Origin of the sequence: Actinoplanes sp. NBRC 101535 (assembly GCF_030269225.1) — a bacterium.
Lineage (GTDB): Bacteria > Actinomycetota > Actinomycetes > Mycobacteriales > Micromonosporaceae > Actinoplanes > Actinoplanes rectilineatus.
Map to the genome: position 1 here is coordinate 115,344 of NZ_BSSY01000021.1, position 52,657 is coordinate 168,000.

General features: G+C 70.8%; 44 protein-coding genes. 22 read left to right on the forward strand and 22 right to left on the reverse strand.

The window, feature by feature from the left end; genetic code table 11:
- Positions 1-216: 216 nt before the first annotated feature.
- The 8 genes from QSK32_RS38555 to fxsT all read left to right on the forward strand — a co-directional run bounded on the left by QSK32_RS38555 (position 217) and on the right by fxsT (position 10,928).
- Positions 217-1,203, forward strand: a complete 987-nt coding sequence (locus tag QSK32_RS38555) for a type IV toxin-antitoxin system AbiEi family antitoxin domain-containing protein (protein ID WP_245674264.1) — start codon at positions 217-219, stop codon at positions 1,201-1,203.
- 128 nt (positions 1,204-1,331) lie between these two features.
- Entirely contained in the window at positions 1,332-1,910 is a 579-nt protein-coding gene (locus QSK32_RS38560) for a DsbA family protein (RefSeq protein ID WP_045746968.1), read from the forward strand.
- Positions 1,911-1,979: 69 nt separating this feature from the next.
- Positions 1,980-2,252 carry a hypothetical protein gene (locus tag QSK32_RS38565; protein WP_045746969.1) on the forward strand — a complete coding sequence of 91 codons (273 nt, stop codon included), beginning with the start codon at positions 1,980-1,982 and terminating at the stop codon, positions 2,250-2,252.
- A gap of 49 nt (positions 2,253-2,301) precedes the next feature.
- Positions 2,302-3,138, forward strand: coding sequence for an SEFIR domain-containing protein (locus tag QSK32_RS38570; protein ID WP_285474713.1), 837 nt, complete (start codon positions 2,302-2,304; stop codon positions 3,136-3,138).
- A 292-nt stretch (positions 3,139-3,430) separates the two neighbouring features.
- Complete coding sequence (locus QSK32_RS38575) at positions 3,431-3,586, forward strand: FxSxx-COOH-like cyclophane-containing RiPP peptide (protein ID WP_285474714.1); 156 nt, start codon at positions 3,431-3,433, stop codon at positions 3,584-3,586.
- Between the two features lie 124 nt (positions 3,587-3,710).
- The gene (locus tag QSK32_RS38580; RefSeq protein ID WP_285474715.1) at positions 3,711-5,528 is read left to right on the forward strand and encodes an HEXXH motif domain-containing protein; all 1,818 of its coding nucleotides are present in this window, start codon (positions 3,711-3,713) and stop codon (positions 5,526-5,528) included.
- Between the two features lie 98 nt (positions 5,529-5,626).
- Positions 5,627-7,066 carry a VMAP-C domain-containing protein gene (locus QSK32_RS38585; protein ID WP_285474716.1) on the forward strand — a complete coding sequence of 480 codons (1,440 nt, stop codon included), beginning with the start codon at positions 5,627-5,629 and terminating at the stop codon, positions 7,064-7,066.
- Positions 7,067-7,103: 37 nt separating this feature from the next.
- Positions 7,104-10,928 (forward strand): FxSxx-COOH system tetratricopeptide repeat protein, encoded by a 3,825-nt coding sequence (gene fxsT, locus QSK32_RS38590; protein WP_285474717.1) that lies wholly within the window; start codon positions 7,104-7,106, stop codon positions 10,926-10,928.
- A gap of 4 nt (positions 10,929-10,932) precedes the next feature.
- On the opposite strand, the gene QSK32_RS38595 is transcribed toward fxsT, so the two are convergent.
- Positions 10,933-11,340 (reverse strand): VOC family protein, encoded by a 408-nt coding sequence (locus tag QSK32_RS38595; protein ID WP_502872583.1) that lies wholly within the window; start codon positions 11,338-11,340, stop codon positions 10,933-10,935.
- A 100-nt stretch (positions 11,341-11,440) separates the two neighbouring features.
- Between QSK32_RS38595 and QSK32_RS38600 the strand changes: the two genes are divergently transcribed.
- Positions 11,441-12,487, forward strand: coding sequence for a hypothetical protein (locus QSK32_RS38600; protein WP_285474718.1), 1,047 nt, complete (start codon positions 11,441-11,443; stop codon positions 12,485-12,487).
- Here the strand turns inward: QSK32_RS38600 and QSK32_RS38605 are convergent.
- Positions 12,484-15,099, reverse strand: coding sequence for an MGH1-like glycoside hydrolase domain-containing protein (locus QSK32_RS38605; RefSeq protein ID WP_285474719.1), 2,616 nt, complete (start codon positions 15,097-15,099; stop codon positions 12,484-12,486). The two genes, QSK32_RS38600 and QSK32_RS38605, sit on opposite strands and share 4 nt — an antisense overlap.
- A gap of 138 nt (positions 15,100-15,237) precedes the next feature.
- Here QSK32_RS38605 and QSK32_RS38610 point away from each other — a divergent pair, with 138 nt between their 5' ends.
- Entirely contained in the window at positions 15,238-15,732 is a 495-nt protein-coding gene (locus QSK32_RS38610) for an NUDIX hydrolase (protein WP_285474720.1), read from the forward strand.
- A gap of 11 nt (positions 15,733-15,743) precedes the next feature.
- Here the strand turns inward: QSK32_RS38610 and QSK32_RS38615 are convergent, their stop codons facing one another.
- Both QSK32_RS38615 and QSK32_RS38620 read right to left on the reverse strand, forming a co-directional pair.
- A complete protein-coding gene (locus QSK32_RS38615) occupies positions 15,744-16,463 on the reverse strand; it encodes a response regulator (RefSeq protein WP_045746973.1) in 720 nt (239 codons plus the stop codon).
- The gene (locus QSK32_RS38620; RefSeq protein ID WP_285474721.1) at positions 16,460-17,788 is read right to left on the reverse strand and encodes a sensor histidine kinase; all 1,329 of its coding nucleotides are present in this window, start codon (positions 17,786-17,788) and stop codon (positions 16,460-16,462) included. The genes QSK32_RS38615 and QSK32_RS38620 overlap by 4 nt, the downstream gene beginning before the upstream one ends.
- Positions 17,789-18,007: 219 nt before the next feature.
- On the opposite strand from QSK32_RS38620, the gene QSK32_RS38625 reads away from it, so the two are divergent.
- The 3 genes from QSK32_RS38625 to QSK32_RS38635 all read left to right on the forward strand — a co-directional run bounded on the left by QSK32_RS38625 (position 18,008) and on the right by QSK32_RS38635 (position 19,821).
- Positions 18,008-18,457, forward strand: a complete 450-nt coding sequence (locus tag QSK32_RS38625) for a DUF1707 SHOCT-like domain-containing protein (RefSeq protein ID WP_045746993.1) — start codon at positions 18,008-18,010, stop codon at positions 18,455-18,457.
- Positions 18,458-18,569: 112 nt separating this feature from the next.
- Positions 18,570-19,391, forward strand: a complete 822-nt coding sequence (locus QSK32_RS38630; protein WP_045746975.1) for a metal-dependent hydrolase — start codon at positions 18,570-18,572, stop codon at positions 19,389-19,391.
- 139 nt (positions 19,392-19,530) lie between these two features.
- Positions 19,531-19,821, forward strand: a complete 291-nt coding sequence (locus tag QSK32_RS38635; RefSeq protein ID WP_285474722.1) for a hypothetical protein — start codon at positions 19,531-19,533, stop codon at positions 19,819-19,821.
- 52 nt (positions 19,822-19,873) lie between these two features.
- On the opposite strand, the gene metH is transcribed toward QSK32_RS38635, so the two are convergent.
- From metH to QSK32_RS38655, 4 genes are all read right to left on the reverse strand, one after another.
- The gene (metH, locus tag QSK32_RS38640) at positions 19,874-23,473 is read right to left on the reverse strand and encodes a methionine synthase (RefSeq protein ID WP_285474723.1); all 3,600 of its coding nucleotides are present in this window, start codon (positions 23,471-23,473) and stop codon (positions 19,874-19,876) included.
- A 119-nt stretch (positions 23,474-23,592) separates the two neighbouring features.
- Positions 23,593-25,290 carry a bifunctional 3'-5' exonuclease/DNA polymerase gene (locus tag QSK32_RS38645; RefSeq protein WP_285474724.1) on the reverse strand — a complete coding sequence of 566 codons (1,698 nt, stop codon included), beginning with the start codon at positions 25,288-25,290 and terminating at the stop codon, positions 23,593-23,595.
- A gap of 76 nt (positions 25,291-25,366) precedes the next feature.
- Positions 25,367-26,389 carry an L-glyceraldehyde 3-phosphate reductase gene (gene mgrA, locus QSK32_RS38650; RefSeq protein ID WP_285474725.1) on the reverse strand — a complete coding sequence of 341 codons (1,023 nt, stop codon included), beginning with the start codon at positions 26,387-26,389 and terminating at the stop codon, positions 25,367-25,369.
- A 91-nt stretch (positions 26,390-26,480) separates the two neighbouring features.
- Positions 26,481-27,326 carry an aldo/keto reductase gene (locus QSK32_RS38655; protein WP_285474726.1) on the reverse strand — a complete coding sequence of 282 codons (846 nt, stop codon included), beginning with the start codon at positions 27,324-27,326 and terminating at the stop codon, positions 26,481-26,483.
- Positions 27,327-27,431: 105 nt separating this feature from the next.
- Between QSK32_RS38655 and QSK32_RS38660 the strand changes: the two genes are divergently transcribed.
- Complete coding sequence (locus QSK32_RS38660; protein WP_045746981.1) at positions 27,432-28,358, forward strand: LysR family transcriptional regulator; 927 nt, start codon at positions 27,432-27,434, stop codon at positions 28,356-28,358.
- Between the two features lie 63 nt (positions 28,359-28,421).
- Here the strand turns inward: QSK32_RS38660 and QSK32_RS38665 are convergent, their stop codons facing one another.
- The 8 genes from QSK32_RS38665 to murD all read right to left on the reverse strand — a co-directional run bounded on the left by QSK32_RS38665 (position 28,422) and on the right by murD (position 38,410).
- Positions 28,422-29,315 (reverse strand): carbohydrate ABC transporter permease, encoded by an 894-nt coding sequence (locus QSK32_RS38665; protein WP_045746996.1) that lies wholly within the window; start codon positions 29,313-29,315, stop codon positions 28,422-28,424.
- A gap of 13 nt (positions 29,316-29,328) precedes the next feature.
- Positions 29,329-30,216 carry a carbohydrate ABC transporter permease gene (locus QSK32_RS38670; protein ID WP_045746982.1) on the reverse strand — a complete coding sequence of 296 codons (888 nt, stop codon included), beginning with the start codon at positions 30,214-30,216 and terminating at the stop codon, positions 29,329-29,331.
- Between the two features lie 33 nt (positions 30,217-30,249).
- Positions 30,250-31,683 carry an N-acetylglucosamine/diacetylchitobiose ABC transporter substrate-binding protein gene (gene ngcE / locus QSK32_RS38675; protein ID WP_045746983.1) on the reverse strand — a complete coding sequence of 478 codons (1,434 nt, stop codon included), beginning with the start codon at positions 31,681-31,683 and terminating at the stop codon, positions 30,250-30,252.
- A 15-nt stretch (positions 31,684-31,698) separates the two neighbouring features.
- Positions 31,699-32,556, reverse strand: coding sequence for a carbohydrate ABC transporter permease (locus QSK32_RS38680; RefSeq protein WP_045746984.1), 858 nt, complete (start codon positions 32,554-32,556; stop codon positions 31,699-31,701).
- Positions 32,556-33,482 (reverse strand): carbohydrate ABC transporter permease, encoded by a 927-nt coding sequence (locus tag QSK32_RS38685; protein WP_045746985.1) that lies wholly within the window; start codon positions 33,480-33,482, stop codon positions 32,556-32,558. The genes QSK32_RS38680 and QSK32_RS38685 overlap by 1 nt, the downstream gene beginning before the upstream one ends.
- A gap of 5 nt (positions 33,483-33,487) precedes the next feature.
- On the reverse strand, positions 33,488-34,801 hold the full coding sequence (locus QSK32_RS38690; RefSeq protein WP_045746986.1) for an extracellular solute-binding protein: 1,314 nt from the start codon (positions 34,799-34,801) through the stop codon (positions 33,488-33,490).
- Positions 34,802-34,832: 31 nt separating this feature from the next.
- Complete coding sequence (locus tag QSK32_RS38695) at positions 34,833-35,789, reverse strand: MurR/RpiR family transcriptional regulator (RefSeq protein WP_045746997.1); 957 nt, start codon at positions 35,787-35,789, stop codon at positions 34,833-34,835.
- 1,268 nt (positions 35,790-37,057) lie between these two features.
- Entirely contained in the window at positions 37,058-38,410 is a 1,353-nt protein-coding gene (gene murD, locus QSK32_RS38700; protein ID WP_285474727.1) for a UDP-N-acetylmuramoyl-L-alanine--D-glutamate ligase, read from the reverse strand.
- A 102-nt stretch (positions 38,411-38,512) separates the two neighbouring features.
- On the opposite strand from murD, the gene QSK32_RS38705 reads away from it, so the two are divergent.
- Positions 38,513-39,817: a MurL-like N-terminal domain-containing gene (locus QSK32_RS38705; protein WP_502872584.1), complete on the forward strand. Its 1,305-nt coding sequence runs from the start codon at positions 38,513-38,515 to the stop codon at positions 39,815-39,817.
- 544 nt (positions 39,818-40,361) lie between these two features.
- Entirely contained in the window at positions 40,362-40,733 is a 372-nt protein-coding gene (locus tag QSK32_RS38710; RefSeq protein ID WP_083449731.1) for a cupin domain-containing protein, read from the forward strand.
- A 12-nt stretch (positions 40,734-40,745) separates the two neighbouring features.
- On the opposite strand, the gene QSK32_RS38715 is transcribed toward QSK32_RS38710, so the two are convergent.
- Positions 40,746-42,626, reverse strand: a complete 1,881-nt coding sequence (locus QSK32_RS38715) for a flavohemoprotein (RefSeq protein WP_285474728.1) — start codon at positions 42,624-42,626, stop codon at positions 40,746-40,748.
- Between the two features lie 158 nt (positions 42,627-42,784).
- On the opposite strand from QSK32_RS38715, the gene QSK32_RS38720 reads away from it, so the two are divergent.
- Positions 42,785-43,579 carry a TrmH family RNA methyltransferase gene (locus tag QSK32_RS38720; RefSeq protein ID WP_045748168.1) on the forward strand — a complete coding sequence of 265 codons (795 nt, stop codon included), beginning with the start codon at positions 42,785-42,787 and terminating at the stop codon, positions 43,577-43,579.
- Here QSK32_RS38720 and QSK32_RS38725 read toward each other — a convergent pair.
- From QSK32_RS38725 to QSK32_RS38735, 3 genes are all read right to left on the reverse strand, one after another.
- A complete protein-coding gene (locus QSK32_RS38725; RefSeq protein WP_285474729.1) occupies positions 43,576-44,253 on the reverse strand; it encodes a hypothetical protein in 678 nt (225 codons plus the stop codon). The genes QSK32_RS38720 and QSK32_RS38725 overlap by 4 nt on opposite strands.
- A gap of 144 nt (positions 44,254-44,397) precedes the next feature.
- A complete protein-coding gene (locus QSK32_RS38730) occupies positions 44,398-45,513 on the reverse strand; it encodes an SPFH domain-containing protein (protein WP_045748170.1) in 1,116 nt (371 codons plus the stop codon).
- A 25-nt stretch (positions 45,514-45,538) separates the two neighbouring features.
- Positions 45,539-45,988, reverse strand: coding sequence for an NfeD family protein (locus QSK32_RS38735; RefSeq protein WP_045748171.1), 450 nt, complete (start codon positions 45,986-45,988; stop codon positions 45,539-45,541).
- A gap of 83 nt (positions 45,989-46,071) precedes the next feature.
- Between QSK32_RS38735 and QSK32_RS38740 the strand changes: the two genes are divergently transcribed.
- Positions 46,072-47,376 carry a serine hydrolase domain-containing protein gene (locus QSK32_RS38740; protein WP_285474730.1) on the forward strand — a complete coding sequence of 435 codons (1,305 nt, stop codon included), beginning with the start codon at positions 46,072-46,074 and terminating at the stop codon, positions 47,374-47,376.
- On the opposite strand, the gene QSK32_RS38745 is transcribed toward QSK32_RS38740, so the two are convergent.
- The gene (locus QSK32_RS38745) at positions 47,364-48,284 is read right to left on the reverse strand and encodes a DMT family transporter (RefSeq protein WP_245674356.1); all 921 of its coding nucleotides are present in this window, start codon (positions 48,282-48,284) and stop codon (positions 47,364-47,366) included. The two genes, QSK32_RS38740 and QSK32_RS38745, sit on opposite strands and share 13 nt — an antisense overlap.
- A 67-nt stretch (positions 48,285-48,351) precedes the next feature.
- On the opposite strand from QSK32_RS38745, the gene pdxR reads away from it, so the two are divergent.
- On the forward strand, positions 48,352-49,923 hold the full coding sequence (pdxR, locus tag QSK32_RS38750; protein ID WP_285474731.1) for a MocR-like pyridoxine biosynthesis transcription factor PdxR: 1,572 nt from the start codon (positions 48,352-48,354) through the stop codon (positions 49,921-49,923).
- Here pdxR and QSK32_RS38755 read toward each other — a convergent pair.
- Entirely contained in the window at positions 49,904-50,710 is an 807-nt protein-coding gene (locus QSK32_RS38755) for a DUF3097 domain-containing protein (RefSeq protein ID WP_285474732.1), read from the reverse strand. The two genes, pdxR and QSK32_RS38755, sit on opposite strands and share 20 nt — an antisense overlap.
- Before the next feature lie 90 nt (positions 50,711-50,800).
- Between QSK32_RS38755 and QSK32_RS38760 the strand changes: the two genes are divergently transcribed.
- The 3 genes from QSK32_RS38760 to QSK32_RS38770 all read left to right on the forward strand — a co-directional run.
- The gene (locus tag QSK32_RS38760; protein WP_045748174.1) at positions 50,801-51,583 is read left to right on the forward strand and encodes an Rv1486c family protein; all 783 of its coding nucleotides are present in this window, start codon (positions 50,801-50,803) and stop codon (positions 51,581-51,583) included.
- Between the two features lies 1 nt (position 51,584).
- Complete coding sequence (locus QSK32_RS38765) at positions 51,585-52,088, forward strand: NUDIX domain-containing protein (protein ID WP_045748175.1); 504 nt, start codon at positions 51,585-51,587, stop codon at positions 52,086-52,088.
- Between the two features lie 217 nt (positions 52,089-52,305).
- Positions 52,306-52,657 (forward strand): RNA-guided endonuclease InsQ/TnpB family protein (locus tag QSK32_RS38770; protein WP_285474733.1); only part of this gene is annotated, 352 nt, incomplete at its 3' end.

The following is a 52,657-nucleotide window of genomic DNA, read 5'->3' on the forward strand; positions in this document are numbered from 1 at the left end:
CGTACCCGTTAGCGGTTCTGGGGGCGGTCACCGCTTCCACCACGTACCGACTGCCGGTCTCGAATTGCCCGACCTGCGCGGCATTCGGTCCAACTAGAGGCTTCTCGGTCACTCGGGGCGGAAGTCGGCTGTCCACAGGGGTTGCGCGGGAGACGGGCTGTCCACAGGGGCGGGGCGGCAGGATTGGGGACGCGGCACGCTCTGCCGATGTCATTTTTGTTGGAGCAGGGGCGTCCTCGGTTCGCTGAGTACCCCGATCTTCGGGAGTGGCCGGAGCTGCTCAAGCTTGTCGTTCACCAGCATGGGGTCATCAGCTGGCAGCAGGCGCGACGGCACCTCAGCGAGAAGGCTGTTCTCAGCCGCGTCCGGACCGGCCGGTGGCGGAAGGTTCACCGGGCCGTCTATCTGGCGCACACCGGGCCCGTCTCCGACCGCGAGCGGTACTGGATCGCCAGTTTGGGAGCCGGCAACGGGCGGCCCGCGCCGGTGGCTGGGCTCTCGGCGCTGATTCTGCACGGCTTCCGGCCGCCGAGAGCCGGCGCTGACGAGGGTGGGCCGATCCACACGGTGATCCCGCATCGGCTGGTGGACCGGAATCCGCCGCCCGGGGTGGTCGTGCACCGTTCCCGGCTGTTGCGGCAGGCTGATGTCTGCCTCACCGTCCGGCCGCCCTGCACCATGCCGGACCGTTCGTTGCTCGACGCGGCGCAGTGGGCGTTGTCCGACGTCGCGGCCACGGCTCTGATCGCTGCCGCCTTTCAGCAACGGCTCGTCAGCGCGGAGCAGATGGTGTCGTTGCTTCGGTGCCGGGGGCGCCTCATCCGGCGGGCGGTGATCGCGGCGGCCGTGGCCGATGCGGGCGGCGGCTCGGAGTCGATCTACGAGGTGGAGTTTCACCGGCTCTGCAAGGCGGCCGGTCTGCCTGCGCCGACGCGTCAGGCCGTTCGCCGGGATCGTGACGGTCGCCGCCGCTACCGCGATGTGTTCTTCGATCCGTGGCTGCTGCAGGTCGAGATCGACGGATCGCAGCATATGACGACGGGAAGCTGGTATGCGGACATGCGGTCGGGCAATGCCGTCGCGATCAGTGGTGTTCGCCTGCTGCGGTTCCCCGGCTGGAAGGTGCGGCACCGTCCTGAGGAGGTGGTCGCCGAGGTCCGCGCCGCCCTTCTGGCCGCGGGCTGGAAGAGCGCAGCGATCTGAGCCGGCGGTACGGAACAGGGTCGGAACAGGTGACGGGCCGGATGGCGGGCCGAAAGCGGGCCGGAAAGCAGGCCGGACGGCGGGCCGGAAAGCAGGCCGGACGGCGGGGACGTCCCTAGGATCGGGGCATGGACGTCACTTACTACTTCGATCCGGCATGTCCGTTCACCTGGCGTACGTCGCGGTGGCTGGTAGCCGTCGCGCCGGAACGGGACCTGACCGTGCGCTGGCGGGCGTTCAGCCTGTCGATTCTCAACGGCGACGACGTGCCCGAGCAGTACCGGGCGCCGATGGCCGCGTCGAGCCGGGCGCTGCGCCTGGTGGAGGCGTTGCGGGCGGACGGGCGGGACGACCAGATCGCCGCGTTCTACGCGACGCTCGGCGAGCGTACCCATGATGGGGGTGAGGTTCTCAGCGATCGGATCGTGGCGGAGGCCGCTGTCGCTGCCGGTGTGGAGAAGGCCGAGTCGATCCTGGACGACGCCTCGTGGGACGACCGGGTTCGCGAGTCGCACGAGACCGCGTTGACGCTGGCCGGGCCGGGTATCGGGTCGCCGGTGCTGCAGGTGGCCGGTGCCGCCCGCGGCCTGCACGGTCCGATCATCTCGGAGGTGCCGGGACAGGATGAGGCTCTGCGGATCTGGGACGCGACCGCATCCCTGATCACGATCGAGTCGTTCTTCGAGGTGAAGCGCGGGCGGGGCTGACCTGCACGGGTTTACCGTCGCGGTGGCGCAGGGTATCCGGCTCGCGTCGTTGACCTCACGGAGGACATCTTGGCCGAGCCGCACGTCACCCTGGACCCTCGTACCCTCAATCCGGTGGAGGAGAAACTGCGCGGTCCGTTGGAGGATCAGCTCAGTTCGGCCCTGCAGGCCGCCACCACCAAGATCAGTCAGCAGTACGCCGGGGAGAGTGTCGAGCAGGTCACCGCGATGCTGCTCGACCAGGCCAAGGCCGCTCTGCACCCGGATATCGCCGCTGGTTTCCAGCCGGACCACGCGCAGTTGCGTCACGTGGCCGAGGAGATCGTGAACCGCTCGCACTGACGGACACGAGGGACATCAACGGGTTTCCCTCGGAAGTTATCGTGAGGGCATGCCTCGAGATGAAGGTCCGGCCAGCCGGGCCTTCATCTCGTACGCTCACGACTCCGGCGCGCACCGTGACCGGGTCCGGGCGTTCTGGCATTTCCTGAGAACGGTCTGCAACGTGGACGCGTGGTGTGATTTCTCCGCCGAGGCGTCCCGCACCGAGTGGACTCGGACGATGGAGTCCGCGATGGACGCCGCCGAGTTCATCCTGGTGATCGCCTCCCCGCAGTACCGTCTCCGGGCCGGCCCCGACCTGCCGCCGACGTTGGAGAGCGGGCGTGGTGTGGCGTACGAGGCGAGCCTGTTGCGGGATCGTTCCTACCGGGACCCGGTGGGGGCGTTGCGCCAGATCCTGCCGGTGGTTCTGCCGGGCTGTTCGGCGGATGACATCCCGGGTTTCCTGCTCCGGCATTCCACCACCCATTATCCGGTGTCGTCGTTCACCGTGGCCGGGGCGGAGCAACTGGTCCGGGTGCTGACCCATCAGCCCGCGGAGATCGTCCCCGATCTGGGCGGCCGGACGCCGGAGTTGTCTCCCCGGCCGGTCCCGGACGGCGAGCGTGACCGGCTTGTCGCGGCGCTCCGGACGTTGCCGGTGATGAGCAGTCCGGAGGCGCGGGAGTACTTCGCCACGATGGTCGCGGAGCGTCTGCGTCCGCCGTTCCCGGCGGGGCCGGGCGGCCGGGAGCCGGACGTCTATCTCCACGATCTGGTCATGACACTCGCCACCAGGAACGGTGACCTGTGGGCGGTCGCGGACACGGTGCATGCCCTCCATGAGGGTCAGCCGATCGACGACGAGGTCCGAGAGTTGGTCGAGCGCCTCACGATGATCGGCTGAGAGGCCTGCCCGTGGTTCGGTTGGCCACATCACGATGATCGGCAAATACGTCATCCCGAATAGGGCCGAACGTCTCACGATGATCGTATTTTTCCGTGTCCGACTTTTCCTATTTTACCCCGGCGAGCCGCAATTGTTCGTAGCATCCGAGGGTGGAGAATCATCCGGCCGGATCCGGGAGGGACCCGGTCGGCGTACCCGGGTCACCTGCGTCCGCCGTCCACTGTAGAGTGCGTGCGGCCCGGCCCGGCCCACGTGTCAGAGGGAAGTGATGATGCCGCAGACGGCGGATGTGCAGACTGAGGTTCAGGACCTCAGTGCGATGAAGCTGGCGGATCTGCAGCACCAGGACCCGGCCCGCTTCTCCGGCACGCTCCGGCGCCTGCTCAGCCGGGTCGAACAACCCAGCCGCAGCATCAGCGGCTACAACCCCCAGCGACTCGACTGACCTCGACCGGGTGATCCCCGTCAGGGGCCGGTGCCACTTGCGCCGCTTCCGGCGGGCGTACCACAATTCCGGGCGGCCGCCGCGACTCCGATCCGGTGGCCTTCGTCGATACCGAGGACACCCATTGATCGCCGATACCTCCGAGTCGCACCACGTCATCGCGGGGCATGACTTCCACAGTCTCGCCCGCGGGCACGGCGACGCCGAGTCCGTCCGCCAGTTCACCGTCACCGAGCGGAGCTGGCGACTGGTGGGCCTGCGTCATCTCCTCGCCACGCTGACCGACGAGCAGGCCGGTCCGCTCCCCCCGGTCGCCGACGCGTGGAAACTCATCCTGCGCGCCGAGGAGGCCGACGAGGACGCGGTCACCGACACGGTGATGTATCCCCAGGTCGGCATCTGGATCGCCCATCTGTTGCGGCGCCTGGGCGGGGTGGTGACCGACACCGAGCCTCTGTGGACGGACGTGGGTTACCTGCATGCGGTGGCCGCCGTCGCCGCCGTCCGCGCCGGGCTGGCGTTCGCCGTCGACGTCCCGGTCCGTGCCGGTGTGGTGGTGCTGCCCGCGCTCGGCATGGCCCGGTTCCCCGATGCCACCACGGGAGTAGCCACCGTCGCGTCCCCCGGCCGGCGCGACGACAACCCCGGCGACGACAACCCCGGCGAGGACGGTCCGGTCACGGTGTCCCTGGGTGACACCGTGGTCCGGCTGGCCGCCGACGACCCGGCCTGGCGGCCTGCCCCGCGCTGTCACGCCGACGTCGACGGCGCCCGCATCGCGTTCCTTCTGGACGACGTCGACCCGTACCGTGACCTGCGGGGATATTCCGCCCCGGCGCCACTTCCCCCGGCCGACCTGGCCCGCTGGCAGGAGTTGCTGACCGCGGCCTGGACGATCCTGGTCCGCCAGGACCGGGCCCGGGCCGAGGGGGTGGCGGCGGCGCTCACCACGCTCATCCCGCTGCCGGCCGCCAAGCCCTACCGCCCGCTGAGCGCCTCCTGCGACGAGGCGTTCGCCGCGATCGTCGCCTCGATGCCCGACGACGCGGAGCAGTTCGCGATGACCCTCGTGCACGAGACCCAGCACGTCAAACTGGGCGCACTCCTGCACCTGGTGACGTTCGTCGACGACCCGGACGGCCCGGCCGTCTACGCACCGTGGCGTGACGACCCCCGCCCTCTGAGCGGTCTCCTTCAAGGCGTGTACGCCTTCGTCGGCATCACCGATTTCTGGCGGCGGCGCACCGATCCCGGTTCACGGTTCGAGGCCGCGCTCTGGGGCCGGCAACTACGCCGGGTGCTGGCCGCCCTTCGTACCGACTCCCGCCTGTCCCCGTTCGGGGAACGCCTGGTCGCCGAGCTGTACGACACGGTGACCGGCTGGCCGCCGCCCCCGGCTGACGCGGACACCACCCGGCTCGCCGCGTCGGCCGCCGCCGACCACTATGCGCAGTGGCGGGCGCTGCACGTCGCCGCACCCGAAGACTGGGTTCGCGAGGCCGTCCTCGCCTGGAATTCCGGTGGGCCGCGACCGGCGATCCCCGCCACGGTGATCGCCCCGGTGACCGACACCAGCGCCCGCTGGCTGGACGGCCGGGCCGTGCTGGCCCGCATCCACTTGACCGATCCTGCACAGTTCGCGGCGCTGCTGCACGCGCCGGGCGCGGTGGCGGACACCATCCCTGGAACACTTCCGGCCGACCTGTCCCTGATCACCGGTGACGCCGCCGCCGCGCTCGAGGGTTACCGGGCCCATCTGGTCACCGACCGGGGCAGCCCGCGCGCCTGGGCCGGTCTCGGGCTGGCCCTCGACGCTCTCGGCCGGCCCGCCGCGGACCTGCTGGAACACCCGGAGCTCGCCCGCGCTCTGGCCCGCGCGCTCCCCGGCGCCGATCCACTGACGGTGGCCGATTGGATGACCGGCGCCGCAGCCCCTTGCTGACAGCGACATCATCGGTACCATCAGTTGTCCCGATCCCGGGTGGCCCACCGGCAGCGGAAGGAGATCGCGGTGCGTTCTGATCCGGACGCCGGGCAATCGTGACCGGCCCCCGGCGGTCGATCCAGGACGCCATGGCCCAGGCCCTGCAGCGGACCCACCGGCTCACCACACTGAACCGCCGGGTCGAACTGGTCCGGCACGTGGGAAGTCACAACTCGTTCCCGCTGTCGGTGCCGGAGGTGCCCGAGGAACGGACCCACCTGCATCTCATCGTCGACGAGTGCGCCCGGCAGGACTGCCTCACCGATCTGGTCGACGCCGTCGAGGCGCTCCATCTGGGTGACGAGTACGCCATGTTGCGCCTGCGGCAGCTCAACGACGAGTGGGACGGCAGCGCACAGTTCTCCGACCCCGAACAATGGTGGCAGATCAAGGACATTCTGAAACAGATTCCGCTCACCAACGGATTCGCGCTTTTCACCGCGGCACAGCGCGACAATCCGGCCCCGGCGCACTGCCGGACCGTCTGGCATCTTTTTGCGCATCTCGCCGGTTCCAACAGCGGCGAGCAGGGCGTACCCCTTTTCATGATCTTTTTATGGATGGTCGCGGATCAGATCGAGACCCGGTACGCCCGCCCGCTCAAACACCTGCTGGCCCAGCTGGCGACCGAGTGGAACATCACCGGCCCGTTCCTGCGTCTCGCCCTGGAACGGATCCGCACCGTGGGCAGCACCGCCCGGCACGCCACCCTGCTGATCCTGATCGATCCGCACGAGACCGACGCGCTGACCTACACCGTCCGCCACTGGTACGGCTGGGACGCCGACCCCGGCGTCCTGGTGCACCGCGGCGACGCGGAGGCCGCCGAGTCCGCGCTGCCGGACCGGGTCCGCGAGATTGTCCGGACCGCGGAGAGCCGTTTCCCGCTCGACGACCGCCGGCTGCGCATCGAGTTCGTCCTCCCCGACCACCTGCTCAACCTGCCCGTCGAGCAGTGGGCGAAGGAGTACGACTCGGCCGGCGATCCGGTGCCGCTCTACCTCTCGTACGCGGTCGTGGTCCGGAGCCTGGAGCGGATGCGCAACCGGCACCGGCACGCGTTCTGGTGGCAGCGGTGGCGCACCGTCGCGGACACCCCGGGCTTCGCCCTGTCCCGGCACGCCCAGGATCATCCGCACGGCCTGGCGGAGAGCATCGCGCAGGACACCCGGATCGTGGCACTGGTACTCAGCGGCCCGCCCGAGCCGGTCCGCAGCGACGGGATGAAAGAGATCGGTATGGCGGTCCGCGCCGGAATACCGATCATCGTCTGGCACCGGCGGCGGGCACCGACCCCGCAGTTCCGCGAAATCGTCGACAACTCGATCCGCTTCGGCGAAATTACGGAACTGCCGGATCGCGCATTCCGGTTGAGGCTCGCCCACTGGGTGGACGATGATGAGCGCGCTGACATCAGCCGCAATCTCGTGGTGCTGTGGGATGATCCGATACGCGTTCCGGAACAATTCACCCGGCCGCCCCCGGACGAAGGATGACCATTGACCGGAATTGATTGTCTGTTCCGCAGATGCCATGTCCGATGACGAGGCGGTACGCGACGAGTCCGCTCCCGCCGCGTTCGGCCCCCTCGGCGGCACCGATGCCGGCCCGCCGTGGGAGATCCACCTCGTGGTCGACGATCACCCGACGACCGTGGTGTGGCGGGACACCATCGACGCGTTCGCTGCCGCCACCGCCGCCGCACCCGGGATCGCCGTGGTCCGCCGCTGGAGCCTGCGGGTCCCCGCGTCCGGCGAAGTCCGGGTCCGCGCCGACGACGCCGGTGACACCGACGACGCCGACGACACCGGACCTGCCGACCCCGGGGCACGCCGGCTGATCCTGGTCCTCACCGACGGCGCCGCGGCCGGCTGGACGACCGGTTCCCTAGCTCCCGTCCTGCGCTCGTGGGGCCGGACGCATCCGCTTGCCGTCGTCCACCTGCTCCCGCCCGCGATGTGGCGGCGGACCGGGCTGACCGGGCAACGGCTCCGGCTGCGGACGGAGGAACCGGGCGGGCCGAACACCCGGCTCACCTGGCAGACTGACCCGCCGAACCCGGGGACGGATGCTCTGGCCGTACCCCTGCTGGATCTCGATCCTCGTCGCCTGGCGGCCTGGACCGCCCTGATCGCCGCGCCCCCGGAGGCCGGCACCGACCTGCCCTGCCTGCTGATTCCGCGGGAGCCGCACGGCATCCGGCCCCCGCCCGTCACGCCGCCGGCCCGCATCGACCCGGTCGCCGACTTCCGCGCGGTCGCCTCGCCCCCGGCCTACAAACTCGCCCGTCACCTGGCCGCCGCCCCGCTGAACATCGAGGTGATGCGCCTGCTGCAGGACGAGCTGCTCCGTGACCCGCTGCCCGAGCACCTCGCCGAGATCCTGGTGTCCGGTCTGATCCAGCCGGTGCCGCCCGATCCGGAGGTGACCGGCGACGTGCTGATCACCCACGACTTCCCGCCCGGGGTTCGCGGGGCGCTGCTGGCCCGGGGCCGCCGCAACGAGATCATCCGGGTGGTCCACGCGCTGGACCGGCATCTCGGGGAGCGGCATCCGGAGATCCACCGGTTACGGGCAGCGGTCGACGACCCGGCCGGTGCCGACCCGGAACAGCTCGGCACCGGCGGGCGCCGGATCGCCGAGGTGCAGGCCGTCGTCCTGCAGGCGTTGTCCGGCCAGCATCTGTCGCTGGCGACCAGCATCCAGAGTCAGGTGGCACCGGTGGGCGCGAGCGAGACCCCGGCGGACCTGCCGGTCGCCTCGGAGGAGTCGATGGAGGTCGGCATGTCACTGATCGAGCAGCCCGGGACGCCGCCGCCCACGGTGTTCGGGACTCCGCCCGGCGCCCCGCGGCCGGCGGTCCGGGTGCCCGCGGTGTGGGGCAACGTGCCGCCGCGCAACCCGAACTTCACCGGCCGCACGGAGCTCCTCGACCAGCTCCGGGCGGGACTGACGGCCGAGCCGACCGCGGTGCTGCCGGAGGCGCTGCACGGTCTGGGTGGCGTGGGCAAGACGCAGGTGGTGGTGGAGTTCGTCTACCGCAACGCCGGTGACTACGACGTGGTCTGGTGGATCTCGGCGGAACGCCCGGCCCAGATCACCTCGGCGATGGTGGAGCTCGCCACCAAGCTGCGCCTGCCGGTGAACGCCGAGGCCGCCGCGGTGCCCGCGGTCAAGGAGGCGCTGCGCGTCGGTGTGCCCTACGCCCGGTGGCTGCTGGTCTTCGACAACGCGGACGTTCCCGAGGACGTCCGGCCGTACTTCCCGCTCGGCGGCCCCGGGCACATCGTGGTGACCTCGCGGAACCCGCAGTGGGAGGCGGTCGCCAAGAAGGTGGAGGTGGACGTCTTCCACCGCCGGGAGAGTCAGGCGCTGCTCACCCGCCGTGCCCCGGCGCTGAGCCGGAAGGAGTCCGACGACCTGGCCCGGGTGCTCGGTGACCTGCCGCTCGCCATCGAGCAGGCGGCGGCCTGGCTGGCCGAGACCGGCATGCAGGCCAGCGAATACCTGGCGCTCTTCCAGGAGAAGACCATCGAGCTGATGGAGATGTCGCCGCCGTCGGACTACCAGCTCCCGGTCGCCGCCGCCTGGAACGTCTCGCTGGACCACCTCGCCCGGGCCCGCCCGGCCGCGCTGCGGCTGCTGCAGCTCTGCGCGTTCCTGGCACCGGAACCGATCTCGCGGACCCTGCTGTCCGCCGGACGGCAGCTGCGGGTGCCGCCCGAGCTGGCCGCGGCCCTGCGTGACCCGATCCAGCTGGGCCGGGCCATCCGCGAGATCAACCGGTACGCGCTCGCCCGCATCGACCACGCGAAGAACACCATCCAGATGCACCGCCTGGTTCAGGCCGTCCTGATCGAGCGGATGACACCCGAGGAACGCTTCGCGATGCGGCACAGCGCCCACCAGTTGCTCGCCGCCAGCAATCCGCAGCAGCCCCTCGACCGGGAACGCTGGCCGGTCTACGCCGAGTTGTACCCGCACCTGGTCGCTTCCGGGGCGATCACCGACGCGGAGGACGACTGGGTCCGGGACCTGGTGATCGGCGAGGCGAAGTACCAGATCCTCTGGGGCAACCCGGTGGAGAGCCTGACCATCTCCGAGCAGGCCTACCGGGCGTGGCAGACGCGGCTCGGGCCGGAGGCCCCGCAGACCCTGGAGATCGGCCGCTGGCTGGGGTACGTGCTGTTCGCTCTGGGCCGCTACGCCGAGGCGGCCCGGCTCAACGCCAAGCTGCTGTCCGTCTACGAGAAGATCTCCCAGCGCAACGCCGACGAACTGCCGGAGGCCCGGCTGGAGGCGATGCAGGCGGTGGCTTCGGACCACCGGACCGAGGGCCGGTTCCAGCAGGCGCTGGATCTCTCCCGTGAGGTGTACGACCAGTGCATCCAACGGTTCGGCGACGACGACCCGATGACCCTCAACGCCGCGCACAACCTGGCCGTCAGCCTGCGCCTGGCCGACCGGTTCGAGGAGGCCCGCGACGTCGACCAGACCACCTGGGAGCGCAAGGTCCAGGTGTACGGGCAGAACCACGAGGAGAGCCTCCGCGCCCAGCGGGGTGTCCTGATCGACCGCCGGCAACTCGGCGACTACCTGGCCTCCCGCGACGAGTTCGAGCGGCTCGGCGAGACGTTCGTCGACGTGCTCGGCGAACGGGACCCGCAGACGGTGGAGACGAACCGGAGCCTGTCGGTGACCCGCCGTAAGGCCGGCGACCACGACGGCGCGCTGGCCATCTCGACCGACGCGCTGCGCCGGTTCGAGGCCGCGTTCGGTGCCGACCATCCGGGGACCATGGCCGCCGCGCTCAATCTGTCGCTCGACCTGCGGCAGGCCGGCCGCCTGGACCAGGCGCGCGAGGTCGCCACCGACAACTTCCAGCGGTTCCGCGACCGGCTGGGCGAGACCCACCCGCATTCGCTGGCCGCCGGCGGCAACCTGGCGATCATCTACCGGCTCCAGGGTGAGGTCGCGAACGCCCGGGAGCTGAACGAGGTCACCCTGCAACGGTTGCGGGACCGGCTGGGTTCCCGCCACGTGCTGACGTTGAGCTGCGCCACCAACCTCGCCAGCGACCTGTTCGAGGCGGGCGAGGTGGAGGAGGCACGGGTGATGGACACCGAACAGCTCGAGGGGTACCGCGCCGTGATGGGCGAGAACCATCCGTCGACGCTTGCCGCCGCGCTCAACCTGGCGATCGACCTGCGGGCGCTGGGTCGTTCCGACGAGGCGTACGCCCTGCACGACGACACGCTCGCCCGGTATCAGCAGGTCCTGGGCCTGGAACATCCGGCGACCCGGGATGCCGGGCAGTGGCAGCGGGCCAACTGCGACATGGACCCGATGCCCCTGTGACCGGTCAGCCCTCGGCGGGGGTGTTGCGCCAGCCGCGGGTGGACAGGACCAGGCGGTATCCGTCCGGGTCGGTGACCGTGACACCCCACCGGTCCCAGTACTCGCTCTGCGACACCCGTTCGCCGCCGGCCGCCAGCAGGCGCTCGACCAGGTCGTCCGGGACCGGACCGTCGAGGTAGACGACCAGCAGGTCCTCCGTCGACGGTGACGGGGGCAGGTCGGTGGCGACCAGTTCCAGGTGCCAGTGCCCGCCGGCCCGGCCGACCATCAGCAGGTCGTGTTCGCCGGGCGCGGACGCGGTGCCGCGATAGAGCACGTCCAGTCCCAGCGCCTCTACATAGAACCGTTCAGCCAGGGTAAGGTCCCTGCTCGGACGCGCCAGCCGGACATGAGTGGTCACATCGATCGTCACGACGGGATCGTAGGCGACCACCGATCCGATCGAACCGAACACCGTGCGTGTCCGTACCTCTCGGCGGAGTTCATCCGATCACGGCCAACAGGAGACGAGCATGGAACGGACGGGACCGGACGACGACCGCAGCCGTCCACCGTCCCTGCGGATCGCCGGCTATGTGCCCGGTCACGCGGAGCGCACCGCCGCCCGGGAGACCGAGGAGCGGTCCCCGCAGGTCAACTGGCCGGACATCGCGGACTACTGGCCGGCGGCACCGCGTGAGGAGCGGGCCCCCGAGCCGAAGGAGACCAGACCGGCCACCCGGAAACGGATCGCGCTGGCCGGCGGCGTGGCCATGCTGGTGATCGGCGGGGCGGTGCTGCTGGCCCGCCCGCTGCACACCGCGGAGGTTCCGGGGAACACCGCCGCCCAGGCGCCCACCCCGGAGGCGACCACGATCGCGCCGCAGCCGCCCGTCTCGGTCGCGCCGGCCACCACCGCAGCACCGTCGGCCACGCCGTCCGCCCCGCCGAGCAGCGTCCCGGCCGCGACGACGTCCGCCCCGGCCACCGGCGAGCTGCTCCCGGTCGTCACCTCGGCCCGGTTCGAGCTGGCCACCGGCGTCACCGAACTGTCGGTGAGCACCGCCGCCCTCGACGGCGAGTACTTCACGGTGAGCACCCCGGACGACTCCGGTCTCAAGGCCGGCACCACCTTCACCGACGGCGTGCTGCGGGTCAGCGCCACGTCCACCGGCGAGGCCGGGTCGGGCAAGCTCGTCGTCCGGCTCAGCCGGGACGTCACCTGGCATCTGCGGATGACCGGCGGCGTCGCGAGGGCCACGTTCGCCATGGGCGGGGCGAAGGTCAGCCGGGTCGACCTGGACGGCGGCGCCGAACGGATCGACCTGACCCTCGACCCGCCGTCGGACACGCTGCCGATCCGGATGACCGGTGGCGTCGCCACCTGGCGGATCCGCACCGGCGCGTCCCTGCCGGTCCAGGTGCGGGTCCGCAACGGCGCCGGCGGGGTCACGCTGTACGGCGAGGAGCGCGAGGGTATCGCCGCGGGCACCACGATCCGGGACGGCGACGTGGCCGACGACGGTCTCGACATCGACGCCCGCGAAGGCTTCGGGACGCTGACAGTCAGCAAGAACTAGCGGCGGTGCAGGTTGAAGACCAGGTCCAGGACGAGCGCGGTCCAGCCGGTCTGATGCCACGCGCCCAGCCCGGCCCCGTTGTCGCCGTGGAAGTACTCCGGGAAGGCGACCAGGTCCTTCCAGTCCGGATGGGTCTGGAACAGCTCGGTCGACCCGTAGATCGGTCGCCGCCCGTCCTCGTCGGGGGTGAACATGCTGATCAGCCGGCGGGACAGGTCGTCGGCGATCTCGGTCAGTGACGCCTTGCGCTGGGCTCCGGTCGGGTACTCGGCCTTCAGGTCGTCGCCGTAGAACTCGGCGAACTCCCGCAACGCCTGGATCAGCAGGTAGTTGACCGGCATCCAGATCGGACCACGCCAGTTGGAGTTGCCGCCGAACAGGCCACTGGTGCTCTCCGCCGGCTCGTATCCGACGGTGAAGTCGGAGCCGCCCAGCGAGACGGTGAACGGTTTCTCCAGATGGGCCCGCGAGAGCGTGCGCAGCCCGTACGCGGAAAGGAACTCCTCCGGGTCGAGCAGGCGCGCCAGGATCCGCAGCAGCTGGTCCTGCCCCACCATGCTGAGCAGGCGCTGCTGGCGCCGGTCCGCGCCGCCCAGCCGCCGCGCCGAGATCACGTCCCCGAACTCGGCCTGGTGGTGCAGCATCCAGCGGACCCGGGCGTTGACCTCCGGCAGCCGGTTGAGGGTCTCCGAGGTGAGCCGGGTGGTCGCCGCCAGCGGCAGCAGGCCGACGATCGAGCGGGCCTTCAACGGCACCTTGTGGCCGTCGGGCAGCCGCAGCACGTCGTAGAAGAAACTGTCCTCCTCGTCCCACAGCCCCTGCCGGTACGCGGCCTCCGCGATGTACGTGAAGTGTTCGAAGAATTTGGTGGCCATGTCCTCGTAGGCCCGGTCGTGCAGGGCCAGGATGATCGCCATGTCGAGCAGGTTGAGGGCGTACATCGCCATCCAGCCCGTGCCGTCGGACTGCTCCAGTGCCCCGGCGACCGGCAGCGCCGCCGACCGGTCGAACGGCCCGACGTTGTCCAGCCCGAGGAACCCGCCTTCGAACACGTTGTTGCCGCCGACGTCTTTGCGGTTGACCCACCAGGTGAAATTGAGCAGCAGTTTGTGCATCACCCGGGACAGGAAGTCGTAGTCGTGACTGCCGTCGATGCGGAACACCTGCAGCGCCGCCCACGCGTGCACCGGCGGATTGACGTCGGCGAACGCCCACTCGTAGGCGGGAATCTGCCCGTTGGGGTGCATGTACCACTCGCGCAGCAGCAGGAGCAGTTGCGCCTTGGCGAAGCCGGGATCGACGCGGGCGATGCTGACACAGTGGAAGGCCAGGTCCCAGGCCGCGTACCAGGGGTACTCCCACGGATCCGGCATGCTGATCACGTCGAAGCTGTTCATGTGCCCCCAGCCGGCGTTGCGCCCGAAGCGCCGGCCCGGAGGCGGGGGTGCGTTGCCGGGATCGCCGGCCAGCCACTGCTTGACGTCGAAGTGGTAGAACTGCTTGCCCCACATCAGCCCGGCGACGGCCTGCCGGGCCACCGCCTTCTCGTCGTCGGAGGCGGCGTCCGGGATCGTCTCGGCGAAGAAGGCGTCGGCCTCGGCGAGCCGGTCGCGCATCACCGCGTCCCAGTCGTCGCCCGGGCCGTCCGGCGCGTCCCCCTGAGTCAACCGCATTCTGAGGGTACGAGTCTCGCCCGGTCCCAGTTCCAGCCGGTAGTGCAGCGCGCCCTTCGTGCCGGCGCCCGCCGGGTTCACCGTGGGCGTCCCGTGGATCACGAAGTCGTTGATCCCGTCCTTGGGGTAGTGACTCTTCCCCGGCAGCCCCCAGAGCCGCTGCGCGTTCGTCTCGTTGTCGCACATCAGCGCCGGCGGCTCGTCCTCGCCGACCAGGGTGATCGCGCCGATCGACCGGTGCTCGCCGGCCAGCCGTCCCGGCGTACCGGTGATCTTCGGGACCTGCCGGTTCTTCAGCCCCCACGACCACGTGTTGCGGAACCAGAGGGTGGGCAGCACGTCGATGGTGGCGGTCTCGGGGCCCCGGTTGGACACGGTGACCGCGATGCACATGTCGGCCGGGCCGGCTTTGGCGTAGTCGACGGTCACCGCCCAGAACCGGTCCTCGTCGAAGACGCCGGTGTCGACCAGCTCGTACTCGCCCTCGAACCGGGAGCGGTGGCCGTTCTCCCGGACCAGTTGGTCGTACGGGAACTCGGCCTGCGGATAGTGGTAGCGCCACCGCATCCACGAGTGGGTCGGCGTGGAATCCTGGTACCACCAGTATTCCTTGGCGTCCTCGCCGTGGTTGCCGCCGTCGCCGGTCAGCCCGAAGATCCGCTCCTTGAGGATCGGGTCCTTGCCGTTCCACAGTGCCAGGGCGAAACAGAACGTCTGCCGGTCGTCACAGACCCCGGCCATCCCGTCCTCGTTCCACCGGTACGCCCGCGACCGCGCATGATCATGCGGAAAATACGCCCACGCGGTGCCGTGTTCGCTGTAGTCCTCGCGGACCGTGCCCCACGCGCGCTCCGCCAGGTAGGGGCCCCACGCACGCCACGGCTGTTCACCGGAGTCGGCCTGAGCCAGGCGTCCGCGTTCCGACACGTCCCTTGTCACCCCCACCACCCGAAATCTCCCACAAAAGAGATCACACTGAGAGTGTCACGCCGATGTGTCAAGCGTGTTCAGCTCCGGGGATTATCCGGGGCGGTTCTTCCGCCCCGGCCGGTGGCCGCCCGCGGGTAGTTTCGGGGCGTGCCCGCTTCTGAATACGTCCAGAACCTCCGCGCCAAGGTCGGCCCGGGTCTGATCATGTTTCCCAGCGTGACCGCGGTGGTCTTCAACGACCGCGACGAGGTGCTGCTGCACCGCCGCAGCGACACCGGCGTCTGGACGCTGATCGCCGGCATGATGGACCCGGGCGAACAGCCGGCCGACGCGGTGGTCCGCGAGGTCGAGGAGGAGACCGCGGTCCTGGTCGAGATCGAACGGCTGGCCGGCACCGCCCTGCACGAGGTCACCTATCTCAACGGCGACCACTGCCACTTCGTCAACATCTGGTTCCGTTGCCGGGCGGTGTCCGGCGAGGCCCGCGTCAACGACTCGGAGTCCCTGGCCGTCGAGTGGTTCCCCCTGGACGCCCTGCCCGAACTGAACCCGTTCGCCCAGCACCGCATCCGCACCTCCCTGGAGAAGGACGCCCCGGCCTGGTATGCCGCCCCCGGCGAAGAGGTCCTCCCCGGCATGTGACGCCCGCCCGGTCAGCCCAGCCAGCCCGGGCGGATCAGGCCCGCCTCGTAGGCCTGCACCACCAGCTGCGCCCGGTCCCGCGCGCCCATCTTGATCATCGCCCGGCTGACGTGGGTCTTCGCGGTGGCCGGGCTGATCACCAGGCGCGCGGCGATCTCGTCGTTGGAGAGGCCCTCGCCGACCAGCGCCATCACCTCCCGCTCCCGGTCGGTGAGCTGCTCCAGAGCCCGGGCCGCCCCCGACGTCTGCTCCCGGCTCCCGGCGTGCGCGGCTGCCCGCGACCGGTCGCGGGCCAGCGCCGCCGCCCCGCCGGCGAACTCGCCGATCACCCGCCGGGTCACGCTCGGCGACAGCAGCGCATCGCCGGCCGCGACCGCGCGCACCCCGCGCAGCAGGTCCACCGGCTCGGTGTCCTTGACCAGGAAGCCGGAGGCCCCGGTCCGCAGCGCCTCGAACACATACTCGTCGAGCTCGAACGTGGTCAGGATGACGACCCGGGTGTCCCGCAGGGTCGGATCCGCCGCGATCCGCCGGGTCGCCTCCAGACCGTCCACGCCGGGCATCCGGATGTCCATCAGCACGACGTCCGGCCGGGTCGACCGGGCCAGTTCCACCGCCCGCGCCCCGTCGGCGGCCTCACCGACCACCGCGATGTCCGGCTCCGCGTCGAGCAGGGCCCGGAACCCGGCCCGCACCAGCGCCTGGTCGTCCGCCAGCAACACCGAGATCATGTCGTCTCCTCCGGTCCCTGTGTGTGCGGCTCCTCGCGGGCGCGCGGGCTCTGCGGTGGCAGGGGAAGCACCACCGACACCAGGAAGCCGCCGGTGGGTGGGCGACCCGCCGCCAGCGTGCCGCCCAGCGTCTCCGCCCGCGCCCGCATGCCGATGATGCCGCTGCCCGGCTCACCGACCGGCCGGCCCGGGTCCGGCGGCGGACCGGCGTTGCGGATCGACAGGTGCAGCGCGGCCGGAAGGTAGTTCACCGACACCTCGGTGCCCGGCTCCGCCCCGCCCCCCGTCGCGCCCACGGCAGACCCAGCGGGCGCGTGGCGGCGGACGTTGGTGAGCGCCTCCTGCACGATCCGGTAAGCCGCCCGGTCCACCTCGGCCGGCAGCTCCCGCGGCTCCCCGGTGATCGTCGTCCGCACCGGGATGCCGGCGTCCGCGGTCAGCTCGGACAGCATGCCCAGTCCGAGGGCCGGCTGCCGGGGCGCCTCCTCCCCCTCGGTCCGGAGCACCCCCAGCACCGACCGCACCTCGCGCAGCGCCTCGGAACTCGCCGTCTTGATGGCCGCGAGCGCCTCCCGGGCCTGCTCCGGCCGGGCGTCCATCAGGTGCAGGCCGACGCCCGCCTGCACGTTGATCAGTGACAGGTGGTGCCCGAGGACGTCGTGCAGCTCCCGGGCGATCCGCAGCCGCTCCTCGGAGGCCTGGCGTTTCTGCTGTTCCTGCCGGACCCGTTCCTGTTCGGCCCGGGCCTTGGCGATCTCGGCGAGCTGATTGGCGTAGACCCGGGAACCCGCGCCCAGCAGCACCATCGCGACCAGGGCGAGCCCGCCGAGCACGATCTGGCGCAGGTCCGGACGGGCGCCGGCCGGCAGGTCGAGCACCGGGACCGGCCCGCTCAGCACCAGCATCACCAGGAGGTAGGCGCCGAACCCGGACACCGCCGCGAGCACCGCGGCCGCCCGGCGCCCCTGGCGGGCCAGCCCGAACAGGGCGATCGCCGGAGCCACCGCATAGGTCCACCGTGGCTGCGCCTGGGTCGCGAACGCGATCGACGCGGTCGCCGCGACCGCGAACACCGCAACCGGGAAGCGCCCCCGCCAGAACAGCGCGAGCGGACCGATCAGCAGGAGGGTGTAGGTCAGCGCGTCCATCGGCCGGTGGACCAGGCCGTCGGCGGCGAGGTCCCGCGCGCCGAGGACATGGAAGAGGATCGCGGAGATCACCGCGACCGGCGGCCCGCCCCCGTGACGCCCGTGCGGCTGGAGGCGCCGCCGGGCCCAGGGCGGGCCCGGAGCCCAGGGTCCTGACCAGCCGTCGGCTCTCCGCATGAGCCGAACCTACGGCACCCCCGGCCCCCGGACATCGGAGCAGGGTCTGATCCTCGTCTACGCCCCTGGACGTACACGAGGCGCGGTCCGGCCTTCCGGATACCTCCGGTGCGGTACCCGGGCACTCCCGGAAGATGCGCCCCCGGTGCGACGCGCCGGACCGTCCGGACGGGCAGGCTGATGACCAGCACAGCACCACATCCCGCCGAGGAGGACATCATGCATCCCGAAGCACCCGTTGCACCCGCCGCTACCGGCGGCCGGATCCGGACCTCCGACGCCGAGCGCGAGCAGGTCGCCGAGATCCTGCGGGCCGCCATGAGCGAGGGCCGACTGGACCTGTCCGAGGGTGAGGAGCGTCTGGCCACCGCCTATGCCGCGCGGTATCGCGACGAGCTTCGATCGCTCACCACCGACCTGCCGGAGGGCGGCCGGCGGGCACTGGACATGACGCCGCAGGGCCGCGCAGCGACACGCCGGGACCTGATCCGGCACGCGAGTTTCATTCTTGTCGCCGCCGGTGTCCTCACCGGTCTCTGGCTGCTGTCCGGCGCCACCTTCTTCTGGCCGGCCATCCCGCTGATGTTCCTGGTCATCGGCCTGTTCCGGCACGCTCGCCACGGTCGCTACCGGTTCCGTTACAGCTACGCTCATCATGTCCGATATTGATCAATATGATGTCGGGTGCCCGACCTTGAGCGCGACATCGCCCGCCGGTCGTTGATCTTCGCCGTCCGCTCTGCCACAGTGGCCGAGTTTGTTCGGGGAGGGACAAAGACACATGATGGGTCCGTCGCACGCTCTGTCCGGTTCGGCCGCCTGGCTGGCCGGCAGCTGGGCACTAGCCCAGTTCGCCGATGTCACCCAGTCACCGCTCGAGGTGGCGGTGGGAACCGCGATCTGCGCGGGTGGCGCGCTCCTGCCCGACCTCGACATGTCCGGCAAGGTGACCAAGAACCAGGGCGGCGCCACCGTCGCCCGCACCTTCGGGGTGGCCTCGCTGTTCGTCGCCGAGGTGGTGGAGAAGGTCTCGCTCGGCATCTACACGGCGACGAAGCTGAGCAAGGATCCGCGCCGCAACAACGGGCACCGCACCTTCACCCACACGATCCCGTTCTGCGTGCTGCTCGGCTGGGGCACCTCGGCGCTCTGCGAGAAGTACGGCGAGTGGGCGGTCGTCGCGATCGTCTTCGTGATGGCCGGCCTGGCCCTGCGCGGCCTCTTCGACGACTGGGCCGAGCGCGCCGGCTGGGTGCTCGTCACCCTGACCTCGGGTGTCGTCGCCTGGTTCACCGCCGCCAACCTGGACGGAGACCGCGGCTATCCGCTGATGGGCCTGGCCGTCGGCATGGGCTGTTTCGTCCATATCCTCGGTGACTGGATCACCAAGAACGGCGTGCCGATCCTCTGGCCGATCCCGATCAAGCGCCGCATGTGGATGATGTTCGGCATCCCGAACAGCATGGCGGTCAAGGTCGGCGGCAAGGTCGAGGTGGTCATCCTGCGCGGCGTCTTCACCTTCGTCGCGCTGATCTCGATCGCCGGCCTGTTCGTCCCCAGCCTGTTGCAGCGCTTCAACCTGGACATCTGGGCCAGCAAATAACCTCCGCCCAGCACGGCAGGCGACTCGCCCCCGCCCTTTCCTGTGTACGCGTGAGCACACCACCCACGAGCCGCTCCGGATTATCGGAGCGGCTCGTGTCGTCATGGCGGTAGGCCCACGGCGTCTGATCGTGGAGACCGTGGAACTCCCCGACCCCTCGGATCGGGCAGATCCGGACTTCGTCGACCAGTCGGAGACCGGGGCCCTGGCGGGGCTCTGTCTCACGGACTGTTCCAGCTTGTGGCGGCGGCTGGCCCCGGTGCCGTACGCGGTGGCCGGACGGTTGGCCGCGTTGGCGCAGCCCGTCCGGCCGTCCCGCGTCGATCTGCTCGTACCGGAGGCGTCCGTCCCGGCCGCTACTGCGGCACTGTCCAGACTCTCCATGCCGCGGTGGCACGAACGGTTACAGATGTACACCGGCAACGACTGATCAGCCCAGCAGCGAAGCAGCACCGGAACAGTGATCAGTCCGGGAACGGCGATCAGTCGATCGAGTAGGCGAGGTTGGGGCGGAGCCAGCGCTCCACCTCGGCCATCGGCAGACCGCGGCGGGCGGCGTAGTCCTCGATCTGGTCGCGGCCCAGGCGCCCGACCGTGAAGTACTTCGCCTCCGGGTGCGCGAAGATCAGGCCACTGACCGCGGCTGCCGGGGTCATCGCGAACGACTCGGTCAGGTGGACCCCGATGGCGTCGGTGCCGAGCAGGCGGAACAGGTCACGCTTCTCGCTGTGGTCCGGGCAGGCCGGGTAGCCCAGCGCCGGGCGGATGCCGCGGAAGCGTTCGGCGTGCAGGTCCGCCAGCACCGGCTGGGCGTCCGGCTCGAACCAGTCGCGGCGGGCCTTGAGGTGCAGGTATTCCGCGAAGGCCTCGGCGAGCCGGTCGGCCAGCGCCTTGACCATGATGGCCCGGTAGTCGTCGTGCTCGGCCTCGTAGCGGGCGGCCAGTCTGTCGGCGCCGTGGATGGCGACCGCGAAGCCGCCCAGGTGGTCCCCGGAGTCGGCGATGTAGTCGGCCAGGCAGCGGTTGGCCCGGCCGGCCGGCTTCTCGGTCTGCTGGCGCAGCATCGGGAAGGACGAGCCGTTCTCCAGCAGGATGTCGTCGCCGGAGGAGTGCGCGGGCCAGAACCCGTACAGGCCCCGGGCCTGGAACGAGCCGTTCGCGATGATCTCGTCGAGCATGGTGTTGGCGTCGTCGAAGAGTTCGCGGGCGACCGGCTGCTCCAGGATCGCCGGGTACTTGCCCTTGAGTTCCCAGGCCAGGAAGAGGAACTGCCAGTCGATCATCGTGCGGAGCTCGGCGATCGACGGCGCGGCCTCCCGAACGCCGGTGAAGGCGGGCGTCGGGAGCGCGGAGAAGTCGACCTTCTCGCGGTTGGCGCGGGCCTGGGCGAGGGTCAGCAGCGGCTGCGAGTGCCGCTTCTCGTGCTGCTCGCGCAGCCGCTCCTGCTCGTGCCGGTTCGCCTCGTCGAGTTTCACGGCGCGTTCCGGGTCGAGCAGGTCGGAGACCACGCCGACCACCCGGGAGGCGTCCAGCACGTGCACGGTCGACCCGTCGTACGCCGGAGCGATCCGCACCGCCGTGTGCTGCTTGGAGGTGGTCGCCCCGCCGATCAGCAGCGGCAGTTTGAGCCCGCGGCGCTGCATCTCGGCGCCGACCGCCACCATCTCGTCGAGTGACGGCGTGATCAGGCCGGACAGGCCGATCGCGTCGGCCCCCTCGGCGACCGCGGTCTCCAGGATCTTCGCGGTCGGCACCATCACGCCGAGGTCGATCACCTCGTAGTTGTTGCAGCCCAGCACCACGCCGACGATGTTCTTGCCGATGTCGTGGACGTCGCCCTTGACCGTGGCGAGCACGACCTTGCCCTGGCCGCGGGAGCCGGCCTCCTTCTCGTCCTCCATGAAGGGCAGGAGGTAGGCGACCGACCGCTTCATCACCCGGGCGCTCTTGACCACCTGGGGCAGGAACATCTTGCCGGAGCCGAACAGGTCGCCGACCACGCCCATGCCGGTCATCAGCGGGCCCTCGATGACGTCGAGCGGCCGGGGCAGTTTCTGCCGGGCCTCCTCGGTGTCGTCCTCGATGAAGTCGACGATGCCGTGCACCAGGGCGTGGCTGAGGCGTTCCTCGACCGGTGCCTCGCGCCAGGAGAGGTCGACCTCGCGCTTGGCGCCGCTGCCGGTGACCGTGGAGGCGAAGGTGACCAGCCGGTCGGTGGCGTCCGGCCGCCGGTCGAAGATCACGTCCTCGACGAGTTCCAGCAGTTCGGCCGGGATGTCCTGGTAGACGGCGAGCTGGCCGGCGTTGACGATGCCCATGTCCAGGCCGACCTTGACGGCGTGGAAGAGGAACGCCGAGTGCATGGCCTCGCGGACGATGTCGTTGCCGCGGAAGGCGAACGACAGGTTGGAGATGCCGCCGCTGGTACGGGCGCCGGGACAGCGCTCCTTGATCAGCGGCAGCGCCTCGAGGAAGTTCTTCGCGTAGCCGTTGTGCTCGGCGATGCCGGTCGCCACCGCCAGCACGTTCGGGTCGAAGATGATGTCGGTGGGGTCGAACCCGTCCTCGACCAGCAGGTCGTAGGCGCGACCACAGATCTCGACCTTGCGCTCGGTGGTGTCGGCCTGGCCCTGCTCGTCGAAGGCCATCACCACCGCTCCGGCGCCGAAGTCGCGGATCCGGCGGGCGTGCGCCAGGAACGGCTCGGGGCCCTCCTTCAGGCTGATCGAGTTGACCACGCCCTTGCCCTGGACGCATTTGAGGCCGGCCTCGAGGACGCTCCACTTCGAGCTGTCGATCATGACCGGGATCCGGGCCACCTCGGGCTCGGTCGCGATCAGGTTGAGGAAGGTGGTCATCGCCCGCTCGCTGTCGAGCAGGTCGGCGTCCATGTTCACGTCGAGCAGGTTGGCGCCGCCGCGGACCTGTTCGAGGGCCACGTCGACGGCGGCCTGGTGGTCGTCGGCCTCGATCAGCCGGCGGAACTTCGCCGAGCCGGTGACGTTGGTCCGCTCGCCGATCATGACGAAGCCGGTGTCCGGGCCGATCGCGAACGGCTCGAGGCCACTGAAGCGGGCGGTCGGCGCCGGCGGGTCGATCACCCGGGGCGCGCTGCCGGCGACCGCCTGGGCGATCGCGGCGATGTGTGCCGGGGTGGTGCCGCAGCAGCCGCCGACGATGTTGACCAGGCCGTCGGCGGCGAACCCGGCGAGCAGCTCACCGGTCTCGTCCGGGGTCTGGTCGTAGCCGCCGAAGGCGTTCGGCAGGCCGGCGTTCGGGTGCGAGGCGACGTACACGTTCGACAGGCGGGCCAGGTCGGTGACGTGCGGGCGGGCCTCGGCCGCGCCGAGTGCGCAGTTCACCCCGACGACCAGCGGCTCGGCCCGTTCGATCGAACGCCAGAACGCCTCGACGGTCTGGCCGGAGAGGGTGCGCCCGGACAGGTCGACGATCGTGACCGAGATCCACAGCGGCAGCTCCGGCGCCACCTCACGGGCCGCTGCGATCGCCGCCTTCGCGTTCAGCGTGTCGAAGATCGTCTCGATCATGAGCAGGTCGACGCCGCCCTCGGCGAGGGCCGCGATCTGCTCCGCATAGGAGGCCTTGACCTGGTCGAAGTCGACCGCCCGGTAGGACGGCTCGTCGACCCGAGGCGAGAGCGAGAGGGTCACGTTGAGCGGGCCGATCGAACCGGCCACGAACCGCGGGCGGCCGTCCCGGGCGAACGCCTCGTCGGCGGCCTGCCGGGCCAGGCGGGCGCCCTGCACGTTCATGTCGCGGACCAGGTGCTCCAGGCCGTAGTCGGCCTGGGCGATGCTGGTCGCGGTGAACGTGTTGGTGGTGGTGATGTCGGCGCCGGCTGCCAGGTATTGCCGGTGGACGTCGAGGATGACGTCGGGCCGGGTGAGGATCAGCAGGTCGGGGTCGCCGGTGACGTCCTTGGGGTGGTCGGCCGGGATCAACTCGTTGCGGTAGTCCTCCGGGGCCAGCCGGGCGCCCTGCAGCATCGTGCCCCAGGCGCCGTCCAGCACCAGGATGCGCTCGGCGAGCAACTCGCGCAGTTGGGTGACGGTCTGGGTCACGTGCACACCTCCGAGGTGAGTCGGAGGCGCCCTTGTGTCAGGGAGGTTCCCCGGTCGAGCGTGACGGGTGGCCCCGCTGCAGCGCCTCTCGGCCGGTCCCGTCAACGATACCCACTTCCTCACTTGGCATCGGCATACGCTCCAACCACTGAGACGTCCAGGGGAAAACGCACCGTAGTGTCACCGAACAGCAACCGGCCGGCCCGTGCCGCGCTGTCGTGGACCGCCGCGACCACGGCATCCGCCTGCCCGGCCGGGCAGTGCACCACGATCTCGTCGTGCACGAAGAGCACCAGTTCGGCGGCGGTGCCCTCGAGAGCGGTGCGCAGCGTAGCGATCATGACGAGCGCCCACTCCGCCGCAGTGGCCTGAATCACGAAATTTCGGGTAAAACGCCCGCGTGAGCGGCCCGGCTGCGGGGCCACCTCGTCCGGCGGATCCAGCCCGTCGAACGCCTCCCGCGACGCCGGCGGACACGTCCGGCCCAGCCACGACCGGACCAGCCCGCCGTTCTCCCCGGTGCGGGCGGCCGCCTCGACATAGTCGAAAGCGGTCGGATAGTGCCGCCGCAGCACCGCCAGGGCGGGCAGGGCGTCACCGCCGGTCTGCCCGTACATCGCGCCGAGCAGGGCCAGCTTGGCCTTGGCCCGGTCACCGGCGAACGAGTCGGTGGCCAGCGCCGCGTAGAGGTCACCGGCCGCGGCGGCGCGGGCCAGCCGGCCGTCGCCGGAGACCGCGGCCAGCACCCGGGGCTCCAGCTGCCCGGCGTCGGCGACCACGAACGTCCAGCCCGGGTCGGCGACCACGGCACGCCTGATCACTTTCGGCACCTGGAGCGCGCCGCCACCGCGGGCCGCCCAGCGCCCGGACACCACGCCGCCGGGAAGGTATTCGGACCGGAAACGGCCGTCGCGCACCCATGAATCGCACCAGGACCAGCCGTGCGCCGTCCAGATCCGGTAGAGCTCCTTGTAGTCGAGGAGCGGCGCGACGGCCGGGTGGTCGACCTGCTGCAGCACCCAGCGCCGCGTGCTGGGGATCTGCACGCCGGCCCGAGCGAACGCGCGGACCACCTCGGCCGGCGAGTCGGGGTGCAGGCCGCGCACCCCGAACGCGGCGTTGATCTCGGCGGTCAGCTCGGCGAGGCGCCGCGGCGGGCCCACCGGCTGCGGGGGCCCGAGCAGGTCCCGCAGGATCGCGTCGTGCAGGTCGGCGCGCCACGGCAGGCCGACGTGGCCCATCTCGGCCGCGATCAGCGCCCCGGCGGACTCGGCCGCGACGAGCAGCCGGAAACGGCCGGGCTGTCCGGTCGTGGCGACCCGGCGCTGCTGCTCGGCGTGGACCTCGAAGAGATCCGCGATCTCCACGGACGGCCGGGCGAGGGTCTCGAAGAGTGCCTCCTGGGCGAAGCCCGGCGGCTCGGCGTCGTGTCGCGGCGGGTCGGGCGGAACCGGCAGGCCCCGCAGGCGCGCCATCGCGGCGGCCACCCCGCGGGGCTCGCCCCAGCGCCCGTCGTGGCCGGAGAGCAACGCCTCGGTCAGCTCCAGGTCGTGGCACCGGGCCACGCGCACGCCGGCCCGGAGCAGCACCGGGTAGAGGTCGGCGGTGGACGCCCACACCCAGCGCGGATGCTCGGCGGCCTCCCGCTCGGCGATGGCCGCGGCCAGGTCGGCGACACGGACGACACCGACACCGGCAGCGGCAGCGGCACGACCACCGTCCCCCGCCGGGGACGCGCCGCCCGAGGGCCCGCCGGCGGAGAGATCCGCCAGCAGGCCACCCGGGCCACTGGGATCAGCCGTCACCGCAACAAGCACGGCGCCATTGTCACCCAGGGGTATGACACTTCAGTGCGGACCATTTCAGTACGGACCACTTCAGTGCGGGCTGACGTCAGTGCGCGCTGGAGTTCGCCCACAGGTTGATGCCGGACTCGGTGGCGTACTTGTCGATCTCGGCCAGCTCGTCCGCGGTGAACGTGGTGTCGCCCAGCGCGGCGACGTTGGCCTCCAGCTGGGTGACGCTGCTCGCGCCGAGGACCACCGAGGTCATCCGCGGGTCGCGGACCGCCCAGGCGATCGCCATCTGGGCCAGGCTCTGGCCGCGGCGCTCGGCGATGCCGGCCAGGGCCCGGACCTTGTCGAGGTTCTCGTCGCTGAGCAGGCCGGTGTCGAGGGACTTGTCGGCGCTGGCCCGGGAGTCGGTCGGAACGCCCTGCAGGTAGCGGTCGGTGAGCATGCCCTGAGCGAGCGGCGAGAACGCGATGCAGCCGGCGCCCTCGTGCTCCAGGGCGTCCAGCAGGCCGTCCTCGATCCAGCGGTTCAGCATCGAGTAGGACGGCTGGTGGATCAGCAGCGGCGTGCCCAGGTCGCGCAGGATCGCCGCGGCCTCGGCGGTCTTCGCCGGCGAGTAGGACGAGATGCCCGCGTAGAGCGCCTTGCCGGACCGGACGGCCGCGTCGAGCGCGCCCATCGTCTCCTCGAGCGGGGTGTCCGGGTCGAAGCGGTGCGAGTAGAAGATGTCGACGTAGTCGACGCCCATCCGCCGCAGTGACTGGTCGAGCGACGCGGTCAGGTATTTCCGCGATCCCCAGTTGCCGTAGGGACCGGGCCACATGTCGTAGCCGGCCTTGGTGGAGATGACCAGCTCGTCGCGGTGCGCCGCGAAGTCCGCCGCCAGGTGACGACCGAAGTTGGCCTCCGCGGAGCCGTAGGGCGGCCCGTAGTTGTTGGCCAGGTCGAAATGCGTGATGCCGAGGTCGAAGGCGCGGCGCAGAATGGCGCGTTGCGTCTCCAGCGGCTTGTCGTCACCGAAGTTGTGCCACAGCCCGAGCGAGATCACCGGAAGCTTGAGGCCGCTACGGCCCGTCCGCCGGTATTCCATGCTGCCGTAACGGCGTGCAGAAAAATCTGACATAAAACCTGAAATCCCTTTTTCTTGTACGAGTATTCGGGCCGAACCAGCATCGTCAGAGGGATTCGGCGTGCACCCGTAGATCAGCGCACCGTCACGGAAGCAGGGCCAGGTCCTCGGCCGTCAGTTCCAGATCCGCACCCGCCGCCGAGTCGATGATCGTCTCCGGGCGGCTCGACCCCGGAATCGGGATCGACACCGGCGACTTGGCCAGATGCCACGCGACACAGACGCGCTGCGGGCTCACACCGTGTTCGGCCGCCACGTCCGCGAACCCGCCACCGAGACCACCGGCCCGCGAGATCCCGCCCAGTGGCGACCACGGCAGGAACGCGATCCCCAGCTCCGTGCACAACTCCAGCTCCGGCTCGGACGAGCGGAACGCCGGGGAGAACTGGTTCTGCACCGCGACGAGCCGCCCACCCAGGATCTCCTGCGCCTGACGGATCTGCTCGGGATTCGCGTTCGAGATGCCCGCCATCCGGATCTTCCCGGCGTCGAGCAGGTCACGGATCGCGCCGATCGAGTCCGCGTAGGGAACCTTGGGGTCCGGCCGGTGGTGCTGGTAGAGGCCGATCGCCTCCACCCCGAGACGCTTCAACGACGCTTCACAGGCCTGCTTCAGGTAGTCCGGCGAGCTGTTCTTGGTCCAGCTGCCGTCGCCGGGGCGCAGATGCCCGCCCTTGGTCGCGACCAGCACGCCGGACGTGTCGCCGCCGTAGCTCGCCAGCGCTTGCGCGATCAGCGACTCGTTGTGGCCGACCTCGTCCGCGCCCACGTGGTAGGCGTCGGCCGTGTCGATCAGGGTGATCCCGGCGTCGAGGGCGGCGTGGATCGTACGGATCGACCGCTCCTCGTCCGGGCGTCCCTCGATCGACATCGGCATGCCGCCGAGACCGATCGCGCTGACCTCCACCTCACCGATGCGACGAGTCCGCATGTGATGCCTCCTCCTGCTAGTGGTGTCGTCCCTACCCTTCTCCCCCTCGATCCCCCACGTCCAACAGAAGAAACCGCTCGAATTCAGAAGCTAGAGTGCTCAATCGTGGAACTGCGGCATCTCGAGTACTTCGTGGCGGTCGCCGAGGAACGCCACTTCACCCGCGCGGCCGAACGGATGCGGGTCGCCCAGTCCGGGCTGTCCGCGTCGATCCGCTCCCTGGAACGTGAGCTCGACGCGGACCTGTTCGTCCGGCACACCCGGCGGGTCGAGCTGACCGACGCCGGCGAGGCCCTGCTCACCGAGGCGCACCGCACCCTGGCCAGCGCCGCGGCGGCCCGTGACGCGGTGGCGGCGGTCCGCGGGCTGCTCCGGGGCAACCTGTCGGTCGGCGCCGAGCAGTGTCTCGGCCTGATCGACATGCCGCCGCTGATCGCCGCGTTCCGCCGTGCCCATCCAGGGGTGGACGTCCGGTTGCGCTACGCCGGTTCCGGTCAACTGGTCGAGCAGGTCCGCCAGGGCCGCCTGCACGCCGGCTTCGTGGCGCTGCCCGGACCGGCCCCGGACGGGGTGCGCCTGATCCCGCTCGGCACCGAACCGATGGTCCTGATCTGCCACCCGTCACACCGCCTGGCCGAGGAGGAGATGGCGACGCTGGAGGACGTGCTCGGTGAGGACTTCGTGGATTTCAGCGCCGACTGGGGCGCCCGCCGGGTCAACGACCTGACCTTCGCCCGGGCCGGGGCCGAGCGCCGGGTGGTGGTGGAGGTGAACGACGTGCACACCCTGCTGGACTTCGTCCACCAGGGTCTCGGGGTGGCGCTGGTGCCGGCCCCGGTGACCCGCAAGTCCCAGGCGAAGGGCCTGCACGCGGCCGCGCTGACCGGAGTGGCGGTGGCCCCGAACTGGCAGGTGTCGGTGGCGGTGCCGGTCTCCACGCCGGCCGGCCCGGCCACCGAGTCCCTGCTGAACCTGGCCGTCCCCGGACGGGCCGCCGTCCCCGGACGGGCCGCGACTCCCCCGCCGTCCTGAGAGACCGGGAGCGGCGAGGGAGCCACGGGACGGTGCTTTACGCGTACCCCGGAAAGGGCTTGGTCATTTGACCGCGCCCGCGGTGAGACCGGCCTGGATCTGGCGCTGGAAAAGGGCGTAGACGGCGATCATCGGGATGATCGACAGGGTGAGGGCGGCGAAGAGCGTCGACCATTCGGCGTGATATCCGGCCTGCACGCTGATGTTCGCGATGCCCTGGGTGAGGACCCACTTGGAGTCGGCGCCGGCGCCCTGCATGATCGCGACCGGCAGGAGGTACTGGTTCCACTGGCCGACGATGTTGAAGATCGTGATGCTGATCAGGCCGGACTTCGCCATCGGCATCATGATCTGGAAGAACTTGCGGGTGTGCGACGCGCCGTCCATCGTCGCCGCCTCGTCGATCTCGTGCGGCAGCGACTTGAAGAACGCGGCCAGGAAGAACACCGTGAACGGCAGCGAGTACGAGATGTAGACCAGGATCAGGCCGGTGAACGTGTTGATCAAGCCGAGGTTCTTGAGGATGAAGAACAGCGGGGTGATCGCCATGAAGGTGGGGAACGCCAGACCGGAGACGAACAGGTAGTACAGGAAACGGTTGCCGCGGAACTGATAACGGGCCAGCACATAGGCGGCCATCGCACCGAGCAGCATGGTGCAGGCGGTACTGATCGTGACGACGAAGATGCTGTTCAGGAAGTACAGCCCGATGTGCGCCTCGGTCCACGCCCGGAAGTAGGTGTCCAGCGAGAACGTCTGCGGCAGGGCGAACGGCTTGCCGAGGAAGATCTCGGTGTTGCTCTTGAACGAGGCGAGCATCACCCAGATCAGCGGGCCGGCCGTGGCGATCGCCCAGGCCAGCAGGGCCAGGTGGGCCAGGCCGGTGAGCGCGTTGATCTCGCGGCGCACGGTGGTCTTCTTGTCCGGGACGGCGGTCGCCAGGGTCTCTGTGGTCATCATCGTCTCCGGATCAGACGGCGTCGCGCCGGGTGACGCGCAGGGTCAGCGCGGCGAAGGTGAGGGTCAGGAAGAACAGCGCCACGCCGAGCGCCGAGGCGTAGCCGGCCTGCGAGTACTCGAAGGCGTTGCGGTAGATCAGCATGGCGAGCACCGAGGTGGCGCCGTCCGGGCCGCCGCGGTCCACCGACATGATGTTGATCAGGGCGAAGCAGTCGAACGCGGCGATGCCCAGGTAGACCCAGGCGACCTGCAGCGTGTTCCAGAGCAGCGGGATGGTGATCCGGAAGAACAGGGTGATCCGGTTCGCGCCGTCCAGCTCGGCGGCCTCGTAGATGTCCTGCTCGATCGAGCCCATGCCGGCCGAGAAGAGCACCACGTAGAAGCCGACCGCCTGCCAGACCGCGACGGCCAGGATGCAGGTCAGCGCCCAGCGTTCGTCGGCGAGGAACAGCCAGGGGCTCCACGAGTCCGGGAACAGGCCGTTGAGCATGCCGCTCTCGTCGGTGGAGAACACCCGGCCGAAGATCACCGCGACGATCGCGAGGGCCATCAGCTGCGGGAAGAAGAAGATCACCCGGTATCCGGTGGAGCCCCATACGCCGCGGTTGCGCCCGCCGCCGACGTTCAGCAGGAAGGCGAAGACCAGGGCGATCGCGATCGTGATGATCGGCAGCAGGATCAGCAGGTAGAGGTTGTGCCCGACGGAACGCCAGAACAGGTCGTCGTTCCACAGCTTGACGAAGTTGTCGAAGCCGATGTATTCGATCGCGCCCAGACCGGACCAGTTGGTGAAGGCCAGCTGGAACGTCTGGATGTAGGCCGCGACGACGAAGGTGACGTAGAGCGCCACCGGCACGGCAAGGAAGCCGATGATGAAGGGGTACTTGCCGTGCCGCATGGCCCGTCTACTCCTCGTTTACGAAAAAAGCGGTCAGCTGCGGTTGAACTTGGTGATCGAGGAGTCGGCGGCGACCGCCTGCGCGGCGGCCTCCATCCGGTCGCAGAACTTCTTCGCGTCGTAGTCCTTGAACATCAGGTCGTTCGCGGCGATGCGGGACTCGTCGTCGAGCTTCTTGTACCAGGTGTCGAACAGGTAGCCCATGAAGATGTCCGAGCCGGCCTTGGTGATCGCCTCGCCGGCGCTGGTGAGTCCGGGCGAGATGGTCTGGCCGTCGGCCGCACCGGCCACCACGGTCAGCGACTTGGTCAGCTTGGTGAAGCCGAGCGCCGCCTCCTTGGAGAGCATGCCGCGCAGGTACTCCATGCCGCCACGGGGGTTCTTGCCCTTCGCGGCGACGAAGTAGATCTCGCCGGCCGCGGCGTTCAGGGCCGCCGCCGGGAGCTTGTCGGCGTCGGTGACGCTCGGGTACGGCGCCACCGCGTACTCGAACCCGGGCGGGGTGTCCTTGGCCTGCTCGTTCTCCAGCCAGGAACCACACGGGTAGAACGCCAGCTTGTCCTGGTTCTGCCGGAGCTGGACCTCGGTGTGCTTGAGGCCGAGGAAGCTCTTGTCCAGGTAGGTCTTGCCGATCCCGGCCCACGCCTCGGCGGCCTTGAGGACGGCGTCGTTGGTCCAGGCGCCGGCCTTCAGGTTGTCGATGTCCTTGAGGACCTGCTCGGTGCCGATCTTCCCGGCGCTCGTCATGATCGCGCGGACCATGTAGTACGACGCGTTCGCACCGGCGTAGCCGAACGGCGTGATGCCGGCCGCCTTGATCTTGTCGAGCAGGGCGGTGAACTCGGCCCAGGTGGTCGGGGCGGCCCAGTTGTTCTTGGTGAACAGCGCCTTGTTGTACCAGAGGCCGAACACGGTGTACGCGTAGTTCACCGCGTACGGCTTGCCGTTGTAGGTGCCCTGCTCGATGGCGCCCGGCACGAGCGTCTCGCCGACCGTCTTGCCCTCGACGTCCCAGGACGGGGCCGCGAACAGCTCGGTGAGCTCCTGGGCCTGTCCGGCGTTGACGACCGCGCCGAAGTCCATCAGCTTCGAACCCGAGTTGTTGATCATGTCGGGCGCGTCGCCGGCGTTGATCCGCGGCTGGATGACCGTGGAGACCTCCTGGGTGGCCGAGTAGGTCACCGCCGAGTCCGGCCACTTCTTGTTGTAGAGCGGGGTGTCGACGTCGGTCGCGTACTTGGTGCCCAGACCGCCGTCGAAGATGACGATCTCGAGGCCGGCCTTGGGGTCCACGCCGAGCGGGTTCTCCGCCGACTTCTCCCCGGTGGCCTGCTCGGGCGTCTCCTCGGAGCCTCCGCCGACGCAGGCGCTGAGCATGCTCACCGCCGGGATGGCGGCGAGGCCGACCGCGCCCGCACGGCGCAGCAGGGAACGGCGGTCGAGCTCGGAGTTCGTTATGTCAGCCATCGAAATCCTTTCGGGTCAACCCTTGACGGCGCCGGCCGTCAAACCGGTGGCGATGTTGCGCTGGATGAGAAGGAAGAAGACCACCACGGGAATCGATGTGATGATCGCACCCGCCATGAGAGGGCCCCAGGCGGTGCCTCGTTCGGTCTGGTTGTAGAGCAGCCAGGCCATCAGGTTCTGTTTCTGCGGGCTGTTCAGCGTGTTGATGATGATGAACTCGTTCCACGCCTGAATGAACCCGTAGACGGAGGTGGCCACCAGCCCGGGACCGGTGAGCGGAAGGATGATCTTCCAGAACACCTGGGGCCGGGAGCAGCCGTCGATCATCGCGGCCTCGTCCAGCTCCCGGGGGATGCCGGAGATGAAGCCGCGCAGCGTCCACACCGTGTATGGCAGCAAAAGCACCAGATAGGTCAGGGACACACCGATCAGACTGTTGGTCAGATTCGCCTTCTGCAACATGAGGAAGAGCGGAATCAGCAGAGCGAGGAACGGAACCAGCTGCACACCCAGCACGACCAGGATGATCGCCCGGCGGCCGTAGAACTGGAACCGGGCGATGGCCAGCGCCGCGAGGAAGCCGACGACCAGGGCCGCGGCCACCGCCATCGCCGTGATCAGCAGTCCGTTCAGCATGCTCGGCAGGAACAGCTCCTCGCCCAGCGCGGACCGGAAGTTGTCGAGCGTCGGGCTCGCCGGGAAGAACGTCGGGGTGAAGCTGCGTACCTCGCTGTCCGGCTTGAACGCCGTGTTCAGCACCCAGTACACCGGGAAGATCATGATCAGGCCGAAGAGGATGCCGGTGGTGTTCGCCGTCACCGTCCCGGCCCGGCTGCGGCCGACGGTGACGACGTCCTCGTCGTGGCGAGCCATCAGTCCACCTCCCCGATCTTGAACATCTGCCGGATGTAGAACACCATCACACCGAGCATCAACAGGACAGTGATCACCGAGATGGCTGACCCGTAGCTGTACCGGGATTGCCCGAACGCCTGGGTGTACGAGTACGTCGCCAGCGTCTGGTAGACCGGCTCCGGGTGGCTGTCGCGCAGCGCCCAGTTCTGGGTGAACAGGCCGAAGTTCCAGATCACCGACAGGGTGGTCACGATGGTCAGCAGCGGCTTGAGGATCGGCAGGGTGATGCCGCGCAGCACCTGCCAGGCGTTCGCCCCGTCCACCGTGGCCGCCTCGATCAGTTCCTTGGGCACCTGGGTCAGCCCGGCACTCAACGAGATCGCCAGGAACGGGATGCCGGCCCACACCACCAGCGTGGTGATCACCGCCCAGCCCTCCCACGGGTTGACGAACCAGCTGTGGTTCGCGAAGTCCACCCCGGGGATCTTGTCGATCAGGTAGTTGAGGACGCCGAAGTCCGAGTCGGTCAGCCAGCGGAACGCCTGGGCCGCCACCAGCTGCGGCAGCGCCCAGACGAACATCATCGCGATCATCATGAACAGCCGGACACCGCGCGTCACCCGGCGCATCAGCAGCGCGACGCCCAGCCCGAGCAGCACCGACACGGTCACCGAGACGACCGTGAACGCGGCGGTCCGCCCGACGACGCCCCAGAAGACGCCGTCGGTGAGGGCTTTCACGTACTGGTCGACGCCCGCCCACGGCGGGGCCAGGTCGGTGATCAGCTCCCGCAGCCGCATGTTCTGGAACGACAGCAGGATCATCCGGTAGAGCGGGTAACCCAGCAGTGCCAGCAGGATCACCAGGGTGGGCAGGGAGAGCAGCCAGGCGGCCCGGGCGTCCCGGTTGCGCCGCCGTGGCACGACGGTGTCGACGGCTGTCATGACGATCAGACCTCGTTGAGGGTGGCGGCGATCTGCTCGTCGGCCCACTTGGTGCCGTCGGCCACCGTCTTCTTACCGGTCAGGATGTCGGTCAGCATCGTCTGCAGGACGCTGGCCTTCTCCACGTCGGCCCACTTCTCCGCGTTCGGCGGGAACCAGCTGGCCTTGGCGGAGAGCGCGGACGGCGCGATCGCCGGGTTGTCGGTGGCGGCCTTGTCCAGCAGGGCCGTCGAGTTCGGCAGCGCGCTGGCCTTGATCAGGCCCTCCATCGACTTGGCGTCGGTGAAGTACTTGACCCACTGGGCGGCCAGCTCCTTGTTGGCGCTCTTCTGGGTCACGCCCAGGTTCGAGCCGCCGAGGAACGACGGGACCTCCGGCATCGGCGCGGCGGCCAGCTTGCCCTTCACCTTGGTCGGCAGCAGCGCCGAGTTCGGGTCGTTGGGGTCCTTGCGGGTCTCCTCAGCCGCGCCCTGCTCCCAGGCGTTGCCGTAGAACATCGCGCTGGAGCCCTGCGCGACGATCGCGCCCTGCTCGTTCTCGTTCTTGGTGACGTCGGCCTTCGAGTACTTCTTGACCAGGTCGACCCAGCGCTGCAGGCCCTCCTGCGACTGCGGGGTGGAGAGCTTGCCGACCCACTTGTCGCCCTCCTTGGCCGCGATGTCACCCCCGGTCGACTTCACCCAGGACATCGCGGCGTACCAGTACTGGCCCGGCATGTAGACGGTGTTGAACTTGCCGTCCGCGGCGTTCTGCGCCTGCACCTTGTCGGCCGCCGCCAGGAAGTCCGTGTAGGTCGCCGGGGCGGCCGTGACACCGGCCTTCTCGAACAGGTCGGTGCGGTAGATCAGCACCCGGGCACCGGCGTAGTAGGGCACGCAGTAGGTCTTGCCCTCCAGCTCGCAGGCGCCGGAGAGGCCGGACAGCCAGGTGTCGGAGTTCTCGAAGTCGCCCTTGTTCAGCTCGGCGAAGCCGCCGTTGAAGACGTACTTGGAGAACTCGGTGTTGCCGAGCTCGACCACGTCCGGCACGTCCGAGCCGGCCAGCGTCGCGTCCAGCTTCGTCAGGTGGTTGGCCCACTGCTGGTACTCGACGGTCACCGCGGCGCCGGTCGCCTCGGTGAACCGCTTGGTGGCGTCGTCGACGACGTCCTTCCACGCCGTCTCGGCATCCACCATCAGCCAGACCTTGATGGTCTTGCCCTTGCCGTCGACCGTGCCGGTCGCCGACGTGGCCCCTTCGTCCTCGGCCGTCCCACCGCAGGCGGCGGCGCCGAACAGTGTCGCGGCGAGCGCCGCGGCAACTGCGATCTTGCGCTTCACAGGTCCTCCCGGAGAGAAAAAATGCTGATCACTACTTCGCTGCCTTGTGCCCGTGGACCGCTTGCGCGGTCCGCTGGAAGGCGGCGTGTGAACGTTCGTGGGTCCGCTGCGCGACGGCGACATAGAGGAGATCGAGAACGACCAGCTGGGGATGCCGGGCGCTGAGCGCGTCAGGGCGGAACGTGGTCGCCTGCGTGGCGGTGAGCAGGACGATGTCGGCGAGCTCGGCCAGCGGGGAACGGGGGAAGCTGGTCAGCGCGATCGTGGTGGCGCCCCGGCTGTTCGCCTCGGCGAGCAGCTCGATCGTCTCGCCGGTCTCGCCACTGTGCGAGATGCCGAGCGCGACGTCACCGGGCCGGGACAGCGCGGCGGAGGCCAGACCGTTGTGCACGTCGGTCCAGGCCCACACCGGGATGCCGATGCGGTGCAAACTGAACTGCATCTCCTCGCCGACCAGCGCACTGCCGCTGGCGCCGAAGATGTTCACCCGGGGCGCGGCGGCGATCGCCACGGCGGCCCGGCCGACCTCGCCGAGATCGAGCAGCGAGGCGGTGTCGTGCATGGCCCGGGTGTCGGCGGCCATGATCTGCCCGAGCACCCGTTCCAGCGGGTCGTTCGGCTGGATCTCGCGGCCGATGTCGACGGTCCATCCGGCGGACCGCGCCCGGCCGGTCTCCGCGGCGATCCCGAGGCGCAGATCGGCGTAGCCGTCGAACCCGACCGCCCGGCAGAACCGGGTCACCGTGGCCGGCGAGGTGCCGCTGCGTTCGGCGAGCTCCACTATGGTCGCCCGGGACGCCCCGGCCGGGTCGGTGAGCACCTGCTCGGCGACCCGTTGCAGCGCTCCGGTGAACTCCGGGAGCAGCGCCCGGACGCGGAGCAGGACGCCGTCGTGCTCGAGTGATCCACCCCTGACCGGGCCCTGGCCGCGAGCCGGCGAGGCGGTCGCCGCGCCGGCCGCGACCCCGTTCATCTCCGGTTCAGCCATCGACACCCTTTCAGGAAGGACTGTTTACTGTCGCGGTAAAAGTTCTTACTAACCGCCCCTCCCTGTCAAGACTGTGAAGGAAGTTTTCAGATCGTTACCTGACCAGCGCGAATGAACGATTGTTTCGGCGGGCGCGGATGACGACCATCGATCCCCAAATGGCCGACATGACGTGACAGCCATCACATGACCGGTTTTCACCAGCTTTGTCATAGGCTTTTCGGGGTGCCGGGCTGACCTTTTCGATGATGCCTACATAGGCCGTTCGGCCGATCTCGCCTACGCTCCGAAACGTGTTCGTCACTTCCGAAACAAGATCAAAAACATTTTCGGGGGTACGCCGGGCAGCTGCCACTTCTGCCCGGAAGCGCCCGTTCACTCAGCCGGCCGTCCGGTCCGCCTCCGCCCGGAAACGCCCGTTCGCTCAGCCGGCCGTCCGGTCCGCCTGAGCACCGGCGCCCGCAGCCGGCTCGAAGGCGCGACTCAGCCATCACCGACAGCCCAGCCATGACCGACGACAGCCCAGCCATGACCGACGGCTCGTCCCGGCCGGCCGTCGCCCACGGTCGCATCCGGCTCGCAAAAGAACCACGGCTGACGGCCGGATCAACCGAGCTGTCGTCCACGGCTGCCCGGAAGCCGAAACTCAGCCGCCAACGACGGCTCCAGGACGGCCAGCCGTCGTCTACGGCTGTTCTGGCATCCGCCCCGAACCATGGGCGACGGCTCGTCCCCGCGAGCTGTGAACCACGGCTGCCGGAGGTCATCTCGAGAACCATGGGCGACGGCTCGGATGGGGTGCTCTTGCGGCACGGGACAGCACAGCGGCACAGCACGGCGCGACACGGCCCGGCGGCACAACACGACGCAGCACGGCCCGGCGGGGCGCGACGCGGGGCGGGACGCGACGCGGGGCGGGGCGCGACGCGGGGCGGGACGCGACGCGGGGCGGGACGCGACGCGGGGCGGGACGCGACGCGGGGCGGGGCGGGGCGGGGCGGGGCGACACGGCGACGCGGGGCGGGACGACACGGCGACGCGGGGCGGGGCGGGGCGGCACGGCGAGGTGCGACGCGGGGCGGGTGGGGCGGGTGGGGCGGCGGGTTCAGGGAAGGGGCGTCTGCGCTGGGTCTCCCGCCCGCCGTCGCCTCTTTCGCGGCGGGTGGGAGGTGTCGCGCGTACCCCATGAAAAAACTGATCAGGGTGCCTCGCGGCACCCTGATCTCGACTCGCCTGCCCTGCGGAATCTGCGAACGCTTCGCGCTCCCCTAGTCGGCGGTCTCCCGGATCGCCTGCTGGAACGCCTCGGAGCGGTGTTCGAAGTTGCGGAAGCGGCCGTAGCTCGGGGCCGCCGGCGACAGCAGCACCACGCCGTCGGCGGGGGTGAGTTCGCGGGAGAGGCGGACCGCGTCGGCGAGGTCCTCGGCCTGCTGAGTGCGGATGCCGGGCAGGTCGGACAGGACGGACAGGATGCGCTCGCCGCTGTCCGGCATGCCGATCACGGTGAGTTCACGGGTGGCGAGGAAGTCTCGCAACGGTGTGTAGTCGAGGCCGCGGTCGGTGCCGCCCACGAGCACGGTCAGCGGCCGGCCCTCGTACGCCTCGATGGCATGGATCGCCGAGTAGGGGCTCGTCGACAGCGTGTCGTCGACGAACACCAGTCCGGACGCGTCCGGGATCTCGGTCAGCCGGTGCGGCAGGCCCGCGAACTCCCGGACCGCCGCCTCCAGGGTGGCCCGCTCCCCCACCACGTCCACGCCCATCCCGTCCAGGACGGCCAGGGCCACGCACAGGTTCCGCTCGTTGTGCCGGCCCTTCAGCGTGAGCGCGGAACGCGGGAACAGCACGTCGTCGCTGCAGAACACCAGGTCGTCCTCGACCCGGAACCGGGAGTCGTCGGCGGCCGCCGGCACCGGCGGGAACCGGCCCGCGTCGGACACCCCGCGGAGTTCCGCGCGCAGCCGCTCGTCGGCGCCGTTGACCACGATCAGTTCCGGACTGTGGCGCAGGATGTTGAGCTTGTCGCGGTAGTACTCCCGCTCGCCGCCGTGCGCGTCCAGGTGCTCGGGGAAGAGCGAGGTGACCACTGCCACCCGCGGCGAGCGGGTCAGGTCGGCGCACTGGTAGCTGGAGAGCTCCAGCACGTAGAGCTCAGCGGGCGGCATGTCGAGCAGCGGGATGCCGATGTTGCCGCCGTACGCGTTCGGCCGGCCCACCGCGGCCAGCAGATGGCTGATCAGGCTGGACGTGGTGCTCTTGCCCTTGCTGCCGGTGACGCCCACGGTCTTCGGGGCGTTCTCGGCCATCCACAGCGCGCTGCCGCCGGTGACGGTCACGCCGCGGGAACGCAGCTCGACCATGAACGGGTGGGTCGACGGCACTCCCGGCGAGCGGACCACCACGTCCGCGCTGACCAGGGCGGCGAAGGCGTGCTCACCGCCGGCCAGCGGTGCCAGCTCGGCGAGCGGGCCGGTCCACTCCACGGACAGGTAGTTCGCACTGTCGTCGACGGCGATCAGCCGGCTCGGCTCGTGCTTCGCGATCGCGGTGACCGCGGCGCGGCCCTCCCGGCCGGTGCCCCAGACCGCCACCGAACGGCCGCGCAGGTCTGCCAGACGCACGTCGCCTCCCCCCGCCGTTCCCGGCTCGTTTTCCCCTCGCCCGGGCCGTTGTGGCCGGACCGCACTAATATTGCCCGTCGGCCAGATGACAGGAGTCCCCGGGTGCAGTTCGACGTCATGCGCTTTCCGTCCCGCTCGTTCGATCCCGCGACCGGGGTGGCGACGTTCGACTACGTGCTGGAGGGGCCGGAGCCGCTGCACTTCACCGAGACGATCACGCTGCCTGTTCCTGAGAATTCGGAAAAGTCGGATTTGCTGGACAGCGTTCTCGACCTGCTGCACGTCGTCGCCGGCGTCAGCTACTACAAGGTCGGCGCCCCGGCCCGGGTGATCGCCCCGAAACCCGTCCCGGCGCAGGTCCAGGCGTTCTTCACCGCCGTCTACACGCACGGACTGGCCGAGTACGCCTACCGCAACCAGCTCCCGCACGTCCTCGAACTGACCGTGGAGACCCCCGGCGAGATCGGCGCCGCGACACCGCGGGAGACCACCGGGCGCCCGCTCTCCGCGGTCGGCGGCGGCAAGGACTCCATCGTCACGCTGGAGATCCTGCGCGCCGCGGGCCTCGACCCGGTGCCGTTCTCGGTCAACCCCAACCCGGTGATCGAGAACGTGAACGCCGCCTCCGGCCTGACCGCGATCGCCGCCCGCCGCAAGCTGGACCCGCGTCTCTTCGCGCTGAACAAGGCCGGCGCCCTGAACGGCCACATCCCGGTCACCGCGATCAACTCGCTGATCGCGATCGCCACCGCGGTCTGGCACGGCCTCGGCCCGGTGGTGATGTCCAACGAGCGTTCCGCCTCCGACCCGAACCTGATCTGGAACGGTCACGAGGTCAACCACCAGTGGTCCAAGGGCGAGGTCGCCGAGGGCATGCTCCGGGACGCCGTCGCCGCCTACGCGGGGCTCACCGACGCGTACTTCTCCCTGCTGCGCCCGCTCTCCGAACTGCACATCGCGCAGCTGTTCGCCGATCACACAGCGTATGACGACGTCGTAACCAGTTGTAACAAGGCGTTCAAGCTGCACGACCCGACGGCCCGCTGGTGCGGCGACTGCCCGAAGTGCCGGTTCGTCTTCCTGGCGATGGCCCCGCACATGACCCGCGAGCGCCTCGCGCACATCTTCGGCACCGACCTGTTCGCCGACCCGGCGCAGGTCCCCGGCTTCCTCGAACTGCTCGGTGTGGACGCGCACAAGCCGTTCGAGTGCGTCGGCGAGGCCGAGGAGTGCCTGGTCGCGCTCTCGCTGCTGACCGACGACGCCCCGGTCCTGGTCGCCCTGCGCGCGGCGGTCCCGGCGAGCGCCTGGGCCGACGCCTCGCACAGCAACGTCTTCACCCCCGGCGGCCCGAACCACATCCCGGCCACCTACCGCAAACTCCTCGACGAGGCGACGCGGCCCTGACAGCCGCCCGGTCAGGGTGCCGCGCGGCACCCTGATCAGCATTTTCATGGGGTACGAGCCACTCCTCCCACCTTCCCGGAAGAGGCACCTCCGGGGCTGGGGACACAGCGCTCACTCCCGCCGTGATCCTCGGCGTCGACCGCGGAACCGTGGCCGACGGCTGGACCTTCGCGGCCGTCGCCCGCGGCTGTTCGATCTCGGTTCCGGAACCCCACACGACGGCTCAGAACCCCCAGCCGTCGCCCACGGTCGCTGTCGACTCGCAAACGGACCGTGCCCGACGGCCGGGATGACTGACGGCCGGAACCGCCGACGGCCGGGATCGCCGACGGCCGGGATCGCCGGAACGCCACTCGACCTCTTCCGATCTCGGTGACGGCCCCGGGGAGTACCGCCTACACGTTCGGCCCTGCTCGGCGGGTGTCGTCCACGCGTACACCAGACGGCTCCGCGCGTACCCCGAAGGAAGCGCGAGCGAGAACGCGGCCCTGCTCACCGCGGTCCGGAAATGCGCCCGCAGGGCGCGCGGGTAACGTCGGCGACCGTGACGAACGAGATCTACGTGGGCAACGCCGACCCGGACGCGATGGCCGATCGCGGCTGGCTGCTGGGGCATTTCAAGCCGGAGGGCGACCCGCGGCACAGCACCGATGTCGAGATCAAGTGGGGCCGGCACCCGAAGGGCGACCGGCGGGCGCAGTGGGTGCGGGGTGAGGACCGGACCGCCCTGCTGGTGCTGATCAGCGGCTGTTTCCACATGGAGTTCCCGGGGCGCACCGTGGTCCTGGACAAGCAGGGCGACTACGTGGTGTGGCCGCGGGGCGTCGACCACTCGTGGTACGCCGCCGAGGAGACCGTGGTGCTGACCGTCCGCTGGCCGTCGGTCCCCGGGTACGCGGTTCCACTCGACGAGTGAGACGCCGAATGATCACTCCGGGGCGTCGTGGTGGATGTGTTCCGCCGGGACGCCCCGGTCCCGCAACGCGGTCGCGACCCGGGCGAGCATGAGCGGCGGGCCGGCCACGAACACCTCCCGGTCGCGCCAGTCGTCGCCGGCCAGCACCGCGTCGATCACGTCGCCGGTGGCGTACGGCCCGGCGTTGCCCTCCGCGATCACCGGCACCACCGTCGCGGCCGGTGCGCGCAGCGCGAGCGCGGTCAGGTCGTCCAGGTCGTAGAGCTCGTTCATGTGCCGGACCTGCCAGTACAGCGCGGCCGGGCGGGTGTCGCCGCGGGCCGCCAGCTCGGCGAGCATCGCTTTCATCGGGGCCACACCGGTGTCCCCGGCGATCATCAGGACCGCGCGTCCGGGCTCGTCCGGCAGCCGCATGTGCCCCTCGGCGCGGCTCAGCCGGACCCGGCGGCCGACCCCGATCCGGTGTACGAGCGTGCCGCTGACCCCGGTCTCGGTCTTCGCCCGCACGTGCAGTTCCAGCAGGTCGTCCCGGGTCGGGTCGCCGGCCAGTGAGTACGGCCGCCACACGCCGGGCACCTCGTCCAGCTCGATCCGCGCGTACTGCCCGGGCCGGTACGGCAACGGCAGGTAGGGCCGCAGCCGCAGCACCGCCAGGTCGTGCCGCCGGCGGTCGTGCTCGATCACCTCGGCCGTCCAGACGGTCGGCTCCTGCTGGCTGAGCTCGCCACCGTGCACGATCCACTCGTACGTGTGCTGCCAGGTCCACCGCCAGGCCAGGTCGAAGTCCTGCCGCCAGGCCCCCGGCGGCATCCCGGCCCGCATCGCCTCGGCGATGGCCGCCCCGACCAGCTGCAGCTGACTCCACCGGACGCCGCAGTCGGCGAGCACCCCGCCGAGGCGCCCGCACCCGGCCACCAGCGCGGGCGGCGAGTCGAGGTTGTGCACCAGCCAGGTGAGTGCCCGGGTCAGGTAGTTGCGCTGGCGGGCCGGGGTGCCGGGGATCACCGCGAGCAGGTCGGGCTGGGCGCGGTGCAGCGCCTTCCAGAGGCGGTCGGCCACGTCCTCGGTGCCGCCGGCGAAGGTCAGGCTGGTGGCGAGGAGCCGCTGGGTGTCGCGCAGCGCGGCGTCGTCGGCCGGGTCCATGCCGTCGGTGGCCGGACCGGGCCCGGTCCGCGCCGGGTTGGCCCCGGGCCGCCCCGGGTAGGGACCGGCACCGCCGCCCCCGCTGGTGACGCCCTGCTGGGCGGAGGGCAGCTCGGTGCCCGCCGGCCCCAGCGGGCGGATGCCGGGCGTGGCCGGGATGCTGGTGACCGGCACCGACGTGCTGGACGGGTTGACCCCGCTGATCGGGTTGACCCGGTTGGTGGGCAGGCCGGGAACCGGGCCGGGCGACCGGTGGCCGCCGCGCGGGTCCAGACCGGAGCGCCCCAGGGTGGCGCCCGGGTCGCCGCGCCAGAGCAGGTCGGGGCCGCCCCGCTCGGCGGAGCGCCGGCGCCCGCCCGAGGAACGGCCACCCGGCCCCGCGCCACCTGGTTGCATGCCGCCCCTTCGTCCGCGTTGATGGCCCTGAGGTGATCCTGACTGATCGCCCCGGCCGGAGGTGGCGTTCCCCGCGGATCGGGTCACGACGTCGCCCGGATCGGGGTCGCCGGCGTCGTGGGTCTCGGCGGGCGGCTCGTCGGCGACCGCCACCGGGCGGCGCGGCACGGGCCGGCCGTACACCGGGCCGGCCGGGGTGTGCTCCTCGCCGTCGTCGTCCGGCAGGTCGGAGAGGGCCGCGGCGGTGTCGGTCTCGCCCGCGTCGGCGGCGTCCGGCGCGTTGTGCCGCAGGCGGATGGCGCGCAGCAGCCCGAGCAGGTGCGGGTCTGAGGCCGGACCTGACGACACGGGCACCCCCGGACGCTCGCGAGCGGAAAACCGTACGCTTCCATCTTCCCTCACCGGCCGCCCACCGGAACGGTAACTTTGCGGGCATCCGGTGCGGACGGTTCGTAAAGTTCACACATCGGGTCACCCGCGACCGCCCGGACGGGTCCCGTCAGAATGCATGCGTGCCAGCGTTCAGCATCACCAGCCCCGACGATCCCCGGATCGCCGACTACCGTGCCCTGACCGACGTCGAACTCCGCACCAAGTGGGAGCCGCCGAACGGGCTGTTCATCGCCGAGGGTGAGCTGGTCATCCAGCGGGCCCTGCGGGCCGGGTACCGGATGCGGTCCGCGATGGTCGACGAGAAGCGGGCCGATCAGCTCACCGGCCTGCCGGACGACGCGCCGCTCTACACCGCGCCGCCGCCCGTCCTGGAGTCGATCACCGGTTTCCACGTGCATCGCGGGATCCTCGCCTCGTTCCACCGTCGCGACCTGCCGAGCCTGACCGACCTGCTGGCCGGGGCGCGCAGCCTGGCCGTGCTGGAGGGCCTGAACACGCACACCAACCTGGGTGCGCTGTTCCGCAGCGCGGCCGCGATGGGCATCGACGCCGTGGTGCTGTCGCCGAACTGCGCCGACCCGCTCTACCGCCGGGCGGTGCGGGTCAGCATGGGTGAGGTGTTCGCGATCCCGTACGTGAAGTCGGAGGACTGGCCGGGCACCCTGACGGCGATCCGGGACGCCGGGTTCACCCTGCTCGCGATGACCCCGGCGGCCGACTCGGTGGCGTTGCAGGACCTCGGCAGGGAGCAACGGGAACGTCCGGCGCTGCTGCTGGGCGCCGAAGGGCCGGGCCTGACCGAACACGCGATGCGCTCCAGCCACGTCCGGGTGGCGATCCCGATGAGGAACGGCGTCGACTCCCTCAACGTGGCCACCGCCGCGGCGATCGCCTTCTGGGAACTGACCCGTTAGGTGCGCGGCATCAGGCGGCCGCCGGTCCAGGCCAGGCCCATGCCCGCCGCCAGCAGCAGGAGGGCGCCGACCGTCGGCAGCGGGCGCAGGCCGTACGTGCCGGCGCCGATCGCGACCGCGGCGAGCATCAGCAGGACGCCGTCGGCCGGGTTGACCAGCTTGGAGCGGAACACCGCCCAGCCCAGCAGCAGCAGGCCGGTGGCGGCGAGCAGGCCGGCCCCGCGGACCAGGTCCGGCAGGTGCCCGGCGGCCAGCGGGGCCATCGCGGGCACCTCGTCGGCGGGCAGGGCGGCGAGCGGGAGCAGCAGGATCGCCCCGGCCAGCGTGATCAGCAGGCCGGTCAGGGCGCACCGGCGGGTCCGTGAGCCGGCGAGCAGGCCGGCCAGCGCGATCAGCGAGACGGTGGCGAGCCACGCGGCGATCAGGCCGACGGCGAGTGGGCCGGGCTGCTCCGGCACGCCGAGGGTCAGCCAGCCGTAGAGCACCGACGCGATCGGGAGCGCCCACAGGGCCAGCCGGGCGTATCTGCGGACCGACCAGATCCAGACGGCGTCGCGTACCGGAAGAAGATGCCCGTCCGGCGACAGGCCGGTGGCCGGGGTCGGGGCGCCGACCCACGCCGGAGCGACCCGGAGGGGGCGGCCACTGGCCGTCTGATGCTCGCTGATGCTCATGGCTCCGCCTCGCTCACAGGGGCAACAAGCCGAGCGGCCGGGGGCACCGGTCGGAATCCTGTGGGGAAGCATGCCAAAGCCCGGAGACCGGGTACCGCCAATCCCAGAAATAACCGGAAAAGTCGGATCTGAAACCAGCGATTATCAGGCTTTTTCCACCTCACCACCGTGCTGGTAGTCGGCACTGCCCAGCGCGGCGGCCGGCGGCACGCCGTCGGACGCGGTCAGCGCACCCGGCGTGGCCTGCCCGGTCGCCTCGGCCTCGGCCGCCCTCACCTCCGCGTTCACCTTCTGCGCCTCGGCAGAGGCCGCCTCGGCAGCCGCGGCGGCCTCCCGCTCGACCGCGCCCGCGTCGACACCGGCGGCCGGCACGTCACCGACCATGCCGGCCAGGCCGCCGAGCGCGCCGCCCATCCCCTCGAGGGCCTTGGTCAGCTCGGTCGGCACGATCCACACCTTGTTGGCGGTGCCGTTGGCGATCTGCGGCAGGGCCTGCAGGTATTGGTAGGCCAGCACCTTCTGCGACGGGTTGGCCTGGTGGATGGCGTCGAAGACGGTCCGGATCGCCTTGGCCTGGCCCTCGGCCTGCAGGATGCGGGCCTGCCGGTCACCGTCGGCGCGCAGCACCTGGGACTGCTTCTCGCCCTCGGCGGTGAGGATCGCGGCCTGCTTGTGTCCCTCGGCGTTGAGGATGGTGGCACGCCGCTCCCGTTCGGCGCGCATCTGCTTCTCCATCGAGTCGCGGATGCTGGGCGGCGGCTCGATCGCCTTGATCTCCACCCGGGTGACCTTGATTCCCCACCGGCCGGTGGTCTCGTCGAGCACGCTGGACAGATGCTTGTTGATCTCCTCGCGGCTGGTCAGGGCGCGTTCCAGGTCGAGTGAACCGATGACGTTGCGCAGCGTGGTGACGGTCAGCTGCTCGATCGCCTGCAGGAAGTTGGAGATCTCGTAGGTGGCCCGGACCGGGTCGACGACCTTGAAGTAGAGCACCGTGTCGATCGAGACGACCAGGTTGTCCGAGGTGATCACGGGCTGCGGCGGGAAGGAGACCACCTGCTCGCGCATGTCGACCTTGGTGCGGACCGCGTCGACGAACGGAACCAGCAGGTTCAGCCCCGGAGAGAGGGTCCGTTTGTACTTCCCGAGGCGTTCGACGACGTCCATCCGCTGCTGCGGGACGATCCGGACCGACCGGACCATGGTGGTCACCGCCAGCACCGCGATGGCGATGACCAGGACAAGAATGATGGCTTCCATGACGCCTCTCTTCGTTGTCGATATCTCAGACGTCGGGAACGTCGTCGTGCCACACCAGGACGGTCGCGCCGCGGAGCTTGACGATCCGGACGCGGGCCCCCTCGGGGAACGTCTCGGCACTGTCGGCGGACCGGGCCTGCCACAGCTCACCGTCGATCTTCACCATGCCGTGGTCCACAGTCACCTCCTCCAGCACCGTGCCGCGGGAACCCTCGATCGCCTCCACCCCGAACGGGGTGTCCCCGGTCTCGATAGCCGGCCGGGCATGCCGCACGATGATCGGGCGCAGCGCGGCCACCGACAGGCCGGAGACCACCGCGAAGACGATGACCTGAGCCAGCACCGGGGCACCGAGCCCGGCGGCCAGGGCGGCGGCCGCCGCACCCGCCGCGAAGAAGATGACGAGAATGGTCGCGGTGAAGGCCTCACCGATCGCGAGAGCGACGGCCAGGACGATCCAGAGTACGGCTTCCACCCCCCGATCGTGGCACGTCCGCGCACGTTGAGGGAGGGGCCGCAAGGCTGTACCCGTCAGTTCGCCGAAGGAGAGGGACCCCCGTGTCGTTGCTACCCGAGACCGGCCGCCGCATCGATGAGATCGCCGCCCGCGCCCAGTCCGCCGGGCAGGTGCCGTCGCTCGTCCTCGCCGTGGTCCGCGACCGCGCGGTGCGGCACTTCGCCGGGGCGGGCGAGCAGCCGCACCCGGACCCGAAGACCCAGTACCGGCTCGGCTCGATCACCAAGACGTTCACCGCGACGCTGGTGATGCAGCTGCGCGACCAGGGACGGCTCACCCTCGACGACCCGCTCGAGCGGCACCTGCCGGGCGTCCCGGTCGGCGGCGTGACCCTGCGGCACCTGCTCGGGCACGTCTCCGGCCTGACCCGCGAACCGGACGGGGCATGGTGGGAGCGGGCCGAGGGCGGTTCGGTCGAACAACTGCTCGCCGGGCTGACACCGGACAAACTCGCCGGGCCGCCCTACCGGCGGTACCGGTACTCCAATCTGGCGTACGGCCTGCTCGGTGCGGTCCTCGAACGGGTCACCGGCCAGAGCTGGGCGGACCTGGCCACCCAGCGGCTGCTCGAACCGCTCGGCATGCGCCGCACCAGCCTCCAGCCGATCGAACCGTTCGCCCGCGGCTACGTGGTGCACGCGCTCGGCGGCACGCTGCACGAGGAGCCGCGCACCGGCACCGGGGCGATGGCGCCGGCCGGCCAGCTCTGGTCGACGGTCACCGACATGGCCCGCTGGGCCGGGTTCCTGACCGATCCGGCGCCGCAGGTGCTGGCCCGCGAGACCGTCGACGAGATGTGCGCGCCGGTCGCCATCCACGACCTGGAGTCCTGGACCGGCGGCCACGGCCTGGGACCGCAGCTGTTCCGGGTCGGCGAGCGGGTCTACGCAGGACACGGCGGGTCGATGCCGGGCTACGTCGCCCACCTGGTGGTGCACCGCCGCAGCCGGTTCGGGGTGGTCGCCTTCGCCAACGCCTACGGCCTGGGAGACCTGTCGATCCGGGAGGTCTCGCTGCGGGCGCTCACCGCCGTCCTGGACGGCGAGCCGGCCGAGATCACGCCCTGGCGGGCCACGCCGCCGCCGTCCGGCGACCGGGCCGAGCTGTGCGGGCGCTGGTGGTGGATGGGCCGGGAGTTCCAGGTCGTCCCGGACGGCGACGGCCTGCTGATGACCGGTACCGCCCAGCCGACACTGTTCACCCGGGAGGCCCCGGACCGCTGGCGTGGTGTCGAGGGCGGCAACGAGGGGGAGATCCTCACCGTGCTGCGCGCCCCGGACGGCACGGTGGACCGTCTGGACATCGCCACCTTCGTGTTCAGCCGCGACCCCGCTCACCTGGCCTGACTTTCCACTTCCCGTTCCTGGGGTACGCCCTGAGCACCGTCCCCGGGCACCCCGCGCCGGCCGGCTCCCGTGGTCAGCCCCAGGGCCAGGCCGGCAGCCACCGTGGTGATGCCGCACCACACCGCCGGGCCCGGCACCGGACCGCCGAGCACCACCCCGGTCAGCGCCGCCGCGGCCGGGGCGACGCCGGTGAGCAGACCGGTCCGGCCCGCCCCGAGCCGGGCCACGCAGGTGTACCAGAGCAGGAACGCCACCGCGGTCACCAGCACCGCCAGGTACCCGGTGGCGAGCAGGTCCCCGGCGGTCAACCGGGTGACCGCGCCCGGCCCCTCGACGGCCAGTCCCCCCGCCGCGAACATCAGCACCGCCATCCAGGTGGTGTGCACCGACACCCCGATCGGGCCGTGCCGGCCCAGCACCGGCACGGCCAGCAGGGTGAACGCCGCCTCGCAGGCGAACGTGACGAACGCCCAGCCGAGCCCGATCGCGTCGGTCCGGCCCAGCCCCTGGACCAGGGCGGCGCCCAGGGTCACCACCGCCGCGGCGACCAGGATCCGGACCTTGTCCCGTCGCCACGGGCCGGCGATCGCCAGGACCATCGGTACGCAGGCGACCGCCACCCCCAGGACGGCCGGCTCGGCGTGCCGGGAGCCGTACACCAGGGCCACGTTGAACAGCAGCAGGCCGGTGGCGGCCACCCCGGCCAGCCACAGCCATTCGGCGCCGCGCGGCCGGTGCACGGTCAGGCCGCGGGCGCGGGCCCAGAGCAGCAGCAGGACGCAGGCCACCAGATAACGCAGGGCCTGCACGGTGAACAGGGGCGCGGCGGCGAGACGGCCGGAGACGGCGACGCTGCCACCGACGAAGACCATGCCGAGAGCGCCGGAGGCGAAGGGGAGAACTCTCACCCCTCGATGCTGCGGCCCGGATGTGGTCCACTTCGAGGACCAATTCCCGGCCGAGAAGGAGGACCACTTGTCCGGCTCGGACTCCCCGCAACCCCGCCCGTCCGGCTCGGACTTTCTGCAACCCCGCGCAACCGGCTCGGACTTTCTGCAACCCCGCGCAACCGGCTCGGACTTTCTGCAACCCCGCGCAACCGGCTCGGACTTTCTGCAACCCCGCGCAACCGGCTCGGACTTTCTGCAACTCCGCGCCGGGGACGCCCCGGCCCGCGGGCTGACCGGCTGGCTCGCCGACGGCCTGCGCACCGCGATCGCCGGCGGGCGGCTCGCCGCCGGATCACGGCTGCCCGCCACCCGGCTGCTCGCCGCGGAACTCGGCATCGCCCGAGGCGTGGTGGTCCAGGCCTACCAACGGCTGATCGACGAAGGACTGGCCACCGCCCGCACCGGCTCCGGAACCGTGGTCACCGGTCCCCCGGCCGGCCCGGCGGCGGGTTCGGCACCGGAGTTCCCGGCCGGCGACCGGCGACGCGCACTGGGCGGCCTACGGCTGCCGGCGTCCACCCCGGACGGCATCGAGATCGACCTGTCCCCCGGCGTGCCCGACCTCTCCGCGTTCCCGCGCGCCGCCTGGCTGCGCGCCGAACGGGCCGTCCTGGACCGGATCACCACCGCCGACCTGGGGTACGGCGACCCCGGCGGCGCCCCACGGCTGCGCGGCGAGGTGGTGCGGTGGCTGGCGCGTACCCGGGGAGTGCGGGCCGCCGCGGACGACGTGGTGATCTGCGCCGGCGTAGCGCAAGGCCTCGCCCTGCTCGCGCGGATTCTGAACAGCGAAGAAGCGGTTGCGGTGGAGGACCCGGGATCCCGGGGAACCGGCGACCAGCTGGCCTTCTGGGGAATGCGGCCGGTCGGCGTGCCGGTCGACGACGAGGGCTTACGCGTGGACGAGCTGGCCGGAACCGGCCTGCGCACCGTGGTGGTCACCCCGGCACACCAGTTCCCGACCGGGGTGGTGCTGAGCCCGGCCCGCCGCCGGGCGCTGCTCGACTGGCCGGGACTGATCATCGAGGACGACTACGATGCGGAACACCGCTACGACCGGGCGCCGGTCGCGGCCCTGCAGGGGTCGGCGCCGGAGCGCGTCGCGTACCTCGGCAGTGTCTCCAAGACGCTCGCACCCGGGATGCGGATGGGCTGGCTGATCCCGCCGCCCCGCCTGCGCGGTGCCCTGCTCGCCGCCAAACACGCCAGCGACCTGGGCAACCCCGCCCTGCCGCAGCTGGTCCTCGCCGAACTGCTCGCCTCCGGGGCACACGACCGGCACCTGCGCGCGGTCCGTACCCGGCAGCGCCGGCGCCGGGACGCGCTGCTCGCCGGACTGCGCACGCACCTGCCGCAGGCCCGGTTCGCCGGGGTGGCCGCCGGTCTGCACCTGCTGGTCCAGCCGCCCGGCGACGTCGACGACACCGTGCTGGCCGCGCGGATCGCCGCGGCGGGCGTGCTGGTGCACCCGCTCTCCTGGCACCGCCGGCGCCCCGGACCGCCCGGCCTGGTGCTGGGCTACGCCGCGCACTCCCCCGACCGGCTCGCCGAGGCCGCCGCCCGCATCGGACGCGTGATCAGTCGTCCAGGACCGTGACGAAATCGATCAGCCGCTCCATCGCGTTGACCAGCGGGGTCTCGACATCCCGGTAACTGTTCACCGACCCCAGGATGCGGCGCCACATGTCGGCCGGCTCCCGCACCCCGACCGCGGCGCACACACCCTCCTTCCACGGGCGGCCCGGCGGGATCACCGGCCACTTGCTCAGACCCACCCGCTCCGGCTTGACGGCCTGCCACACGTCCACATACGGATGACCGGTCACCATCACGTACGGGTCGGTCACCGCGGCCACGATCCGGCTCTCCTTCGACCCGGTGACCAGGTGGTCCACCAGCACGCCCAGTTTGCGGGCCGGCCCCGGCCGGAACCCGGCGACCGCCGCGGCGAGGTCGTCGATGCCGTCCAGCGGCTCCACCACGACACCCTCGATCCGCAGGTCGTCGCCCCAGATCCGCTCCACCAGGGCGGCGTCGTGGATACCCTCCACCCAGATCCGGCTCGCCTTCGCCACCTGCGCGCGGACCCCGGCGACCGCGACCGACCCGGAGGCGGTGACCCGGCGCTGCGGCGGGGCGGCCTGCGCGGCCGGACGGCGCAGCGTGACCGCCTTGCCGTCGAGCAGGAACGCCGCCGGGGTCAGCGGAAAGTTGCGCCGCTTGCCGTGCCGGTCCTCCAGCACCACCGCACCCAACTCGAACCCGATCACCGCACCGCAGAAACCCGAGTCGGCGTCCTCGACCACCAGATCCGGCTCGGCGTCCACCTCCGGAACGGTCTTCCGTCGCCGGCGGTCACCCGACAGCACATCCTCCCCATACATGTCCCGCACGGTAACGCGCGATCACGAACACACCGACGGTGACGCTCCGAGCCGAGACAAGCTTCCGTACCGGCACGTACCCTTGCCCACATGTCACCCGCAGCCGATGCGGCCATCCGCACCGCCCGCCGGTCCACGCGTTTCGTCGCCTGGGTCCGCGCCTGGCGAGCCGGGTTCGTCCCCTTCGACGAGCTGGCCGACGTGATCGCCGCGGACGAGGAACACCTCGTCGCCGACGCCCCCGGCACCTGGACCGACGTCCCGCTCGGCCAGGGCCTGCCGATCTTCGCCAAGATGCACCCGGACGAGATCCGCCTGGTGCTCCCGGCCCCCGGCGACCCCCGCGGCCTGCCCGGCCCCGGCGACCTGACCGGCGCCGCCCTGCTGGCCGGCGAAGCCGTGATGACCCCCGGTTTCGGCGTGGTCCCCGAGGTACGGCGGCACACCTCCGGCTCCGGCATGGAGTTCGAGACCGTGCTCTGGCGGGTCTTCCCGGCCCCCGAACACCGCCCGGTCTTCCAGATCGGAGCCGCCGAGGCCGAAGCGGAGCTGACCGCCGCCCTCGGCGAGGCCACCACCCAACTGACCAGGCTGGACATCGCCCAGTGGAAACCCGAGCTGGCCGGCGCCCTGCAGGCGCTGCGCCGCCCGGAGAGCGCCGAAACCCTGCCGCCCGGCTTCGACCCGCGGTCCCGCCGGCTGTTCGCCCGCGCCAGCGTCCTCGACCAGGTACTGACCCTGGCCGGGACGAACGCGCCGGGCGGCGCCGTCAACGGTCACGAGGCCCAGGCCCGCGACGCCGCCCTGCGCCCGCTGACCGCGGCCTGCCGGCAGGCACTGGTCGCCGCCTGCAACGCACCGCTGCGCGCCTGAGATGCAGGACCGGCACGCGCACTGCGCGTACTGCGGGGCCCGGTTCACCCCGGGCCAGAGCTGGCCGCGCCGCTGCACCGCCTGCGGCGAGACGACATACCGCAATCCGAGCCCGGTCGCGGTCGCCATCCAGCCGGTCGGCCACGGCCTGCTGGCGATCCGCCGCGGCATCCCCCCGGCCCGGGACCGCCTCGCCCTGCCGGGTGGCTTCATCGACATCGGCGAGACGTGGCAGGCCGCCGCGGTCCGCGAACTCGCCGAGGAGACCGGCCTGGAGGCGGACCCCGCCGCGGTCCGCCTGTACGACACGGTGAGCGCCCCGGACGGCACCCTGCTGGTCTTCGCGCTGCTGCCGGCGCTCCCCAGTGCGGGGGCGCTGCCGCCGGAGCCGGACGACGCGGAGACGCTGGGCCGCGAGATCCTGTATGCCCCCACCGAGCTGGGCTTCAGCCTGCACACCGCGGTCGTCACCCGCTGGTTCACCGCACCCGGCACTCTGACGTAAGTACGGTTTCAGCAACCGTACTTCGCCCGCAACGGGCCGCTCCCGGTCGTCATCGACGAGTTCCCCACCTTGCCCGCATGAACCGGTCATCAGATGCCTCCGTGGATACTCCGGCCTTCAGGCCGGAGAGGAAACGGACTCCTGCGGAGCAGGTCAGGGGTAGCCGATTCGCCGTCAAGGCGAACTCGGCGTCTACCCGCAGCTGACCCTGGCGAAGATGGCCGCGCCGCTGGACATCGTGTGGTCCCGGCCGCTGCCCGAGGGACAGTCGCCGTCCACGGTGACGGTGTCCTGGGACAGTGCCGGGCGCTGGTTCGTGTCCTTGCTCTGCGAGGACACCATCGCGCCGGGACCGGTCACCACGGCGGCTGTCGGCATCGACGCCGGACTCGACCACCTGGTGACCCTGTCAACCGGGGAGAAGGTCGCCAACCCCCGCCACGAACGCGCCGACCGGCTCCGGCTGGCCCGCGCGCAGCGGGAACTGGCCCGCAAGGACAAGGGCTCCGCCAACCGGGCGAAAGCCCGGCTCACGGTCGCCCGCGTCCACGCCCGCATCACCGACCGCC

Coding starts and splice junctions, on each gene's coding strand:
- QSK32_RS38560 (WP_045746968.1), top strand. CDS start 1,332: ATGGACGTCACTTACTACTTCGATCCGGCATGTCCGTTCACCTGGCGT.
- QSK32_RS38570 (WP_285474713.1), top strand. CDS start 2,302: ATGCCTCGAGATGAAGGTCCGGCCAGCCGGGCCTTCATCTCGTACGCT.
- fxsT (WP_285474717.1), top strand. CDS start 7,104: ATGTCCGATGACGAGGCGGTACGCGACGAGTCCGCTCCCGCCGCGTTC.
- QSK32_RS38600 (WP_285474718.1), top strand. CDS start 11,441: ATGGAACGGACGGGACCGGACGACGACCGCAGCCGTCCACCGTCCCTG.
- QSK32_RS38615 (WP_045746973.1), bottom strand. CDS start 16,463: ATGATCTCGGTGTTGCTGGCGGACGACCAGGCGCTGGTGCGGGCCGGG.
- QSK32_RS38620 (WP_285474721.1), bottom strand. CDS start 17,788: ATGCGGAGAGCCGACGGCTGGTCAGGACCCTGGGCTCCGGGCCCGCCC.
- QSK32_RS38625 (WP_045746993.1), top strand. CDS start 18,008: ATGCATCCCGAAGCACCCGTTGCACCCGCCGCTACCGGCGGCCGGATC.
- QSK32_RS38630 (WP_045746975.1), top strand. CDS start 18,570: ATGATGGGTCCGTCGCACGCTCTGTCCGGTTCGGCCGCCTGGCTGGCC.
- mgrA (WP_285474725.1), bottom strand. CDS start 26,389: ATGTCAGATTTTTCTGCACGCCGTTACGGCAGCATGGAATACCGGCGG.
- QSK32_RS38655 (WP_285474726.1), bottom strand. CDS start 27,326: ATGCGGACTCGTCGCATCGGTGAGGTGGAGGTCAGCGCGATCGGTCTC.
- QSK32_RS38665 (WP_045746996.1), bottom strand. CDS start 29,315: ATGACCACAGAGACCCTGGCGACCGCCGTCCCGGACAAGAAGACCACC.
- QSK32_RS38670 (WP_045746982.1), bottom strand. CDS start 30,216: ATGCGGCACGGCAAGTACCCCTTCATCATCGGCTTCCTTGCCGTGCCG.
- ngcE (WP_045746983.1), bottom strand. CDS start 31,683: ATGGCTGACATAACGAACTCCGAGCTCGACCGCCGTTCCCTGCTGCGC.
- QSK32_RS38680 (WP_045746984.1), bottom strand. CDS start 32,556: ATGGCTCGCCACGACGAGGACGTCGTCACCGTCGGCCGCAGCCGGGCC.
- QSK32_RS38685 (WP_045746985.1), bottom strand. CDS start 33,482: ATGACAGCCGTCGACACCGTCGTGCCACGGCGGCGCAACCGGGACGCC.
- QSK32_RS38695 (WP_045746997.1), bottom strand. CDS start 35,789: ATGGCTGAACCGGAGATGAACGGGGTCGCGGCCGGCGCGGCGACCGCC.
- QSK32_RS38725 (WP_285474729.1), bottom strand. CDS start 44,253: ATGAGCATCAGCGAGCATCAGACGGCCAGTGGCCGCCCCCTCCGGGTC.
- QSK32_RS38730 (WP_045748170.1), bottom strand. CDS start 45,513: ATGGAAGCCATCATTCTTGTCCTGGTCATCGCCATCGCGGTGCTGGCG.
- QSK32_RS38755 (WP_285474732.1), bottom strand. CDS start 50,710: ATGTATGGGGAGGATGTGCTGTCGGGTGACCGCCGGCGACGGAAGACC.
- QSK32_RS38760 (WP_045748174.1), top strand. CDS start 50,801: ATGTCACCCGCAGCCGATGCGGCCATCCGCACCGCCCGCCGGTCCACG.
- QSK32_RS38765 (WP_045748175.1), top strand. CDS start 51,585: ATGCAGGACCGGCACGCGCACTGCGCGTACTGCGGGGCCCGGTTCACC.